Annotated in this window: 66 protein-coding genes (1 of these 66 cut by a window edge); 28 read left to right on the forward strand and 38 right to left on the reverse strand. The window is 56.6% G+C overall.

Annotated features, from left to right (window positions below):
- Positions 1-514 precede the first annotated feature (514 nt).
- Positions 515-2566: a hypothetical protein gene (locus tag ACQ4N7_RS04805; protein ID WP_430710484.1), complete on the reverse strand. Its 2052-nt coding sequence runs from the start codon at positions 2564-2566 to the stop codon at positions 515-517.
- Positions 2567-2736: 170 nt separating this feature from the next.
- On the opposite strand from ACQ4N7_RS04805, the gene ACQ4N7_RS04810 reads away from it, so the two are divergent.
- Positions 2737-2919, forward strand: coding sequence for a CsbD family protein (locus ACQ4N7_RS04810; RefSeq protein WP_430710485.1), 183 nt, complete (start codon positions 2737-2739; stop codon positions 2917-2919).
- A gap of 152 nt (positions 2920-3071) precedes the next feature.
- Here the strand turns inward: ACQ4N7_RS04810 and ACQ4N7_RS04815 are convergent, their stop codons facing one another.
- Together ACQ4N7_RS04815 and ACQ4N7_RS04820 are read right to left on the reverse strand one after the other, a co-directional pair.
- Positions 3072-3428, reverse strand: a complete 357-nt coding sequence (locus tag ACQ4N7_RS04815; RefSeq protein ID WP_430710486.1) for a Spx/MgsR family RNA polymerase-binding regulatory protein — start codon at positions 3426-3428, stop codon at positions 3072-3074.
- A 123-nt stretch (positions 3429-3551) separates the two neighbouring features.
- Positions 3552-3779 (reverse strand): Calvin cycle protein CP12, encoded by a 228-nt coding sequence (locus ACQ4N7_RS04820; RefSeq protein WP_430710487.1) that lies wholly within the window; start codon positions 3777-3779, stop codon positions 3552-3554.
- 395 nt (positions 3780-4174) lie between these two features.
- On the opposite strand from ACQ4N7_RS04820, the gene ACQ4N7_RS04825 reads away from it, so the two are divergent.
- Positions 4175-5440: an FIST signal transduction protein gene (locus ACQ4N7_RS04825; RefSeq protein WP_430710488.1), complete on the forward strand. Its 1266-nt coding sequence runs from the start codon at positions 4175-4177 to the stop codon at positions 5438-5440.
- A 129-nt stretch (positions 5441-5569) separates the two neighbouring features.
- Here ACQ4N7_RS04825 and ACQ4N7_RS04830 read toward each other — a convergent pair whose 3' ends face one another.
- Positions 5570-6487 carry a hypothetical protein gene (locus tag ACQ4N7_RS04830; protein WP_430710489.1) on the reverse strand — a complete coding sequence of 306 codons (918 nt, stop codon included), beginning with the start codon at positions 6485-6487 and terminating at the stop codon, positions 5570-5572.
- 33 nt (positions 6488-6520) lie between these two features.
- Positions 6521-7246: a M15 family metallopeptidase gene (locus tag ACQ4N7_RS04835; protein WP_430710490.1), complete on the reverse strand. Its 726-nt coding sequence runs from the start codon at positions 7244-7246 to the stop codon at positions 6521-6523.
- 277 nt (positions 7247-7523) lie between these two features.
- Between ACQ4N7_RS04835 and ACQ4N7_RS04840 the strand changes: the two genes are divergently transcribed.
- Together ACQ4N7_RS04840 and ACQ4N7_RS04845 are read left to right on the forward strand one after the other, a co-directional pair.
- The gene (locus ACQ4N7_RS04840) at positions 7524-7976 is read left to right on the forward strand and encodes a hypothetical protein (protein WP_430710491.1); all 453 of its coding nucleotides are present in this window, start codon (positions 7524-7526) and stop codon (positions 7974-7976) included.
- A 67-nt stretch (positions 7977-8043) separates the two neighbouring features.
- Positions 8044-8523, forward strand: a complete 480-nt coding sequence (locus ACQ4N7_RS04845) for a hypothetical protein (RefSeq protein ID WP_430710492.1) — start codon at positions 8044-8046, stop codon at positions 8521-8523.
- 87 nt (positions 8524-8610) lie between these two features.
- On the opposite strand, the gene ACQ4N7_RS04850 is transcribed toward ACQ4N7_RS04845, so the two are convergent.
- Positions 8611-9519 (reverse strand): LysR family transcriptional regulator, encoded by a 909-nt coding sequence (locus ACQ4N7_RS04850; protein ID WP_430710493.1) that lies wholly within the window; start codon positions 9517-9519, stop codon positions 8611-8613.
- Positions 9520-9805: 286 nt separating this feature from the next.
- On the opposite strand from ACQ4N7_RS04850, the gene chrA reads away from it, so the two are divergent.
- Positions 9806-11080, forward strand: a complete 1275-nt coding sequence (gene chrA, locus ACQ4N7_RS04855) for a chromate efflux transporter (RefSeq protein WP_430710494.1) — start codon at positions 9806-9808, stop codon at positions 11078-11080.
- A 208-nt stretch (positions 11081-11288) separates the two neighbouring features.
- Here chrA and ACQ4N7_RS04860 read toward each other — a convergent pair whose 3' ends face one another.
- Positions 11289-11987 (reverse strand): response regulator, encoded by a 699-nt coding sequence (locus ACQ4N7_RS04860; RefSeq protein WP_430710495.1) that lies wholly within the window; start codon positions 11985-11987, stop codon positions 11289-11291.
- A 151-nt stretch (positions 11988-12138) separates the two neighbouring features.
- On the opposite strand from ACQ4N7_RS04860, the gene ACQ4N7_RS04865 reads away from it, so the two are divergent.
- Entirely contained in the window at positions 12139-13125 is a 987-nt protein-coding gene (locus ACQ4N7_RS04865) for a hypothetical protein (protein ID WP_430710496.1), read from the forward strand.
- 6 nt (positions 13126-13131) lie between these two features.
- Here ACQ4N7_RS04865 and ACQ4N7_RS04870 read toward each other — a convergent pair whose 3' ends face one another.
- From ACQ4N7_RS04870 to ACQ4N7_RS04905, 8 genes are all read right to left on the reverse strand, one after another.
- The gene (locus ACQ4N7_RS04870; protein WP_430710497.1) at positions 13132-13440 is read right to left on the reverse strand and encodes a DUF3181 family protein; all 309 of its coding nucleotides are present in this window, start codon (positions 13438-13440) and stop codon (positions 13132-13134) included.
- A 2-nt stretch (positions 13441-13442) separates the two neighbouring features.
- Positions 13443-13727, reverse strand: coding sequence for a hypothetical protein (locus ACQ4N7_RS04875; protein ID WP_430710498.1), 285 nt, complete (start codon positions 13725-13727; stop codon positions 13443-13445).
- A gap of 30 nt (positions 13728-13757) precedes the next feature.
- A complete protein-coding gene (locus ACQ4N7_RS04880) occupies positions 13758-14309 on the reverse strand; it encodes a TrmH family RNA methyltransferase (RefSeq protein WP_430710499.1) in 552 nt (183 codons plus the stop codon).
- Positions 14310-14438: 129 nt separating this feature from the next.
- Positions 14439-15098: a DUF3386 domain-containing protein gene (locus ACQ4N7_RS04885; RefSeq protein ID WP_430710500.1), complete on the reverse strand. Its 660-nt coding sequence runs from the start codon at positions 15096-15098 to the stop codon at positions 14439-14441.
- Positions 15099-15563: 465 nt separating this feature from the next.
- Positions 15564-17000, reverse strand: a complete 1437-nt coding sequence (locus tag ACQ4N7_RS04890; protein ID WP_430710501.1) for a pyridoxal phosphate-dependent decarboxylase family protein — start codon at positions 16998-17000, stop codon at positions 15564-15566.
- A gap of 128 nt (positions 17001-17128) precedes the next feature.
- Positions 17129-17908: an anti-sigma factor domain-containing protein gene (locus ACQ4N7_RS04895; RefSeq protein ID WP_430710502.1), complete on the reverse strand. Its 780-nt coding sequence runs from the start codon at positions 17906-17908 to the stop codon at positions 17129-17131.
- Between the two features lie 4 nt (positions 17909-17912).
- Positions 17913-18494: a sigma-70 family RNA polymerase sigma factor gene (locus tag ACQ4N7_RS04900; protein WP_430710557.1), complete on the reverse strand. Its 582-nt coding sequence runs from the start codon at positions 18492-18494 to the stop codon at positions 17913-17915.
- A gap of 160 nt (positions 18495-18654) precedes the next feature.
- Positions 18655-19176 carry a CHRD domain-containing protein gene (locus ACQ4N7_RS04905; RefSeq protein WP_430710503.1) on the reverse strand — a complete coding sequence of 174 codons (522 nt, stop codon included), beginning with the start codon at positions 19174-19176 and terminating at the stop codon, positions 18655-18657.
- 343 nt (positions 19177-19519) lie between these two features.
- On the opposite strand from ACQ4N7_RS04905, the gene ACQ4N7_RS04910 reads away from it, so the two are divergent.
- Positions 19520-20575: a dipeptide epimerase gene (locus tag ACQ4N7_RS04910; protein WP_430710504.1), complete on the forward strand. Its 1056-nt coding sequence runs from the start codon at positions 19520-19522 to the stop codon at positions 20573-20575.
- Positions 20556-21599 carry a DUF1611 domain-containing protein gene (locus ACQ4N7_RS04915; RefSeq protein ID WP_430710505.1) on the forward strand — a complete coding sequence of 348 codons (1044 nt, stop codon included), beginning with the start codon at positions 20556-20558 and terminating at the stop codon, positions 21597-21599. Before ACQ4N7_RS04910 ends, ACQ4N7_RS04915 begins: the two co-directional genes overlap by 20 nt.
- Positions 21600-21605: 6 nt before the next feature.
- Here ACQ4N7_RS04915 and infA read toward each other — a convergent pair whose 3' ends face one another.
- The 21 genes from infA to rplC form a co-directional block, all read right to left on the reverse strand.
- Positions 21606-21830, reverse strand: a complete 225-nt coding sequence (infA, locus tag ACQ4N7_RS04920) for a translation initiation factor IF-1 (RefSeq protein WP_017297627.1) — start codon at positions 21828-21830, stop codon at positions 21606-21608.
- A 55-nt stretch (positions 21831-21885) separates the two neighbouring features.
- Positions 21886-22440: an adenylate kinase gene (locus ACQ4N7_RS04925; RefSeq protein WP_430710506.1), complete on the reverse strand. Its 555-nt coding sequence runs from the start codon at positions 22438-22440 to the stop codon at positions 21886-21888.
- Positions 22440-23753, reverse strand: coding sequence for a preprotein translocase subunit SecY (secY, locus tag ACQ4N7_RS04930; protein WP_106867742.1), 1314 nt, complete (start codon positions 23751-23753; stop codon positions 22440-22442). The genes ACQ4N7_RS04925 and secY overlap by 1 nt, the downstream gene beginning before the upstream one ends.
- A 107-nt stretch (positions 23754-23860) precedes the next feature.
- Positions 23861-24307, reverse strand: coding sequence for a 50S ribosomal protein L15 (gene rplO, locus ACQ4N7_RS04935; RefSeq protein WP_430710507.1), 447 nt, complete (start codon positions 24305-24307; stop codon positions 23861-23863).
- Between the two features lie 107 nt (positions 24308-24414).
- Positions 24415-24936 (reverse strand): 30S ribosomal protein S5, encoded by a 522-nt coding sequence (gene rpsE, locus ACQ4N7_RS04940; protein WP_194021771.1) that lies wholly within the window; start codon positions 24934-24936, stop codon positions 24415-24417.
- A 173-nt stretch (positions 24937-25109) separates the two neighbouring features.
- On the reverse strand, positions 25110-25469 hold the full coding sequence (rplR, locus tag ACQ4N7_RS04945) for a 50S ribosomal protein L18 (RefSeq protein WP_430710508.1): 360 nt from the start codon (positions 25467-25469) through the stop codon (positions 25110-25112).
- A 3-nt stretch (positions 25470-25472) separates the two neighbouring features.
- Positions 25473-26012 (reverse strand): 50S ribosomal protein L6, encoded by a 540-nt coding sequence (rplF, locus tag ACQ4N7_RS04950; RefSeq protein WP_430710509.1) that lies wholly within the window; start codon positions 26010-26012, stop codon positions 25473-25475.
- Between the two features lie 99 nt (positions 26013-26111).
- On the reverse strand, positions 26112-26513 hold the full coding sequence (gene rpsH / locus ACQ4N7_RS04955) for a 30S ribosomal protein S8 (RefSeq protein WP_035991897.1): 402 nt from the start codon (positions 26511-26513) through the stop codon (positions 26112-26114).
- A 26-nt stretch (positions 26514-26539) separates the two neighbouring features.
- Positions 26540-27085 (reverse strand): 50S ribosomal protein L5, encoded by a 546-nt coding sequence (gene rplE / locus ACQ4N7_RS04960; RefSeq protein ID WP_430710510.1) that lies wholly within the window; start codon positions 27083-27085, stop codon positions 26540-26542.
- A 63-nt stretch (positions 27086-27148) separates the two neighbouring features.
- Positions 27149-27496 carry a 50S ribosomal protein L24 gene (rplX, locus tag ACQ4N7_RS04965; RefSeq protein WP_430710511.1) on the reverse strand — a complete coding sequence of 116 codons (348 nt, stop codon included), beginning with the start codon at positions 27494-27496 and terminating at the stop codon, positions 27149-27151.
- A complete protein-coding gene (gene rplN, locus ACQ4N7_RS04970; RefSeq protein WP_035991903.1) occupies positions 27496-27861 on the reverse strand; it encodes a 50S ribosomal protein L14 in 366 nt (121 codons plus the stop codon). Before rplN ends, rplX begins: the two co-directional genes overlap by 1 nt.
- Positions 27862-27870: 9 nt before the next feature.
- A complete protein-coding gene (gene rpsQ, locus ACQ4N7_RS04975) occupies positions 27871-28122 on the reverse strand; it encodes a 30S ribosomal protein S17 (RefSeq protein WP_430710512.1) in 252 nt (83 codons plus the stop codon).
- 16 nt (positions 28123-28138) lie between these two features.
- A complete protein-coding gene (rpmC, locus tag ACQ4N7_RS04980; protein ID WP_430710513.1) occupies positions 28139-28411 on the reverse strand; it encodes a 50S ribosomal protein L29 in 273 nt (90 codons plus the stop codon).
- Positions 28412-28414: 3 nt separating this feature from the next.
- Positions 28415-28834, reverse strand: coding sequence for a 50S ribosomal protein L16 (gene rplP / locus ACQ4N7_RS04985; protein WP_194056232.1), 420 nt, complete (start codon positions 28832-28834; stop codon positions 28415-28417).
- Positions 28835-28907: 73 nt separating this feature from the next.
- A complete protein-coding gene (gene rpsC, locus ACQ4N7_RS04990; protein ID WP_430710514.1) occupies positions 28908-29639 on the reverse strand; it encodes a 30S ribosomal protein S3 in 732 nt (243 codons plus the stop codon).
- 72 nt (positions 29640-29711) lie between these two features.
- The gene (gene rplV, locus ACQ4N7_RS04995; RefSeq protein WP_073609630.1) at positions 29712-30068 is read right to left on the reverse strand and encodes a 50S ribosomal protein L22; all 357 of its coding nucleotides are present in this window, start codon (positions 30066-30068) and stop codon (positions 29712-29714) included.
- 24 nt (positions 30069-30092) lie between these two features.
- Positions 30093-30371, reverse strand: coding sequence for a 30S ribosomal protein S19 (rpsS, locus tag ACQ4N7_RS05000; RefSeq protein ID WP_035991915.1), 279 nt, complete (start codon positions 30369-30371; stop codon positions 30093-30095).
- 65 nt (positions 30372-30436) lie between these two features.
- A complete protein-coding gene (rplB, locus tag ACQ4N7_RS05005) occupies positions 30437-31300 on the reverse strand; it encodes a 50S ribosomal protein L2 (protein WP_430710515.1) in 864 nt (287 codons plus the stop codon).
- A gap of 64 nt (positions 31301-31364) precedes the next feature.
- On the reverse strand, positions 31365-31670 hold the full coding sequence (locus tag ACQ4N7_RS05010; protein WP_194056238.1) for a 50S ribosomal protein L23: 306 nt from the start codon (positions 31668-31670) through the stop codon (positions 31365-31367).
- A complete protein-coding gene (gene rplD / locus ACQ4N7_RS05015) occupies positions 31663-32295 on the reverse strand; it encodes a 50S ribosomal protein L4 (protein ID WP_430710516.1) in 633 nt (210 codons plus the stop codon). Before rplD ends, ACQ4N7_RS05010 begins: the two co-directional genes overlap by 8 nt.
- A gap of 67 nt (positions 32296-32362) precedes the next feature.
- Entirely contained in the window at positions 32363-32998 is a 636-nt protein-coding gene (gene rplC, locus ACQ4N7_RS05020; RefSeq protein ID WP_430710517.1) for a 50S ribosomal protein L3, read from the reverse strand.
- A 464-nt stretch (positions 32999-33462) separates the two neighbouring features.
- On the opposite strand from rplC, the gene ndhN reads away from it, so the two are divergent.
- From ndhN to ACQ4N7_RS05095, 15 genes are all read left to right on the forward strand, one after another.
- Complete coding sequence (ndhN, locus tag ACQ4N7_RS05025) at positions 33463-33930, forward strand: NAD(P)H-quinone oxidoreductase subunit N (protein WP_430710518.1); 468 nt, start codon at positions 33463-33465, stop codon at positions 33928-33930.
- A gap of 80 nt (positions 33931-34010) precedes the next feature.
- Positions 34011-35336: a circadian clock protein LdpA gene (gene ldpA / locus ACQ4N7_RS05030; RefSeq protein WP_430710519.1), complete on the forward strand. Its 1326-nt coding sequence runs from the start codon at positions 34011-34013 to the stop codon at positions 35334-35336.
- Positions 35329-37233, forward strand: coding sequence for a R3H domain-containing nucleic acid-binding protein (locus ACQ4N7_RS05035; protein ID WP_430710520.1), 1905 nt, complete (start codon positions 35329-35331; stop codon positions 37231-37233). The genes ldpA and ACQ4N7_RS05035 overlap by 8 nt, the downstream gene beginning before the upstream one ends.
- Positions 37234-37384: 151 nt before the next feature.
- Positions 37385-37786, forward strand: coding sequence for a photosystem II protein Psb27 (gene psb27 / locus ACQ4N7_RS05040; RefSeq protein ID WP_430710521.1), 402 nt, complete (start codon positions 37385-37387; stop codon positions 37784-37786).
- A 182-nt stretch (positions 37787-37968) separates the two neighbouring features.
- Entirely contained in the window at positions 37969-38082 is a 114-nt protein-coding gene (gene rpmJ / locus ACQ4N7_RS05045; protein ID WP_071527191.1) for a 50S ribosomal protein L36, read from the forward strand.
- Positions 38083-38289: 207 nt separating this feature from the next.
- A complete protein-coding gene (gene rpsM / locus ACQ4N7_RS05050; RefSeq protein ID WP_194056254.1) occupies positions 38290-38673 on the forward strand; it encodes a 30S ribosomal protein S13 in 384 nt (127 codons plus the stop codon).
- Positions 38674-38850: 177 nt separating this feature from the next.
- Positions 38851-39243 (forward strand): 30S ribosomal protein S11, encoded by a 393-nt coding sequence (rpsK, locus tag ACQ4N7_RS05055; protein ID WP_035991933.1) that lies wholly within the window; start codon positions 38851-38853, stop codon positions 39241-39243.
- 62 nt (positions 39244-39305) lie between these two features.
- Positions 39306-40253, forward strand: coding sequence for a DNA-directed RNA polymerase subunit alpha (locus tag ACQ4N7_RS05060; RefSeq protein ID WP_430710522.1), 948 nt, complete (start codon positions 39306-39308; stop codon positions 40251-40253).
- 87 nt (positions 40254-40340) lie between these two features.
- On the forward strand, positions 40341-40691 hold the full coding sequence (gene rplQ, locus ACQ4N7_RS05065) for a 50S ribosomal protein L17 (protein WP_430710523.1): 351 nt from the start codon (positions 40341-40343) through the stop codon (positions 40689-40691).
- Between the two features lie 76 nt (positions 40692-40767).
- Complete coding sequence (gene truA, locus ACQ4N7_RS05070; protein ID WP_430710524.1) at positions 40768-41640, forward strand: tRNA pseudouridine(38-40) synthase TruA; 873 nt, start codon at positions 40768-40770, stop codon at positions 41638-41640.
- Between the two features lie 71 nt (positions 41641-41711).
- Positions 41712-42170, forward strand: coding sequence for a 50S ribosomal protein L13 (gene rplM, locus ACQ4N7_RS05075; RefSeq protein WP_430710525.1), 459 nt, complete (start codon positions 41712-41714; stop codon positions 42168-42170).
- A complete protein-coding gene (rpsI, locus tag ACQ4N7_RS05080) occupies positions 42170-42583 on the forward strand; it encodes a 30S ribosomal protein S9 (RefSeq protein ID WP_430710526.1) in 414 nt (137 codons plus the stop codon). The genes rplM and rpsI overlap by 1 nt, the downstream gene beginning before the upstream one ends.
- Before the next feature lie 118 nt (positions 42584-42701).
- A complete protein-coding gene (rpmE, locus tag ACQ4N7_RS05085; protein WP_430710527.1) occupies positions 42702-42953 on the forward strand; it encodes a 50S ribosomal protein L31 in 252 nt (83 codons plus the stop codon).
- Between the two features lie 60 nt (positions 42954-43013).
- The gene (gene prfA / locus ACQ4N7_RS05090; RefSeq protein ID WP_430710528.1) at positions 43014-44117 is read left to right on the forward strand and encodes a peptide chain release factor 1; all 1104 of its coding nucleotides are present in this window, start codon (positions 43014-43016) and stop codon (positions 44115-44117) included.
- Positions 44118-44183: 66 nt separating this feature from the next.
- Entirely contained in the window at positions 44184-45479 is a 1296-nt protein-coding gene (locus tag ACQ4N7_RS05095) for a metallophosphoesterase family protein (RefSeq protein WP_430710529.1), read from the forward strand.
- Between the two features lie 29 nt (positions 45480-45508).
- Here the strand turns inward: ACQ4N7_RS05095 and ACQ4N7_RS05100 are convergent, their stop codons facing one another.
- Complete coding sequence (locus tag ACQ4N7_RS05100; RefSeq protein WP_430710530.1) at positions 45509-46255, reverse strand: sulfite exporter TauE/SafE family protein; 747 nt, start codon at positions 46253-46255, stop codon at positions 45509-45511.
- Positions 46256-46570: 315 nt separating this feature from the next.
- Between ACQ4N7_RS05100 and ACQ4N7_RS05105 the strand changes: the two genes are divergently transcribed.
- Both ACQ4N7_RS05105 and ACQ4N7_RS05110 read left to right on the forward strand, forming a co-directional pair.
- Complete coding sequence (locus tag ACQ4N7_RS05105; protein WP_430710531.1) at positions 46571-49090, forward strand: hypothetical protein; 2520 nt, start codon at positions 46571-46573, stop codon at positions 49088-49090.
- Between the two features lie 690 nt (positions 49091-49780).
- On the forward strand, positions 49781-50224 hold the full coding sequence (locus tag ACQ4N7_RS05110; RefSeq protein WP_430710532.1) for an RNA recognition motif domain-containing protein: 444 nt from the start codon (positions 49781-49783) through the stop codon (positions 50222-50224).
- 206 nt (positions 50225-50430) lie between these two features.
- Here ACQ4N7_RS05110 and ACQ4N7_RS05115 read toward each other — a convergent pair whose 3' ends face one another.
- The gene (locus ACQ4N7_RS05115) at positions 50431-50886 is read right to left on the reverse strand and encodes an SRPBCC family protein (protein WP_430710533.1); all 456 of its coding nucleotides are present in this window, start codon (positions 50884-50886) and stop codon (positions 50431-50433) included.
- A gap of 319 nt (positions 50887-51205) precedes the next feature.
- On the opposite strand from ACQ4N7_RS05115, the gene ACQ4N7_RS05120 reads away from it, so the two are divergent.
- From ACQ4N7_RS05120 to ppk1, 3 genes are all read left to right on the forward strand, one after another.
- Positions 51206-52792: a mechanosensitive ion channel gene (locus ACQ4N7_RS05120; protein WP_430710534.1), complete on the forward strand. Its 1587-nt coding sequence runs from the start codon at positions 51206-51208 to the stop codon at positions 52790-52792.
- Positions 52793-52991: 199 nt separating this feature from the next.
- Entirely contained in the window at positions 52992-53228 is a 237-nt protein-coding gene (locus ACQ4N7_RS05125) for a hypothetical protein (protein WP_430710535.1), read from the forward strand.
- Between the two features lie 2 nt (positions 53229-53230).
- Positions 53231-54191, forward strand: partial view of a polyphosphate kinase 1 gene (gene ppk1 / locus ACQ4N7_RS05130; RefSeq protein ID WP_430710536.1) — the 5' portion only. It continues 1268 nt past the right edge of the window; only the first 961 of its 2229 coding nucleotides appear in the window; the start codon lies at positions 53231-53233; the stop codon falls past the right edge of the window.

Consider the following 54191-nt stretch of genomic DNA (forward strand, 5'->3'; position numbering starts at 1 on the left):
GGCCCCAAAACCTAGATCAGTCAGGGGTCAAACAACCATCGTCCCAGGGCAACGACCGGAACTTCTCAAACCTAAACCAGGTCTTGTTGACCCAGGGGGCCAATGGGGCTGGTTGGCCTGAAAAGACGCCATTTATTGTAGGGTCATCCCTGGTGTACAACCCCACTTTTTGCAGGTTTTCCTAGGATTTGTTGCAAAACCTCATGGTTTTACCCTGCCTTCAGCCTAGGCTCGATGCCCTCCCGGTATGTCATTGATTCTGGCCACGATCCTGATCCTGTCTGCGCTGCCCCGCCCGGCCCCACCCTTAAACGGCAGACTAGGGCAGGCTAGTACTTGACCAAGCTGATACTGACAAGGGCCAGCCGCTCTAGGTGCAGGGTTCAAGGTATATGACCCAAGGCTCGCCTTGAACCTGAAACCTTGAACCATACCCGTCACTATTAGCTTGGCTGACTACTAGGGGCTGTAACGGTTGACTATCAGGCCGTCAGACGCTAGCTGACGACAGCCCCTAGATCTGAAACTCATCTAGCCCCGGCGAGGTGAGACCAGGCGGGGTAATAGCCCGACTAACAGAGGCTTTGTAGCTCTCCTGCTGCGTTACCAGGTCGATAGAAATAGCCTCAAATCGGGCTTCCAGACAGCCCAGGGGCACCGTAAGCTGTAGATTACCTTCCATCTGCCCCTGCCCATTAGGCAGCAGGTTCATGACCTGACGAGGCTCATCGGCGAGGCTGCGAGTTTGAGGATCAGTAATCCAAACCTTGAGGTACAGGCGGTTGGGATGAAACGGTACCCGCAGCGTTGCCACGACGGGTTCACCAGCGGTCAGATCGCCCTCGGGCAGCAGCAGAATTGGCATCGGCGGAGTGATTACCTCCGCCGCCTCGGGGCCAGCTTCCTCAACCGTCACAGCCTCAGCCCTGGCGGCAGCGCTGAGGGCGGGGTCTTCATCCTCATAGATCACGACCTCGCCCGCAAAGGGAATAAACTCCGGCGGTGCTTCAACGGCATCCTCTACCGCGATCGGTTCGGTCTCGGTGGTTTCCTGCTGGGGACGGTCTAAGGCCTCCTGCTGCAGATTGACCGCTAGCTCATTGAGTCTGGCCCAGAAGCGATCTTGCAGCTTCAAATCTCTAAACCCCATGTCCTCATGAGAGATGAGCTGTGGCAATTGCCTGCGGGGTTTGTGGCTAGAGTCGGGGGGGTGGCCGCTCAGCGCAGCCAGGGGGTCAGCAGGCTGGGAAGGGGGGGAAACTGGCGGCAGACTGAGCCCTCGGTTCAGGTTTGCACCGGCAATCGTTGCGCGGGCCGGAACCCCAGCCCCAGCCTCTGGAGCAGCTTCTGGAGCAGGGACGGGATCTCTCGGAGGAGAGGATTTTGGCCGCCCTACAGGGGGTAGCGTAGGCTGATGTGCCGCCGTCTCATGGGGAGAAGGGTAGTAAATTTTGGGGGGTAAGGCAGTACCACTGCGGGGCAGGGTCAGGATGGGCATTTCCCGCGGTGGAGCCGCGCGGCTGGCAATATCCCAGGTTTTGAGATCGGGGTGAGGCGGGGGTGAGGCGGCAACAGCCTCTGCCGCATCGGCGGGCTCAGCCGGAAAGACGACGTTTAGATCGGCGTCGGTTTCGGCCTGGTTAGCGATCGCATCAAACAGCGAGGCCACATCTACCGTGACCGTAAATCGCTGCAGGGCCACTACCTCGGCCCCAGCCAGCAGCCCTACTTCCCCCAGCAGCAGTCGGGTCGACAGCTGAGGGGGCACCGCTACGGTCAGCGTAACGGTACTGGGTAGCGCAGCTATAGCCAGCGGAGCCGGGGCCAGAGCTACAGTAGTGGCCGTTTGGGGGTCAAACAGCCGCACCACCAGGGTCAGGGGCGAGCGAATTGGGCTATCTCCAAGGGCCGGACCCATCACGGTCGCTGTGAGCCCCAGGCTTTCGCCTTCGCTGCCCAGCAGCGCGGTGTGGGGCAGGGTTAGCCCGTAGGCCTGCTCGTCTAAGCCCGCCGCCAGCTGGGCCTGAAAGGCGTCCATTGCCGCCGCGGCTGCGTCTAGATCGACATCAGCCCCAGCACTGGAGGCGAAAGGATCGGTTTGCCACCCGGCAGCGGCGATCGCGTCTAGACCCTCGCTACCGTCGTCGGCAAACCAGTCGCCATCGTCAGCAGAATCTTGGCCCACGACCCGCAGCTGTACCGCGTAGCCCCAGGCTGGTTGAGCCGCTGTCGCGGCGGCTTCGTCAGGCTGACTCGCGCTGGCGCACTGAATATCCCAGGTGCCCTCTCGCAGACGGGTAAAGGGCATAACCACCATCAGGCCGTTGCTGTTGGTTTCGCTCTGACGCCGCAGGGTGCGCCGCCTGGGAACTCTGCCCTGAAGGGCCGATCGCTGCTCCTGGCTATCGGGCAACAGCTGACTAATCTGAATCCGCACGGGGGTATTGGTTTGACTGGTATGGGCCATTACGCGGTAGCGGCCCTCCAAAATTTCTACCTGGGCAGCATCGAGGGGGAGCCAGCTTTGGTCGCCCTCCTTTTGCAGCAGAAATTCCCAGTACTCCATAGCTCCAGCCCTGACTTCAGGTTCCGTTTCTAACCAAGCTGCCCATGATGCTTCAGGATACTCCAATGCCTTCATTTTGGTGGAGTCCCTTCTCTGTCCTTCTGCGGAAGGAGCGGTCTAGCTCAGGGCGTAGGATGCAGGAAAAGTTCGTCATTTGGAGGTCAAAGACCATGTCTGTAGAAGATCGGGCTAAGGCGACGGCTAAAGATATTGAAGGTAAGGTTCAGGAAGCGGGCGGCAAACTAACCGGCGATCGCGAGGCCCAAGTCAAAGGCCAGGCCAAGCAGGCCGAGGCCAAGGTGCGCCACTCCGTTGAAGATGCCAAAGATCAAACCAAGCGTGCGATCGGCTAAGAGCGCCTCAAACGCATTGCCAAAGAGCTTTATCCCCATCATTTGATAGTCTCTGGCTTAGTTTATGTTCCAATTCTCTTTAGGATTGGAACCTTTTTTGGCTGTTTTTTGGTGCGTCCCTACCTGAGGTCACTTTAATGAGTTCACCGCCCCTACTTGCCCAACGTCTCCGTTAGCACCGCCTCAGAGGCCCGAAATCCGACTAGCACCGCCTTACCATCTTTTACAAACAGGGGGCGCTTCAGCAGCATGGCATCCTGGCTAAAGGCCCTGATCCACTCCGGGTCGCCCCAGGTTTGTTTCTCGTCGCCCAGGGCGCGGTACGACAGACCGGAGGTATTGCGCATCGCCTTGCTGCCCAGGGTATTTACCCAGTCGGTAATCAGCTCTGGGTCGGGGGGACTGTCTTTTGTGTTGATAAACTCGTAGGCAATGGCGTGGCTGTCGAGCCATTGCAGCGCCTTTTTACAGGTGCCACAGTTGGGAATGCCATAGACAAGTAGCGACATAGCGGCTCAGCTAAAAGTCAAGTTTTTAACAATCTTGAGGAAAGGCAAAAATGTCAGAAACGCCCCGGCGACCAGGACGTTTCTTTAGAATGTTTTAAGCTCTCGGAGAAACTTCGCGATCGCTTAGGTATCGTAGACCCGGCACTCATCCGCCTCAGGATTGTTGTCGCAGTAGGTCTCTAGGGAGGTTCTGTCCGTCCCCTTATCGCGCTGGTGAGAGGCCTCAGCCTGAAGCTCCTCGACGGCATCCCAAGCGGCGGCACACTCTTGAGAGTTGCTGCCGGAGACGTCGCAGGCGTTTCGGGCATCTTCAATTTCTTTCTCGATGCGCTCTTTGATGTTCTCGCTCATTTGCTTTCTTTACCGTTATGTAAACAACTATCGTGGGGGACTGACGCCTGGCAGCTCAAGGGGATGCATCCGCTGGTGTCAATGGACTATCCCGGCTTCAGGCCCAGTATACTTCACCGGTTTAAGTGGCCTGGCGATGGAAACTCTACTCAACGGTGGGAGGGTTACTCCCTTGACAGAAAAACCGCTGGCCTGACGCGGCCCGTCGATAGCCCACCGAGGTGAGCCCAGCCGGTGCGTCCAGTAGGTAGACCCAGTAGAAGTACCTAGTATCCATATTACACATCCCTACCCTAGCAGGGGTGCTTGCTGAACATTGTTCGCTAGGCTTGATCTGCTGAGGTTAGTGGGCATTCCGATCTAGACTGGAACCACAAGAGGAGGGGACATACCCGATGACCGATATTCCCCAACCGGGCTACCCGCCCATGGAGTGGGCTAACGCTGTGTCTACCTGTCCTTCCCTGGAAGGGGCTGTTAAGGAGGTAGTTGAGCAGCTCCAGGGGCGCTTGACGACGACCCCTGACCTGGGGCTGGTGTTTATTTCATCCTCGTTTACCAGTGAGTTTGCCCGGCTGTTGCCCCTGCTGCAAAGCCTGTTGCCCATTCCCGCCCTGGTTGGGTGCAGCGGCGGCGGTATTGTTGGTACCAGTGCCCAGGGCCAGCCCCAGGAGATCGAAAACACCCCTGCTCTCAGCCTGACGGTGGCCAAGCTGCCGGGGGTATCGGTGCAGAGTTTTCATGTGTCGAGCGACGACCTGCCTGACTTAGACAGCCCGCCCTCAGCCTGGTCGGAGCTGATTGGGGTAGATCCAGCGCAAAATCCTCAGTTTGTTTTGATGGCGGATCCCTTTTCATCGGGCATCAATGACCTGCTTCAGGGGCTAGATTTTGCCTATCCCAGCGGGGTGAAAATTGGTGGACTGGCCGGTATAGACGGGTTCAACCGCCACAGCGGACTTTTTTGCGATCGCACCCTGTACAGCGAAGGCGTGGTCGGGGTCGCCCTCTCGGGGCCCCTAGTGCTCGATACCATTGTGGCTCAGGGGTGCCGCCCCATTGGCCCGGTCTATCGAGTAGACAAAGCCGAGCGCAACATTTTGCTGGCCCTGGGTACCGCCGATGGCGACGACCCTCGCCCGCCCCTGGAGCTACTGCAAGCGCTATTTGACACGCTGTCTGAAAGCGATCGCCAGCTAGCCCAGCGTTCTCTCTTTATTGGCATCGCCCAGGACAGCTTTAAGCTCACCCTCGACCAGGGCGATTTTTTGATTCGCACTCTGCTGGGGGTTGACCCCAAAATGGGCGCGATCGCCGTGGGCGATCGACTGCGCCCTGGTCAGCGAGTGCAGTTTCACCTGCGCGATGCCCACACCTCCGCGATCGATCTCGAAAACCTGCTGCAGCGCTACCAGCACCAAGCCCCGGCCTCTACCACAACCGCCGGAGCGCTCATGTTTGCCTGCGCTGGGCGAGGCGAAGGGCTCTATGATCAGGCCAACTTTGACTCCAGCCTGTTCGCTCAGTACCTACCGGGACTGCCCCTAGGCGGCTTTTTCTGCGGCGGCGAAATTGGCCCCGTGGGACAGACCACATTTCTACACGGGTTTACATCGGTCTTTGGCATTTGCCGCCAGCCGTCGTCGGAAGTGGAGCGATAACGAGGTAAGGAAGATTAGGGGGTATAGGCGCGGAGCAGCTTCGTGCAGGGTAGCAAAAAGTTCAAAGGGCAAAGGCAACATTCAAAATTTTGAATTCTCAATTTTGAACTTTGCACTCCCCCTTCCTCATCACCGCCCCCCAACCCCTAACTGCGGCGATGGCGTCACCCCCCGCACCGTCAGCGTATAGGTGACAGCGCTGGTGCCAATGCCCTGCCAGCCGGTTATAAATCCCCCTGCGTCTAGCACAGGCCGGTGCTGGGGAGTGGTTACGGCGGCGTAGTAGACCCCGGTAGCGGGCAGGGGCAGGTTGTCGAGCTGAGGCTGAAGCGCTGAGGTAGTGCGGGCTTCAGCCAGCAGTCGGCCAGCGGTGTCAAACAAAAAGAGAAGCGAGCTGTCGTCGGTGTATAACAGCCCAGGTCGCTGCTGAATAACGTCTAAGTCTAGGCTGGGGGTATCGCCTTCGGCACCGAGGAAGGCGTACACGTCAACGTAGCGGCTGACGGCTCCGGTGGATACGCCGCTGCCGCTGCGGGTGTTGATGCGTCGAGCTTCGGCTAGCGGGTCCAGCGGGGTGTCGGCGCTAACCCCCAGCCCGGCCTGCCAGAAAGCTTCTAGCTGTCGAATGATTTGATCAGGAATGAGGGTAGAGCTGCTGAGGCCCACCTGGGATGCAGCAGCTCGTTCGAGCTGTAAGGGTCGCCCGCTGTAGCCCGGTAGGCCAAACCCCTCCAGCACCGGCTGACAGGCGTCAATATTGGTCACAACCGCCTGGTTTTGGCGAAGAACCTGCATTTGGCGGCGCAGAATCACCAGTTCAGCCTGGGTCTTAATCGGCAGATCGGGCACTTTTTCCAGTTCGCCAGCTCGGGCGATCGCGCTATCCCAATCATTCAGGCACACCGCCAGCTGTAGCGACGATCGCAGAATAGCCGTAGATTGAGCCTGCGCTGGCACCGCCGCCGCCAGGGCCAGCCCCAGCACAATGGGCAACGCATTCCCAACCCGACCGACTGCCGACAGGCGCATCCATGACCAAGCTTTCATTGCTGTTGCCTCCTCGAAGCCCACCCGGTGGTATCACTGTACCCACAAGTCTACCGAGGCTCGCCCATAGTGGGCCAAAAAGTCTTCGCAGTCGGTTTCCTGGCGTCGCTGCCAGGCCCACAGCTGATCTCCCAGCGAGAAATGCCACCACTCGTTGGGGTGGCGGCGAAACCCGGCTGCCGCCATGACCTGATTTAGCAGGGTGCGATGGGTGTGGAACTGCTGCTCGATAGGGCCAGGGCTGGCGGCAAAATGATCGGGATGCGATCGCGGCGATACCTCGTCAATGGGCGATCCCATATCTACCACGGTGCCGGTTGCAGTCATTAGCGTCACATCCAGCGCCGCCCCGGTGCTGTGGGGTGGAGGGGTGGCCGGGTCGTCGCTGGGCACGGCCCAAAACTGAATCACCTCGGCCATGACCGCCTCTCTCTGAGCCGCTGTGAGGGTATCAGCCACCCAGCCTCGGGCCTGCACCTGCTCTAAGAAGGTGCGCTCCACCATAAACCGCTGCACCGCCAGGGGGCGAAAGGCGTCAAACACCTGAATCTTCCAGCCCGGCTGCTGCTGTTGCAGTACCGCCTGGGCCTGGAGCAGGGCGGCTAATACGCCTGTGCGCAGGTAGTAGGGGGACTGGTGGCCGTAGGGTGCCCCCAACACCTGGTAGGGGTGGGGCTGAACCAGAGAAACGCGATCGCCCGCAATGGGCACCAGCGGTTCGCCACAGTCACAGATAGGAATGGCCTGGTAGGGTTTCATAGCGCCCTCTGACTCAGATAACCGCGATCGCACAATGCTCCACATGCTGAGGATTATGGCAGCTTTTCCTGATGCAAACAGGCTTTCTCAAGGCCCAAAGCGCCAGTTCTAGCTTGGTGATAGCCATCAGCTCAGTTTGGTCATTGTTTGACAGTCGCCGCTGCCCTAATTTTGAAGTCTTGGTAAATTTGAGCCCAGCCAGCCTGCGGGCAAGAGTTGTGGCTCATCGGTAGGGAACTTTTGGATAGTCTGTGGAAGCTCAAAAGCCCGTGATGCCGTGCTTATACTGACCTGGTGGCTAGGACTTTTAATCGTGGGAGTGGGTCACTGGGGCTGGTGGCTGGCGGCCCTGGCTGCGCCCAAAGCTGTGGTGGTCATCACCGGACTGCTGGTGGCCTACGGGCTGGGGGTGGGCTGGGGTAGCGTGGTGCCCGCTAGCGCGGTAGTTTCCGGTGCGATCGCCCTGGTCGTTGCCTTCGATATCTTCCCGCCCTTTTGGCCCGACAACATCCACTACAAATACTGGGCCTACACTGTGCTGGCCCTGTGGGCGTCCAGCGTTGCCCTGGTGTGTCTAATGGCCAATGTTGGGCAGATGCTGCAGCACAGTCAGTCAACCCGCCGCCGCTGGCATCTCGTGATGATGGTCAGCCTGCTGCTGGCGCTGTGGGCAGGAACCAGCCTCTACCACCACCACTGGCCAGGCTGGGTGCCCTGGGAACATCTTTAAGTACCTGAAACGTAGAGCACCTACGGCCTTCACATCTCAAAAACATTAGTTAGAGTCCAAATGCCCCATGAGAGCCTACTGGCATAAAATTCGCAAGTTTACTTCCGCTGGCGCTGCGTCCCCAGCCGTGCCCCCGTCCACGTCTCCAAAGGCGCGAAGGGCTTCGCCCCAGCCTGCCACCTACCGGGCCCAGCTTCACCCTGAGGTCGAGGCCAGTCTTACCCCCCAGCAGCGGGCAGAAATCGAGCGCGTGATTGCCCTGGCCATCCCCAAGCCAGCGCCTAAGCTAGTCGATCTGCGGTTCACCATTGACCTATTGATCAGTCGCTATTTCATCGTGCTAATGGTGGGCAAAGACCGCCGCCGCACCCAGCGGCATGTACCCGTTTCGCGGCTGACGCAGCTGGGCAACTGGGTTATGGCCGTGGCGCTGCTGCTGGGGTTCAATCTAGCGTTAAGCACCAGCATCGTGATGCTGGCCTACCTGGTCAAATCGGCCCTGGGCATTAACCTTTTCCCCGGCCACTTTCGAGGGTTTGGCAACTAAATGGTGCATGAAGCTGGCGATCGCGCTGCCCCTGGCTTAATGCGTCCAGACTTCTGGCTACCCCTCCAACAATCCGCCTTTCCCGGCTCAAAACCGTTCCAAAACAAAGGCAAGAAACGCCGCTGCCCCTGGAGACAAGCACTTCCCTTTCAGGTACACCAGGTGCCACTGTTTCCGCAGCGAAAATTCGGCTACAGGTAGAATAGCCAGGTCAGTTTCAAGGTCTGCGCTAGACAGCTCTGAGGCCGGCAGCACCGCAATGCCTAGCCCCGCCCGAATGCTGGCCTTGATGGCTTCGCTGCTGCTTAGCTCCAGTCGCCTGCGAACTTTAATAGACTGAGCTGTGAAAAAGTCCTCCAGCAGCTGGCGACTGGCTGACCCTGGTTCACTTAAAATCCATGACTCTTGGGCTAGCTGCTGCGGCGTCACTGCCGTTTGCTCTGCAAGAGGATGCTGCTGGTGCGCCACAATATGCAGCGGCACATCGATGCAGGGCAACACCTCTATTCCGTTCAGCGCTGGCGGCAGGCTAAATAAATAAATATCGTCTTCATTATTTTGCAGACGTTCTAGCAACTGCTGATAATCGCCAATATGCATCGCAAGCTCCAGGCCTGGATAGCGATCCATAAACGGTTTTAGCTGCTGAACCAGGGCCGTTTTGCCGGTTTCAACCGTGGCTACTTTTACCATCCCTTGCTCTAACCCCTGAAAAGCCACTAGCGCTTCATCTAGGGTTGAGAGCTGGGCCAAGACCTGGCGACAGGTTGTCAGCAAGGCATCGCCCGCCTTAGTTAAATACAGTTTTTTGCTCACCATTTCAAACAGGGGCAGGCCAATGGTTTGAGATAACTGCTTGACCTGAATCGAAACCGTGGGCTGAGTCAAATACAGCTCTTCAGCCGCCTTTGTGTAGCTGCCGTGGCGAGCAACCGCCTCAAAAACCTCCATTTGGTGGAGGGTAATTCCCTTTGTGCTGGGCAATTGCTGATTCATGGCAGGCAATACACAGTAGAAATACTTATTGAGTTTAGCAACATAAAAGTTGTTAAAGCAAGTGAATGTCGGTTTTGGTTTGGGTCTTAGAAGAGACAGAGGGTCGCCAAACCCGGCGCTTTTATGGGGCCACCGACCTAGGCAAGCGGCGCTTAGACGATGCCCAGCAATAAGTTCAGGGGCTGTTTGGCGAACTGTTTGAGTTATCAGATTCGTAAATGTATTGCCCCATATAGGACTTCGCCATCGAATTCCGATACATTGGCATCGATATTTCTGTGCGTCCATGAATAAATCGCCCGATCTAGACCCTTTAGCTGTAGAGCCACCCTCAGAAGCTCTGCCAACCCGGCTGAAAGAGCTAGCTCTGCTCTTTCTAAAGCTAGGCGCGATCGGCTTTGGCGGCCCCCAGGCCCACATTGCCATGATTCACGACGAAGCCGTAGTGCGGCGCGGCTGGATGAAGGAGGAGCAATTTCTCGAAGGGGTAGCGATCTGCGAAATGCTGCCCGGTCCGGCGTCAACTCAAACCGGCATTTACACAGGCTACCTGCGAGCGGGGCAGCTAGGGGCGCTGGTGGCGGGGCTGTGCTTTATTGCCCCGGCCTTCTTCATTGTACTGGGCCTCTCCTGGGCCTACTTTCGGTTTCAGGGCGTGCCCCAAATCGAGGACTTGTTTTTGGGGATTTCGCCGGTGGTCATTGCCATTATTTTTGGTTTCTGCTGGAAGTTGAGCAAAAAGGCGATCAAAGATTGGCAGGGGGTAGCGATCGCGATCGCAGTTCTCATCCTCTCCCTCGCCTTTCGCGTCAATATCCTGCTCCTATTTTTGCTGGCGAGCCTAGCCGGGCTGGCCCTGTATCGGCCCACCACCCCACCGCCCGCCGGACCATCTGCCCGCACCAGCGCCTGGCTCGCGCCCCTGTGGCCGATCGCTCAGGGATGGCCTCATCTGCTCGCCAATGTAACGGCTGAACCTCTCGCTGCATCTGGGTTCTGGGGCTTAGACCGCATTCAGAATTATTTTCTGCCCCTGACCACCTTTTTTCTCAAGACCGGGGCGTTTATCTTTGGTGGTGGCCTGGTGATCATTCCGCTACTCGAAACGGCGGTCGTCAATGATTTTCAGTGGATGACTCGTGACCAGTTCATTGATGGCGTAGCCCTGGGCGAACTCACCCCCGGCCCGGTGGTGATTACCGCTGCCTTTGTGGGCTATAAGGTGGCTGGGGCAGTGGGGGCACTGGTGGCCACGATCGCGATTTTCACCCCGTCGTTTCTGTTCATCATGTTTGCTTCGCCCTTTTTGCTGCGGCTGCGGCAAAACCCCTGGGTTAAGAGCGCGCTTAAGGGGGTGCTGCCAGCAGCGTTGGGAGCGATCGCCGCCGCTGCTGTCCCCCTCGCTGCTGCGGCGCTAATTCAGCCCACGCTGCCCCGCACCATCGTTGCCATTACTGTAGGTTTGGCCGCTCTGGTAGCCCTGATCCGTTTTCGTCGCCCTACGTGGCAGTTGGTGCCCGCTGGGGCGATCGCGGGGCTAATAGCGGGGGCAATTGTTTGAAGCAGTCGTAGGGTGCATTGGCGACTAAAATTTCCACAGGTCAAAAGCTGAGCTAGTCTGCCTGAGACGCAGTGCACCTTCCACAATCGCAGGCTTTGGTGCGTTGCTTCGTGAACGCACCCTACGGGTTGACCCATTATTTGCAAAGGAAACCCGGTTCCTTCAAGGAACCGGGTTCCTGGCCATCCGTGATGTCTAAATTTTCTGTTTAGGTTGTCACCATGCCGTGCTCTAGGGCAAACCGCACCAGCTCGGTGCGGCTGTTGGTGCCGGTTTTGCTGAACAGGCGGCTGACATATTTTTCGACGTTGCGTACGCTGGTATCGAGGCGGCTGGCGATTTCCTTGTTCATCAGCCCCTCGGCAACCAGATCCAGCACGCTCTGCTCGCGGGGGGTAAGGTCAATGCGAATGTCGGAGGCCACCTTGGCGATGCCGCCCTTCTGGCTCAGCATCGCTTTAATTTCTTCAATCTGGCGGGCCATGACGGCGATATCGGGAATGTCGCCGGAGTCTGGGGTTTGGGCGGCGCGGCGACCGATCAGACTGCTGACGATCGCCACCAGTTCTTCGGGGTCAAAGGGCTTGGAGAGGTAGGCGTCGCAGCCCGAGTTGTAGCCCTGAATGCGATCGCTGGTCATGCCCCGCGCCGTCAAAAACAGCACCGGCAGCCCCTTAAAGCGCACGTCGTCGCGCACCTGGGCCAAAAAGGCGTAGCCGTCGACCTGGGGCATCATGATGTCTGAGATCAGCACATCGGGGGTTTCCTGCTGGAGCAAATCCCAGCCTTCTTTGGCGTTGCTGGCGGCCCGCACCGTAAAGCCGCTGTCTTCTAGGTAGGCCTGCACCGCCTCCCGTAGACCGGGCTCGTCGTCTACCAGTAGAATATTTCCGGCTTGATCAGACATAACACTGTCCCAGATGACCTATTAATGCTCACTTTAACCCGTAATTGCAGGGCCGGAAGCGGTTCAGCCCCAGAAGGCAGATCGACTACCATTGAAGATAGTCCCCTCCAGGCCAAGGGTGGCCTGGGCTAGCGATCGCAGGAGCGTTGATATGGACGGGCCATTTCCCCAGGGCATGCTGAAGAGCGAGTTGCTCAACCGTCTGGCCATTAACCTGGATACTGCCGAAGAGTTTGGCCCGATAGCTGAAGTCTGGGTCAACGGTCGCACTCACCAGGTTCAAGGCGTTGGCTGTAGCGCCGGGGGGCTGCTCCAGCGCCAGAGTCGGCGGTTTTTGTGGTCTCAAATTGGCTCGATTGGCCGCGATGGCGTGGTGGTCAGGGCGGGGGCGCAGATTGAGGCCATCGACGAGCACCTGCAAGACTGCCTGCCCTTGGGCATGGTCGAGATTTGGTCTGACCACGGCGATCGCACCGGCCAGCTCTTCGACTATCGCTTCGACCCGGCCACCGGCAACATTCTGCAATACCTGTTTATCCCTGAGGAGAGCAGCGGTCTGGCTCCTGGTCTGTATGCCCTCGACCCGGTTGCCGTAATCAGCACGGGCCGTCGCCGCATGATGGCAGAAGACGCGGCGCTGCGTTCAGCTCTCCTGATTCAGGCTGACATACCGCAGCCGCCAGAACCTACAGCGCCGCGATCGCCCTTTGATCGCATTCCCCTCGACCGGGTTCCCGACCCCCGCCAGGGCTGGGATGCCGCCGTTAAGACCACCCGTCAGGCCCAGCAGCAGGTGAGCGATCGCCTCCAGGACCAGCGCCAAAAGCTGGGGGCCGAGGCCCAAGACCGCCGCCAAAAGCTCCAGGCCGAGGCCCAAGACAAGCTGGGCGGCCTGCTGGGCAACGTCAAAAAACGCACGCGCCACCTGCGCAACCAGCTGCGGGAAGCCGTTACCGATGCCACCGCCGGGCTGCCTTCGGGGCCAAACCTGCGCGACGACAACGTGCCCACCATCGACGTCAACGCAATGGAACCCTGGCCTGAGGACGATCTGCCCTCAGATCGTCCTCTCTATCGCCCCCCCAATCGCTCAGACAACCGCGACGATTGGACCGACGGTCGCTCCCGACGTCGCTAGAACGGGTTACAGGTCGCGCTGGTAGTCGGCGATCGCCTCCAGTAAATCGGTTTTGCTAGCAGCCGGAATTAGATCGGCCATTGGCACCGTTTTTTGCCCGCCGCCAATGGCCACAGGGGTGTTGGCCAGAATATCGGTCACAGCAGATTCTGTGACTTCATCGCCTACCACTAGCGGGTAGAGCTTTTCGGCCAAGGGGCTGTGCAGTTTGGCATCGCCCAGATACAAGTGCCACTTGGCGACATCGAGGTAAACTTTGTCGCCAATGGCTGCGGCCAGGGCTTCAATGGCCCGAGCTGTAGACGCATCAGACATAACTAAGATTCTCCATTGGGGTCAGGTTTAGCCGTGGGAGACAGCGGCACGGGGGAATAGTCTGCGATCGCAAAGATGTAAACGGCATTGCCTATGAGCACGGGCAGCCAGGTTAGCGTTACTTTAGCGACCCAGGGAACCCAGTTAGGATCTAGGGTATGAAAAAACCACAGCCCAGAATTCACAGCAGTAAATGCCGCTACATGCACCGCGAAGTTAATGCGGTCTTCTAACTTGCGGTAGGCAGGGTCTTCTCGGGTCGGTTTACGGGGCCAACGGGGCGGCATAGGCCAACTATTGCATTCAAAGCTACACCTTCATTCTAAGGGCGTGGGGGCCAAAGGGGTTGGGGCTGGCGACGCAACCGCAACCATGCCCCACTGGCCAATGTAGGCATATATGGCCAGGGCGGCCGCCGTTTGCACATTCAGCGACTGCACCACCCCATACTGAGGGATCATCACCGACTGGTCGCAGGCCGCCGACACGGCAGCAGGAATGCCCGTCAGCTCGCGCCCCAGCACCAGCACCGCCCGCTCTGGAAAACGCAGGTCAGCTAAGGGCACAGCCTGGGGCTGTAGGTCAAGGGCGATCGGGGTATAGCCCCGCTGTCGCTGCTGGTACAGCCACTGGGGCAGGTTCTCCGCTGCACACTCGGCTAAGGGCTGCCACCGATGGGTCGCCACCGCTCCCTGACGAAACTTGCGGTCCTGAACCAGCGTTAGGTCGCTCAGCACTAGCGCCTCTAGCCGAAAGGCTTCGGTAGTGCGGCAGAGCATGCCCAGATTGATCGGATTTTCCACCAGAGTGGCGCACACCATCAGCGCGTGGCGGGGCAAGTTGGGGTACTGGGTACGAACTAGCGCCATACAAAAGATGATGCACGGGTACTGAAGCGACAAATAATTGAAGCAGCCGCTGCCAAAACAAGAAAAGACCCGCCCTACCGAAACAGGCAGCGCGGGCGAAGCAGCATTACTAACCCAGCAATCGGGTGCTTAGGCCGCTAGCAAAGCAATGTTAGAGAACACAAACTCCTGCGAGTCTTCCTGCATGTCGGTGCCGTTCTCAATTGTGGTTTCGATGGCTCGGCGAGAGAGAATATAGTAGCCGCCCACCTCGGTATACTCGTCTTCAAAGTCGCTGAGGCCACCTTTTTGTTCGCCCGTTTTAGGGTCATGGTAGACCGAGTCGTAGCGGTGCGATAGATAGCCCGCCCCGGTATCGTGGCTGCTGTAGGTGTGAATGGTGACGACCACGCCGTGGATGTGGCGGTGTACCATTGAAACCTCGTTGTTTTTGACCTGGTAGCGATCGCCCTCGGCTTTGCCACCCATGAGAATCTCTACCGACCCATCGGGCAGGGTTTCGCCGTAGCTGAAGGTGTTGTTGCCGTGGGAGTCTTCGAACCCGCGTCGAACCCGGTGAATGGAGACCTCAAACAGCTGGCCATGAACCGCCTTTTGGGCCGTATCGTCGGCAATGCCTGTCACGTCGAGCTTGAGGTCGGCACTGACCTTGACCTGGCCCGTGTGGCTCTGGCCATTGTGGGTAAAGGTGACATCAGCTGTATAGCCAGGAAAGGCCGCATCCCACGTGTAGCGGTTTTCGTAGGCCGCCCGAAAAAAGTCCCGTGCGGCGAGTTGAGTTCCAACCATCAAAAAATCTCCCGGTGAATGTCGGTCGGCAACAGCGGGGCGCTGTTACACGAGGGTTTCTCTAGCATACCGATTCTAGCCTTCCACCGCCTGCGCCTGTGCCTAAGCAGGCTGATTGGGTCTGTACTTTAGAGTTTTCTAAAACCGTAGTCTGGTTTACAGCCTGCTTAGGGATGCTTCTTTAAGATGAAAATCCAATGTTTACCTCAGGCCATTGCGGCTGAAAATTTTGCCGATAGATAGGCCTTTAAAGGCTTGTTCTGGCGATACTTTTCCACAGGCATATGTGGAGGACTATGTATTGGGCGAGCGCTTCAGCCCTTACTCGGTAATACTCTTTGCCTGCGACTACGTTCTTAGCGTGCTAAAGCAGCACGTTATCCACAGATTTTTCTGCGGCTGTGGATAACGTGTGGTAAGTGCGGGCTGAATAGGGGTGCGATCGGGCAGGGGAATGTCCCAGCCCTAGGCCTGTATTTTCAGCGCATACTCATCCATAGCCAAAAACAGGTCGCTGAGCTGGGCTACCGTGGTAAACGGGTTTAGCAGTACCGCTTTTAGCCACCGCTGCCCCCGAAACACCGGCAGCGACAAAAACGTTTGGTGCTGGTTCAGCAAATACTGCTGTAGGCCAGCATTCCAGCTATCCCACTGGTCAGGTGGCAGGGCCGCTGGGCAGCCTCGAAAGCAGATCAGGTTCATGTCTGGGTGGCTCGCCAGCTCCAGCCAGGGCCGCTGCCGCACCTGGGCGACAAAGTGATCCGTGAGGGCATAGCTGGCATCGATCAATTCGGCGCAGCCCGCTTTGCCCAGGTGGGCCAGGGTCAGCCACAGCTTCAGCACGTCGGTGTGGCGGGTGCCCTGCACCGACAGTTCGCCCAGGTTGGCCCAGTCGGCTTCGGTATTCATGTAGGGGGCCGAAACTCGAAAGTGGCTGTGCAGCAGGCCCATGTCGCGAAACAGCACCGAAGCGCAGGTTTTGGTGACGTACAGCCATTTCTGCGGATTAAACGTAACCGAATCAGCCTGCTCAATGCCCGCTAGCCGGTAACGGTGGGTGGGTGAGAAGGCGATCGCGCCGCCGTAGGCCGCATCGATATGTAACCACAGGCTATAGGCCTGAGCAATGCGGGCAATTTCGGGCAGGGGGTCAATATTGCCCGTCACCGTCGTCCCCGCCGTCGCCACCACCGCAAAGGGTTTTTGCCCGCGTGCGATCGCGCCCTGAATTTTTGCTTCCAAAGTACCGATATCCATCTGGCCTTGGGCGTTGGCTGGTATCGGCACCACCCCATTCAGCCCCAGCCCCAGCAGCATACCCGCCTTTTGAATCGAGGTGTGGGCCAGTTCTGAGGCAAAGATCATAGGCGGCGGCCCACCGGCTAGCCCCTCGTATAAACAGCCGAGCTTGACATTGCGGGCCACCGTCAGGGCTTGCAGATTGGCCAGGGTGCCGCCGCTCGCCAGCAGCCCCCCAGAAGCTTCGCCCAGCCCAAACAGCTGGGCGATCTCTGCCAGCAGCAGCGGCTCTAGCCGCGATAGGGCCGGAGACATTTCAACGCTCAGCATGTTGTTGTTGAGCGCTGCCGCCACCCAGTCACCGACGATAGACGCCGTACTGGGCAGTGGGTCCATATGGCCCATGTAGCCGGGGTGTGATGGGTTCATCGACTGAGCCATCAGATCGCCCAGCGCGTCGAGCAGGGGCGCGATCGCCGTCGGCTGTTCAGGAATTCCTTGAAAGGAAATGCCTTGAACCGATGGCAGGGGCACATGATCACTCGCCCCCGCCAGGTAGTCAAGAATTTGCGCCGCTACCTGCTGAAATACAGCCTCAATGGCCGCTCGATTGTGGCCCTGGGGGTCAATAAAGGCATTGGCGGGCAGAGCAAGAAAAGCCAACGGGCACCTCTAGCGGGGGAACATAGCTTAATTATCTCGCTAATGCGACCCTGCCAAGGCGATCGCTCGACGCAAAGTAATCCTGTGAAGCACCCCTTAGTCTTCTCTGTCGTTTGGCTCTCGACGCCCTAAAGAGGCTGAATCAAGATCGGCGACGATAGATGTTCCTGGGGCGCGCTGGCTCGTTCTTGGGTAATGGCGATCGCCCGCACTAGGCCAGGATCACGACGATACACCGCAGGCAAATCGATCGGCTGCGTCACATTGCCCTGCTCATCGACGGTAAACACCGTAGTCAGAATGGCGTTCTTTTGATCTACGGTGGCCGGGGCGTTGGAATCTAGCACCGTCCACAGCACGTACACCTGGCCCGGCTCCAGCGGCGGCAAATTTTCTACCGTCAGCGAACCCGCCAGAGTATCAGGGTTGAGCACTACCTGGGCCTGTCCCGGTGTGGCGGCATCGGGCGAACTCAGGCCAACGGTAATGGTGTTACCGCTGGGGCGACTGGCCCGCTCTAGCTGCAGCGTGCGCCACAGCAGCAGATTGCTGAGGCTCAAGCCCGCAATCAGCGTGGCAGCAGCCCTCCAAGCCAGCGGCCAGCGCCGCGATCGCCCCATTGGGGTAGACGCCAGTTTACCCGCGATCGCCGTCACCGACGGTGTGGGCGTAGCCAGCTCGTCCCTCGCCGACCCCAGCACAGCCTGCCTCAGGTGAGCCGGAGGAGAAACCGGATCGCCATCATAGGCCACTTCTAGGGCCTGCTGCATCTGGTCGATCTCCCGCTGCAGGCCGGGGTCCGCCGCCAGCAGTCGAGCCAGGGTCGCCGATTCCTCCGGGCTGAGGTCGTAGAGAACGTAGCCCGCCAGCAGGTTCTGTAGTTGTTCGGGTGAAATAGCCCCGGTCATGGCACTAGTTATCGCAGCGATCTTGGAGGATTTGCCGGAGCTTGAGCAGCCCTCGACGAGAGTGAGTCTTGACGGTGCCCAGGGGAGTGTCAAGCTGCTCAGCAATGGTGGCCTGGGATAGACCTTCATAGTAGGCCAGCCGCAGGATTTGCTGCTGGTTGGCCGAGAGCTGAGCCAGCGCTGCCCTCACCTCCTCAGAGCGTTCGGCCTGGGCCAGGGCGTCGGCGGGAGTAGGGGAAGAGGGCTGATCAGCGGCCTGGAGCCGAGTGATGGAGTCACGGGCCGACTGATGCGATCGCAGGCGGTCTATAGCCCGCGATCGCGTCAAAATGGCCAGGTAGGTTCGAAATGAACCACGCTGGGGGTCGTAGGCCGTCGATTGGGCCAGCTTGACGAAGATGTCCTGGGTCAGGTCCTCGGCCTCCTGGGCGTGGCCCAACACCTTGAGCGCTATCCCGTAGACCAGTCCGCTGTGGCGATCGTAGAGCGTTCCCAGGGCACTCGCCTGCCCTGCCTTTAGGGCCAACCACAGGTCTGCATCGCTCAGCGTTTCGGCATCAGTCGAGGTCAGTTGTTCAAAGTCCATATCCGCCGAAGGCTCAGACACTCGCCTCGCCGTCTCGGTTGCCCTGAGGCGAAGATGTACCACAGTCATTTTCTATACAATGCCATGATTTGTGTCTATTGAATCCTATCGGGCCGCCGCCTTTGCCGCCGCTGCCCGATGGCATACTGCACTGCAATGCCTAGGCGGGCATCAGAATACCGCGCAGCTCACCGCCCCGATTGCGGGTGGTGTGCAGATCGAGGTACAACATGCCGTTTTGCAGGGCCTGGAGTTGCTCAGGGGTAAGGGTATAGTCGCCCATGGCGCTGCCGCTCCGCCCGGTGTCGTCCATGGTTACCTCTAAGGCATACTGAAACGGCCCGTTTTCGCTGGGGCTGCCCCGATGGATGTGGAAGGCCGAGGTAATGTTGGGGTTGGGGGGATCGACCGGATCGCTGCCGTAGTCGCGCATAGCGCTCGTCAATTCTCGAAAGCTACCTCGCACTACCAGGCGATCGCCCGCCAGCGCTGCCCCAACCACCCCACGGGCATCGGTCACTGGCAAATTGGGCACAACATTCTGGGGGCTGAGCATCGCCACATAGGTAACGATGGAGCTACTGGAAGCCCCCTGGGCCAACAGCGGTGCCGTTGCCGCCACCAGGTTAGCGTCAAGTTGCGCGCCTGCAGAAAAGCCGTCGTTCAAAGTAGGTGCGGTCACCGCTATCCTCGATACCGCTAGCGGCGAATAAGCCAACACCCGGCCCACCAGAGGGGAATATAAGAGAACCACAAATAGGCAAGTCACCAAGACAATGAAGCCATTCTGCAGATTTTTTCGTTTAGTAAACATAGTGCTTTCATCCAACCCGTTAGTTGATGTCCCCGTCGGTAGAGACTTACATCCAGTACGTCAACCGTTCTAATTTGGATGCAGGTAAAGCGACACAGATAGCAGATGCACAGATAACGAGTGCAGAGCACGACGGGGCGATCGCCAAACCCTTTCAGAAGCCGGCCAAAAGCGCTATATGTGAAATACCCCCTCGCCCTGGCTGCGCCGCATGAAGCTTTCCTGCCAACCGTTTACCGTTCACAAGCGCGTACCGCTCACCATCAGTCGCGGCACCACGGCCCAGTCCACCAACCTCTGGCTCAGGCTCAGCGCCGAGGGGATCGAAGGCTGGGGAGAAGCGGCCCCGTTTTCGATCGGCACTCACCAACAAACACTGGAGATGTTGCAGGCCGATGTAGCCCGCTTGCATCAGGCGCTAGAGTCGTTTCATCCCTTCGATCGCCAAGCGATTGAAGCCGTTGTAGCCGAGTTATCTATCCACTCCGCCAGCCGCGCCGCCCTGGATGTGGCCCTGTGGGACTGGTGCGGTAAGGCCACCGGGCAGCCAGTCTGGCGGCTGCTAGGGCTAGACCTGAGCCAAATTCAGCCCACTTCGGTAACGGTCGGCATTTCATCGCCTGAGGCCGCCCGGCAGCGATCGCAGGATTGGCTACAGCAAACCTCAGCCCGTGCCCTTAAGGTAAAGCTGGGCAGCCCCAACGGCATTGAGGCCGATCGCGCCATGTTTCAGGCCGTATACGATCATGTCCCCGTCAGCGTCAGCCTCAGCGTCGATGCCAATGGCGGCTGGACGCTGGCGGATGCTAAATCAATGGCGGAATGGCTGAGCGATCGCCGCGTTACCCACCTCGAACAACCCCTGCCCGTGAGCCAGAATGCCGATCTGGTAAATCTGAAGCAGCACTCGCCAATTCCAGTCTTTGTAGACGAAAGCTGCTTTAGCAGCTCCGATATTCCCCACCTAGCGAATTTAGTGGATGGCATTAACATTAAGCTTATGAAAGCAGGCGGACTCAGCGAAGTGCTCAGGATGATTCATACTGCTCAGGCCTGTGGCCTGCAGATCATGTTTGGCTGTTATTCAGACAGCAGCCTGGCCAATGGCGCAATGGCGCAGCTCTCGCCCCTGGCCCACTACCTGGATCTCGACAGCCACCTCAACCTGCGCGACGATCCCTTTACTGGGATCGCACTGGTCGAGGGTCGTCTGCTGCCCTCCCATCAACCTGGACTTGGACTCAGCTATGCACCTGACGCCCGATAGCCGCATCGCCCTGCTCATGCACGAGGGCACCCAGAGCACGATGGGCAAAACCGGGCTGGCGCTGCTGCGCTTTAGCCAGTCGCCGATTGTAGCCGTGATTGATTACCAGGCGGCGGGGCGATCGCTGGTTGAGCTAACCGGCATCGACAAACCGATCCCCGTGGTTGAGTCGCTGACTGAGGCTCTCACCTTCACCCCAGATGTGCTCACCATCGGCATTGCCCCGTCCGGCGGCAAGCTGCCCGAGGCCTGGTTTCAGGAAATCGAGCAGGCCGTCAAAGCTGGTTTAAGCATCGTCAACGGTCTGCACACGCCCATGGCCGACCATCCTGCCCTACAGCCCTGGCTCAGGCCATACCAGTGGATTTGGGATGTACGACAAGAACCCGAGGGCCTCATCGTAGGCAGTGGCCAGGCCAGGCAGCTAGCCTGCAAGCGCATCTTGACCGTGGGTACCGATATGTCTGTGGGCAAAATGTCTGCCACGATTGAACTGCATCGCGCCTGTCTGCGGCGCGGGCTGCGTTCCAAGGTCATTGCCACCGGGCAAACCAACCTCATGCTGGGGGATGACGGCGTACCCTTAGATGCTATTCGGGTCGATTATGCATCAGGCGCAGTTGAACAGCAGCTCATGCGCTACGGTCCAGAGCACGATTTTATTTTTGTAGAAGGGCAGGGGTCGTTGCTCAATCCAGCTTCAACCGCAACGCTGCCTTTGCTAAGGGGCACTCAGCCAACCCACTTGGTGCTGGTCCATCGGGCGGGGCAGAGCCATATTCACAACTTTCCCAATGTCAAAATTCCCGATCTACCCAATGTGGTGACACTGTACGAACAGGTGGCTACAGCAGCAGGGGCATTTTACCCGGCTAAAGTAGTTGCGATCGCCCTCAACACCGGCCACCTTACCGCCATTGAGGCCAAGGCTGCCGTGCAACATGTTGAAGCACAAACAAATTTGCCCTGTGCAGACATCTTCCGTACAGGGGCCGAAAAACTATTGGCACCAATCTTGGCCTAGGCCAGGCTACTTTTTGCGGAGGCGATAGGTGATGCGTCCCTTGGTCAAGTCGTAGGGAGTGAGTTCTACCTTGACGCGATCGCCCGGCAAAATTTTGATGTAGTTACGACGAATTTTTCCTGAAATGTGGGCTAACACATTAAACCCATTATCCAAATCAACCCGAAACATGGCGTTCGGTAACGATTCGGTAATGGTACCCTCCATCTCAATTAGGTCTTGCTTAGACAAGCTGACTTCTCCCTAAGTACAAAATAACAGGCTGACTCTAGCATAACCCCAGCACCTACTCCGTTACCAGGCGCTTAAGGTCGGCGTATACGGCTTCCATGGTCTGATTTCCGTCCACCGATACGAGTTGCTGACGGCTGCGATAGAAATCAATCAGCGGTTCCGTTTGCTGACGGTAAACCTCAAGTCGATTCAGAATCACCGACTCTTCGTCATCCTTTCGTCCTCGCTGCAGGAGGCGAGCGACAATGACATCATCCTCAACATCGAGGTTGATTACAAAGTCGGCAGGTTGTTCGATCTGATCCAACAGCTTCTGCAAAAATTCCGCCTGAGGCACATTTCGAGGAAAGCCATCCAGCAGCCAACCCTTCTGAGAGTCATCCTGACCTAGGCGCTCCTCAATCAGATCGAGGATGAGCTCATCAGGCACAAGTTCGCCAGCGCTCATGTAGTGATCTGCCTTTTGGCCAAGTTCACTGCCTGCTGCCACCGCCGATCGCAAAATATCCCCGGTAGAAATATGAGGTACCTCACAATCTTTGGCTAACAACGCAGCCTGAGTCCCCTTGCCTGCCCCCGGTGGCCCTAGAAAAATAAGTCGCGTCACTACTGTTTCACCATTCCTTCGTAGCGCTGGGAAATTACGTAGGTCTGGATCTGCTTAGCGGTGTCAATGGCAACTCCGACCAAAATTAGAAGTGAGGTAGCACCAAAACCGCGAAAGGTCTGTACCCGTGTCAGGCTCTCAACAGCGCTAGGCACAACCGCCACCATCCCCAAGAAAATAGCACCCAGAAAAGTCAAGCGATTCAGGATACGGCTGATGTACTCAGTGGTAGCCTTGCCGGGGCGAATGCCGGGAATGCTAGCTCCCATCTTCTTCAAGTTACGGGAAACATCGTCGGGGTTCATCACCAGCGACGAGTAGAAGTAGCTAAAGAAAAGAATCAGCACCAGGTAGAGCGAAACGTAGAACCAGGAGGTCGGGTTCAGGTAGTTGTTCACAAACTGACCAAACGCCGGATTAGACACGTACTGGGTTAGCGAAATGGGCAGCACCAGCACCGCAGAGGCAAAGATGATCGGCATTACACCGCCCTGGTTGAGGCGCAGGGGCAAATAGTTGCTCTGCTCTAGATACAGCTTGCGCCCCACCTGGCGACGAGCAGAAATAATTGGAATCCGGCGAGTGCCCTCTTGGACAAAGACAATGCCGACAATCATGGCCAGAAAGGCCAGCATGAGGATAATGACGCCACCGACTAAACCGCGATCGCCGCTTTGAGCTAGCTCAATGGTCTGACCCAAAGAACGTGGCAACGTCGACACAATGTTGAGAAAAATCAGCAGCGAAGCGCCATTACCGATACCGCGCTCGGTGATTAGCTCACCTACCCACATCACAAACATTGAGCCCGCCGTCAGGGCAATTACTGTTTGTGCAACAAAAGCCGGACCCGGAACTTCTGCAAACTGGTACAGCAAAAATGACGACAGCAGCGTGCTTTGTAAAATCGCCCAGCCCAAGGCAACGTAGCGAGTAATCTGAGAAATCTTGCGTCGCCCAGCCTCACCCTCGTTCTTTTGTAGATCTTCAAGCTGGGGCAGAGCCGCGGTCAGCAACTGCATGATAATCGAGGCATTGATGAAGGGCAAAATGCCCAGGGCAAAGATACCCAGAGCCGACAGACCGCCGCCCACGAAAATATCTAAAAACCCCACAAAGCCTGCCAGACTGCCAGACTGAATCGAGGCGGCAAAGGCCTGACGATCAATTCCTGGCACTGGAATAAAAATTCCAAGTCTGACCAATACCAGCAGTCCCAGAGTCACCAGCAGACGACTGCGCAGGCCAGCAGCCTGCGCCATCTGCATAAAGGTTTCCTGCGCGCTGGGATTCTTACCCCGACTTACGACCATGCAACAACACCTCAGCCCTACGGTTAGCAATACATTGACGGCAGTTCGTACCTATATCTTCTATAGATACTTCCCCATCCAGTCTAAGGGATAGGAGAACCATCTCGCTATGCGACCACTTCGCAGGTGCCGCCAGCTTGCTCAATTTTTTCCTTGGCCGCTTGGGTAAATGCAGCTGCCCTAACATTTAAGGCTACGCCCAGCTCACCATCACCCAGTACCTTTAAGGGGCCATCGTTGGTGGTTAAAATGCCAGCTTCTAGCAATGATTCAAGGGATACATCAGTCCCCGCAGCTAAGTCAGCTAATCCTTTGACATTGATGATGGTGTATTCCTTCTGGTTGACCAGAGGAAAGTGCTTAAGCTTGGGAATGCGGCGGTAAAGAGGCATTTGACCACCTTCAAAACCGGGGCGAGTGCCGCTACCCGATCGCGATTTTTGGCCCCGCATGCCGAAGCCGCAGCTAGCCCCCTGCCCCGCCGAAATACCGCGACCAACGCGGCGACGGCGGCGCTTAGAGCCTACTTGTGGTTGTGCGTCGTTGATTCTCATGGCTGAGGAAAATAGAAACAGCGATACCGAAAGGAACTAAACCTTGTTCAAGTCCAAAAGTGAAGTGTTACCTAAGGGTAAACCACAGATCTCGAACTGAACTTGGTTTAAACGTACAAATTTTCGACTGGAATATCGCGCTCTTCGGCTACATCAGCGAAGGTGCGCAGGGAGGCCAAGGCATCTGCAGCCGCCCGGGCGTTATTGAGGGGGTTATTAGATCCCAACTGCTTAGCCAGCACGTTGCGTACCCCGGCCAGTTCTAATACGGTGCGGACAGCGCCACCAGCAATTACCCCAGTACCAGGAGCCGCAGGGCGCATGAACACTTTCGCACCACCGCCAATACCGCTAGAGGGGTGAGGAATCGAGTAGGAGCGAGTTAGAGGCACATCAACTAAGTGCTTCTTGCCATCGGCTACGCCCTTCTTCACAGCGCCAATCACATCCCCAGCCTTGCCGACGCCAACGCCAACCTGTCCCTTTTCATTACCAACCACGACAATGGCCCTGAAGCTGAGTTTTTTACCCCCCTTCACAACCTTGGTCACGCGGCGAATTTGAACGACGCGCTCTTGCCAGTCTGTTTTTTTCTCTTTAGTACGCGCTTCTTTGCGACGGTTTGCCATGCCTTTCCCCAGCCTTATTTACATCAAGCAGAATTAGAACGTTCCAACTAAATACTTATTCAGAATGTCGGTCAGATAAGCCTACGTTTGTTGAGCTCGGAGTCTGTAGAACAGACACTTTTTTAGATGGAATATTCTGAAATGTTTTCGATTTGCAACTGACGGATCGAATCCTAGAGGCTCAAACCAGCTTCCCGAGCCGCATCAGCCAGAGCAGCCACTCGTCCGTGGTAAAGTTTGCCGCCCCGGTCAAAAACGACCTGAGTTATACCAGCCTTCAGCGCTCGCTCAGCCACTAGCTTGCCGACTACTGCAGCTGAGCCCTGGGTCGCGCCCGTTTCGTCCTTCAAAACATCTGGCTCAACGGTTGAAGCCGCTACCAGAGTGTGATGGGCCGTATCGTCAATGATCTGAGCATAGATGTGCTGGTTCGAGCGAAACACGGCCAGACGTGGCCGTTCAGGGGTGCCAAACACGCGGCGACGAATGCGGGCGTGACGGCGACGAGTTAATTCTTTACGACTTGCTTTCATGGCTTACTTCTTCCCTGACTTACCGGCCTTACGTCTGACCTGCTCACCGGCGTAGCGCACGCCCTTGCCCTTATAGGGTTCAGGAGGACGGCTCGCCCGAATGCTGGCGGCAATGTTACCGACCAACTCCTTATCAATGCCGCTGATAACTACGTTGGTGTTGTTCTCAACGACAAATTCAATGCCCGCAGGCGGTTCAAAGACAACGGGATGACTATAGCCCAAACTGAGGTTGAGGTTACGGCCCTGTAGCTGAGCTCGATAGCCAATACCCTGAATCTCCAGACGCTTTTGGTAACCGTTGGAAACCCCTTCAACCATGTTGGCAACCAGGGTACGGCATAGACCGTGACGCTCACGGGCGAGCCGGGAGTCATCTTTGCGGTTCACCAATACGGTGTCGCCCTCTTGAACTACTACAACGCCATTGGGCAAGGTGCGAGACAGCTCACCCTTGGGCCCTTTAACCTGAACATCCTGACCGTCAATCGTGACTGACACCTTAGCCGGGACTGGGATTGGCCGTTTGCCAATACGTGACATGATGCAAAACTCCTAAATCCTTAGCACTCGATAACGCCCTTAATGACTAGTGGCAGGGGAATGACACATTTGCCGGAACCCCTTACCGAACTGGCCTGACTACCAGACATAGCAAAGCACTTCACCACCAATACCCTGACGGCGAGCATCGCGATCGGTCATGATGCCACTGGATGTGGAAACAATGGCAATGCCGATACCGCCCAGCACCCGGGGCAGCTCTTTCCGGTTGGAGTACACGCGCAGGCCAGGCTTACTAACGCGGGTGAGATTACGAATGATGGGCTGACGGGTTTTGCCCTTGTACTTGAGGGCGACCACTAGCTGAGGCCGTTCTTCAACGGTTGTCTCAGAGTAATCAGTGATAAAGCCTTCCTCCTTCAGTACCTTGGCAATACTCCGGGTCATCCGGGTTGAAGGAATGCCCACGGTTTGGTGCCGCGCTAGATTCGCATTCCTGATGCGAGTCAACATATCCGCAATTGTGTCGTTAGCAGCCATAGTTCTAGTACGCGTATAAACCTGTGTTAGTTGTCACGGAACGGCATACCCAATTCCTTGAGTAGCGCTCGGCCTTCTTCATCGGTGCTGGCGGTGGTCACGATGGTGATATCCATACCGCGAATCTGATCGATGCTGTCGTAGTCAATTTCAGGAAAGATTAGCTGCTCCCGCAGACCCAGAGTATAATTGCCGCGCCCATCAAAACTTTTGGGACTAATGCCGCGAAAGTCGCGAATGCGGGGCAGGGTCAGGTTGATAAGTCGATTTAGAAAGGCGTACATGCGATCGGAGCGCAGGGTTACCATAATTCCAACGGGCATACCCTGGCGAATTTTGAAACCTGCGATCGCCTTCTTAGCGCGGGTAACGACCGGGCGCTGACCGGTAATGAGGGCCAGTTCGCTCAGAGAAGACTCTAGCGCTTTGGCATTCTGAGATGCTTCACCCAAACCCCGATTGACGGTTACTTTGATAACCTTGGGCACCTGGTGAATGTTTTCGTACTTAAACTGCTCCATCAGTTTAGGTACTACTGTGTCTTTGTATATGGTCTTGAGCTGGTCGGTCATGGGTCGTTTCTTCTGCTTTCCTGGGCTTGGTCAGGACTAGATTTCTAGAGTCGGCCAGTGGGCCTAGTCAATAATTTCTCCGGTCTTCTTCAGCATCCGCACTTTACGACCGTCTTCGGTAAAGGTGTAAGCAACCCGACTCGCTACTTTCTCTTTTTCGGAGTACAGCATGACGTTGGAACTGTGGATGGGAGCCTCTTGGGTCACAATTTGTCCCGACTCCCCTTCCTGCTGAGGCTTGATATGCTTGGTGCGAATGTTGACGCCTTGCACAATTATTTGGCTGGTTTTGGGAATAACGGTGAGGACTTCACCAACTTTGCCGCGATCGCGCCCAGCAATTACCTGAACCGTATCTCCCTTGCGTACGTGAACCTTATGGCGCACGGGTGTCTTAGATGTTGTTGCCATTAGAGAACCTCCGGTGCTAGCGACACAATTTTGGTAAAGTTCTTGTCGCGCAGTTCACGGGCAACCGGGCCAAACACACGGGTACCTTTAGGGTTGCCGTCCTGGTTGATAATCACAGCAGCATTGTCATCAAAACGAATGCTCATTCCACTGCTGCGGCGCAACCCCTTCTTAGTACGCACGACTACGGCCCGCACTACATCCGATTTTTTCACGCCCATGTTGGGTAGGGCATCCTTGACTACGGCGATGATTACATCCCCGACCCCGGCATAGCGACGGTTGCCGCCCAGCACACGGATACACATGAGCTTCCGAGCACCGCTGTTATCTGCCACGTTTAAGTACGATTCTTGCTGAATCACAATCTCCCCCTATGCGTCTGCCGCGCGATTAACAATGTCAGCCACCACCCAGCGCTTGGTTCGGCTCAGGGGACGAGTTTCAAGAATTCGCACTTGATCGCCTTCCTGGCAAGAATTCTCCTCGTCGTGGGCCTTGTAGCGCTTAGTGCGCACCACAATCTTGCCGTACTTAGGATGGGAGGTCCGACTTTCTACAGCAACTACGACGGTTTTGTCCATCTTGTTGCTGACTACCATCCCCACTCGTTCTTTAACCGCCATTTGCTTTACCTATTCCCTACACTGATACCGATTCTGTTGTGGCCGCTACCACTGCACTGGCCTGAGCCGCCGCCTCTTCGCCTAGGGCGGCTAGCTGACGCTCCCGCTGAACCGTCATCAGCTGAGACAGGCGGTGCCGAGCATGTTTAAACTGGTGGTTCTGCTTATCGAGCTGCCGAGTGGCTTTTTGAAAACGCAGTTGAAACAGTTCGCGTTTAGTTTCGGCGATCGCAGTCAGTAGCTCCTCGTCGCCGAGATCGCGGGCCTCTTTAATTTTTGACAGTGCCATTGCTTATGCCTCCTTGCTGTCGCGGGCGATGAACTTGGTTTTGAAGGGCAGCTTAAAGGCAGCAAGCCGCATGGCCTCACGGGCGGTCGACTCGGGCACCCCGGCAATTTCAAAGACGATGCGACCTGGTTTCACCACCGCGACCCAGAACTCGGGGTTACCTTTACCCGAACCCATCCGGGTTTCTGCCGGACGCATGGTTACGGGCTTATCGGGAAAAACGCGAATCCAGATTTTGCCACCCCGTCGAACATAGCGGGTCATCGCCCGACGAGCGGCCTCGATCTGGCGAGACGTCAACCAGCAGGGCTCAATTGCCTGGAGGGCAAAATCTCCAAAGTTAATATCGCTGCCCCGCTGAGCCATTCCGCGCATACGCCCGCGGTGCTGCTTGCGAAATTTAGTTCGTTTTGGACTAAGCATGGATCGGCACTCGTGAAGTCACAGGTCAAAAGCAATCAAAAATTGGAGCAATCAAAGCAACGTAGGGAAGGCTCTAGTCTTCGTTAGAGCGGTCCTCAAACTGCGGTCGGCGGCGGGGCTGTCGGCGGCGAGGTTGAGCATTGGGAACCGCCGGGGCCTCTTCTTGTCCAGGAATAATTTCGCCTTTAAAGATCCACACCTTGACGCCCAAAATGCCGTAGGTAGTTTGAGCCGTGGTGTAAGCATAGTCAACGTCAGCCCGCAAGGTATGAAGAGGCACTCGACCCTCGCGAGTCCATTCAGTACGAGCAATTTCAGCGCCATTGAGACGACCGCTTACCTGAATTTTGATGCCCTCAACACCGGCTCGTTGAGCCCGCTGAATAGCCTGACGAACTACCCGACGGAACGAAACCCGACGCTCTAGCTGCTGAATGATGTACTCCGCTACCAGAGCGGCATCAGCATCAACCCGATTCACCTCAACCACGTTGACGCGAATCTGACGACTGGAGTCTTTGAGCAGTTTCTGCACGCCCACACGCAGAGCTTCAATGCCAGCGCCGCCGCGACCTACGACCACTCCAGGGCGAGCCGTTCGCACTTCAAGATCAATCTGGTCGGCCTTACGCTCAATGCGAATGTCGGCAATGCCAGCATTGCTCAACGTCTTTTGAACATACTCGCGAATGCGGTAGTCTTCCTGAAGCAGGTCAGGATAGCGAGTTCCCTCGGCAAACCAGCGAGAGCGGTGCTCTTGAACCACGCCAAGGCGAAACCCGGTTGGATGAATCTTGTGTCCCACGAACTAACCCTCTGGAAATTGGTGCTTGAACAACTGGTGTTTGAACGGCGGTATCGATCTAGCGAACGCCCACTACTCGGCAGCCGGAGCTACGGCAATGGTGATGTGACAAGTTGGCTTGCGAATTTGGTAGGCTCGCCCCTGTGCTCTAGGACGGAATCGCTTTAGCGCTGGACCAGCATCGGCAAATGCTTCGCTCACTACCAACCCAGCAGGGTCAAGTCCGTTGTTGTGTTCAGCGTTGGCAACCGCCGAACGCAATACTTTAATAATGGGTTCACAGGCTTTGTAGGGCATGAACTCTAGAATGATGAGCGCATCCCGATAGCTTTTACCGCGAATTTGGTCGAGCACTCGACGCACCTTCCGGGGCGACATGCGCACGTAGCGGGCCACCGCTTTAACCTGCTCTGAGGTATCTACAGCCATTTCTCCAGTTCCTCTACCTAATACCTAACGACGAGCTTTTTTATCGGTCTTAGCGTGGCCGCGAAAGGTTCGCGTGGGAGCAAACTCGCCTAGCTTATGGCCCACCATCTGCTCAGTGACGTAGACCGGCACATGCTGGCGGCCATTGTGCACCGCGATGGTGTGACCAATCATTTGGGGCAAGATTGTCGATGCCCGTGACCAGGTTTTAATCACCTGCTTGTCGCCCTTGGTGTTGAGGGCTTCAATTTTAGAGAGCAAGTGATCGGCCACAAAGGGACCTTTTTTCAATGAGCGAGACATGATGCTTCAGCGCCAATAACAGTTCAAGAAACAGCCAACCGAGACACACTGGTTGTCGGCAACGCCTAGGCGTTACGACCGCCGCGCCCCCGCTTCGACACACGACGACGACGACGGACCACGTACTTATCGCTGTCTTTGTTTTTCTTGCGGGTTTTGTAGCCTAGAGCCGGCTTACCCCAAGGGGTAACCGGACCAGAGCGTCCAATGGGAGCCCGGCCCTCACCGCCGCCGTGGGGGTGGTCGACTGGGTTCATAACGCTACCCCGAACCTCGGGACGGCGACCCAACCAGCGCTTGCGGCCTGCCTTACCCAAACTGACGTTGCGAACGTCGGCGTTACCTACCTGGCCAATGGTGGCATAGCATTCGCGGCGTACCATGCGCACTTCGGTGGAAGGCAACTTGAGGGTGACGTAATCGCCTTCTTTAGCGACTACCTGAGCCCCAGCTCCAGCCGAGCGCACCATTTGTCCGCCCTTGCCAGCCTGCATCTCAACATTGTGCACCGTCGTGCCCAGGGGAATCTTGTAGAGAGGCAAAGCGTTGCCGACCTCTAAGGGCGCGTCCGGCCCAGAGATGACCGTGCTGCCAACGGCTAGCCCGCCGGGAGCTAGGATATAGCGCTTCTCGCCGTCTTCGTAGTGAAGCAAAGAGATGCGAGCATTGCGGTTTGGGTCGTACTCAATGGAGGCTACCTTGGCAGGAATGCCTAACTTATCGCGACGGAAGTCAACGACGCGGTACAGACGCTTATGACCACCACCGCGGTGACGACAGGTGATTACTCCGCGATTGTTGCGCCCTTTTGGACGATGCTTCGACTTAGTCAGCGACTTTTCAGGTTCACTGCGGGTGATCTCGGCAAACTCGGAAACAGTTCGCTCACGAGTACCAGGGGTATAGGGTCGGTAGGAACGGATGCCCATGGGATTACTTGCTGGCTACACGGCTAAAGGTCGGACAAGTGAAAAGCTCAACTCTGCCAACCCGTTAAAGGTCGGGGAAGAGGGGAATGGAATCGCCAGCGGCTAGGGTGACCACAGAGCGCTTGTAGTGGGGACGATTACCTACAAAGCGACCCATCCGGCGCTTTTTCTTAGGAGGGTTGTAGGTATTGACCGCAACCACTTTGACATCAAACAACTCTTCGATCGCCGCCTTAATTTGCAGCTTGTTAGCGCGGGGGTCAACTTCGAAGACGTACTGATTGTTCTCCAGCAGGAGCGTGGCTTTTTCGGTCACCAGGGGCCGACGGATTAGATCAGCCAGAGATGGGGTGTTGGCGGCATTAATCACTGTAAACCTCCTGGATGGCCTCAAGGGCTGGGGACGTAATTACGAGATGGTCAGCGTTGAGCAAGTCGTGAACATTGAGATTGGCGGCGGTAATTAGCTTGACGTTCTCAATGTTGCGGGCCGATAGATAAACTAATTCTTGCCGTTCAGCAATCACCAGCAAAATTTTGGCGTTGGGGTCAATGCCCCAGCGATCGATCGCATTGAGTAGTTCGCGGGTTTTGGGCCGGGAAAACTTATCCTCAAACCCTTCAACCACCACCAAATCGTCAATTCTGCTTTGAAGAACGGTACGCAGGGCAAGCCGCCGCTCTTTGCGGTTCATCTTGACGCTGTAGTCACGCGGCTTGGGGCCAAAAATTACGCCACCACCACGCCACAGGGGAGAGCGGTTAGACCCAGCGCGAGCCCGTCCCGTTCCTTTTTGCCGCCAGGGCTTGCGACCACCGCCCCTAACCTCAGCCCTAGTTTTGGTGGAAACTGTGCCCTGTCGGGCATTGTTCATTTGCCGCACCAGGGCGCGATGGACGATATGAGAGGCAGTCTCTGCTTTGGCAACCTGAAGATCTAGGGATGCCGTACCCGCCTCTTCGCCCTCCCAGTTTTTTACAACGCACTCAACCATTGTCTGAACCTATCTCTTAAAAAGCTCTGAATGCCTAGAGGCCGAACCGTCCGCCGTCTGCTGAGACCTAAGCCTTAACCCATTGGGCTGGGGCAATGCTCAGCAACCCACCGGGCTTGCCGGGGATAGCGCCTTTGATCAACAGCAGGTTGCGATCGCTGTCTACTCTCACTACTTCTAGCTTGCGAATGGTCACCTTGGTATTGCCGTACTGACCGGCCATACGCTTGCCGGGGTAGACCCGACCAGGGGTGGTACCTGCACCCGTAGAACCCGGCAAGCGATGGTTTTTAGAACCGTGGGCCATCGGACCACGGCGGAAGTTGTGGCGCTTTTGATAGCCAGCAAAGCCACGACCCATGCTCTTGCCGGTCACGTCTACTAGTTGACCAGCCGTAAAGGTTTCAGCCGTGACCGTCTGCCCTAGCTCAAAGCTATCGGCAGCCTCTACCCGATACTCCTTCAGGTGACGCAGGGGAGCGCTACCAGACTTGGCGAGGTGGCCCAGCTCAGGCTTATTTAGCTTTTTCTCAGTCACCTCATCAAAGCCAAGCTGAATGGACGCATAGCCATCGGTGTCTTGAGTCTTGACTTGAGTGACTACACAGGGGCCAGCCTGCACCACCGTAACGGGGATAGCATTGCCTGCCTCATCGAATATCTGGGTCATGCCCAGTTTTTTGCCAAGAATACCGACTGCCACAGTCCTGTCTCCCTATTAACACACTACGAAATGCGCAGGACTCTCTTGAACTGAGAGCTTTGCGCATCTACAACGACATCAACTTTTGAACGCCCCACACTGGAGAAACTCACCGGGGCGAGTGGTACCGATACAACCGGTCACAATTCAAAAGAAAACCAGCTTGGTCTGAATGGTGAGGCAAACTCCTAGCCAAACCCGCAAACACCAGAGGTGGCGCGGCATCAGAACAGCTAAATGCCAGGACTTGGGCAGCTCTTTGAGCCACTCAGTATCCTTTTTGTCGGCGATTTACTATGGTACATTCCCAACCTGAATCTGTCTATACCTTTCGTTGAAAAAGTTTTCTGAGCGCAGAAATCTCTCTGGCCAGCGGACAAATCCAGGCGACTGGAACTCAAGGCTGACGTTACTCTGCCCTGAGCACAGTACAATAACACCTGTATTGTTTGGCTGAGGGCACTATGGCGCTGCTGACAACGGGTAAACCCTTCATCAAAGCTTTGGAAAGCAACGGCGCGATCGCCGTGCGCATGCCTTTAGAAGGCGGGTTTGAAGGCCGCTACGAGCGCCGCCTCAAGGCCGCTGGCTACGAAACGATGAAGCTGACGGCCCGCGGTCTAGGTGATCTATCGTCTTACCTGACGGCTGTTCACGGTGTGCGCCCGCCCCACCTGGGCAAAAAAACGGTGGGCAGCGGCGCGGCTGTGGGCTATACCTATTTCATTCCCCCAGCCTTGACCTATCGATTGGAGTCGGTGTCACCTAAGGCCAAGGGCATGGTGCTCTGGCTGATAGAGGGCCATATTCTGTCGCACCAGGAGCTGTCTTACCTGGTTAGCCTGCCCGGCATTGAGCCTCGGACCAAGGTGGTGGTCGAAGTAGGTGGCGATCGCCAATTTAGCTGGGAGCCACTAGCCAACTTAATCTAGACTACCCCAGCTTCTAAGCCAGCCTGCACATCTGAACTACTTTAGAAAAGCTGGATGTCTCTGTCAGGACCTGCCCCTGCATGGATAGTGAAACTGCCCCTGGGACCGCTGCCGGGAGCTATGCTGTAGAAAACTTGTTCTCCTCTCCCTACCGATCGCTACAGGTGGGGAACTGGGTCAAGCTGATCTGCGGTGCCAGCTACCAGGACATGCCAGCCGTACGGCGCTTAGCCATGCTCTATGCTCTGGCTGGGGTCGACTGCATTGACGTAGCCGCCGACGGGGCCGTGGTGACTGCGGCTCGCCACGGCCTGGAGGATGCGGTATGGCTAGCTGGGCACTTGGGCGATCGTGCGACGTCTCTAGAGACTCGCAATGTGTCCGCGTTGAAAAGTCGCGGTCTACCCTGGCTGATGGTCAGCCTCAACGACAGCGAGGATCCCCATTTTCGCAAGGCGCACTTCGATGCTGCTCATTGCCCGCCCGGCTGCGATCGCCCCTGCGAAACCGTTTGCCCCACCGCCGCCATTCAGTTCCAGTCGATCAATCAGAGCGGAGTTAAGCCAGATCTCTGCTACGGCTGCGGTCGTTGCATTACCATCTGCCCGCTAGACAACATCGAAGCGCGGTCTTACCTGGCTCGGCCAGAGGCGTTTTCTGAAGAACAAGTAGCCCAAATCGATGCGGTTGAGGTTCATACTCAGACCGGCCATCAGGTCCAATTTCAGCGACTCTGGCAGCGGCTTCAGCCCTGGCGACCTCACCTCAAGCTAATCTCCATCAGCTGCCCCGACCACGATCAGGTGGTGCCCTATCTGCAAGACCTCTACAACATAATGGCTCCCCTGGAGGTGCCGCTGATCTGGCAGACCGACGGCCGCCCGATGAGCGGTGACCTAGGCAAAGGCACGACCCATGCCGCGATTCGATTGGCCCAGAAGATTTTACAGGCTGGATTACCGGGCTACGTGCAACCCGCTGGCGGCACCAATGGCTACACTGTAAGTAAGTTGCTCGATCTCGGCTTGATAAACAACGCGCCTTCTGCTTCTTACTCAAACTTTCACCCTAGCGGCTTGGCATTCCCCCAGAGCGGTGGGATGGTCGGCCATAGCTCTGGCTTAGTCCACAAAACAATTTCGGGTATTGCCTACGGTAGCTATGGGCGATCGCAAGTGCTACCACTGCTCGATGCCATCGACCACGAACTTCAGCCCTGGTTAGAAAACGCTTCTCTAAACCAGCCTTCTGGTGGTCAACAGGTTAATCCTGAGTCTGACGCAGCCCTCGTTGCCCCTTGGCAGCGACTTGACGACAGTGCCCTAGGTCAGGGGTTGGCGCTAGCCCAGCAGCTAGTGGGCCAACTCAAGATGGATAGACATTTTTTGCCAGCACGGTATGGTTAGCTATAGCGACAGTGACCGCGTAAGTAACGAAACACACGATGGATTGGGCAACGATGCCCCTGCTAAAAGCCCCGCTAACGACATTTCTGCTACTACTCATCATCTTGCCGTGGACTTTTTACCCACTCAACCTGAAGGGACAGCCACTCACCAGCCTGCCCCTGCCCAAGCCCCCCCTATCGATGATTTAGATCAGCTGCTGAGCATTTTGCCGCCTGCGATTCGCCTGCGGCTGACTCAGCACCCTCAACGCCAAAACCTAATTGAGGTCATTCTAGATCTGGGCCGTTTGCCCGAGGCCCGATTCTACAACAGCGTTGAGTATTTGTCTGAGGAACCTGTCACCCACGTCGACCTGGACCACTGCATTAAACGAGTAGGTACCTTTGGTGGCGACAACCGCGCTGGCATTGAGAAAACTTTGCACCGGATTAGCGCTATTCGCAACCGGTCTGGTGAAGTTATTGGCCTCACCTGCCGCGTGGGCCGGGCTATCTTTGGCACCATCGGCATGATTCGCGACCTGGTCGAAACGGGACGCTCCATTCTCATGTTAGGCCGTCCCGGCGTCGGCAAAACTACCGCTCTGCGCGAGATTGCCCGCGTTCTAGCTGATGACCTGCAAAAGCGGGTGGTCATCATCGATACCTCCAACGAGATTGCCGGGGATGGCGATATTCCCCATCCGGCCATTGGTCGCGCTCGTCGCATGCAGGTAGCCCGCCCCGAAGAGCAGCACCGGGTGATGATTGAAGCGGTGGAAAACCACATGCCCGAAGTCATCGTCATCGACGAAATCGGTACCGAGCTAGAGGCGCTCGCCGCTCGCACGATCGCTGAGCGGGGGGTACAGCTCGTTGGCACTGCCCACGGCAATCGGCTTGAAAACCTGATTAAAAACCCTACCCTCTCAGACCTGATTGGCGGTATTCAATCGGTCACCCTGGGGGATGAGGAAGCCCGCCGTCGAGGCAGCCAAAAGAGTGTGCTGGAGCGCAAAGCGCCCCCCACCTTTGACATTGCGGTAGAAATGCTGGAGCGCCAGCGCTGGGCTGTCCACGACGATGTGACAGTCACCATCGACAATCTACTGCGGGGGCGTCAGCCCGGCCTGCAAATTCGCACGGTAGATGAAAACCAGAAAGTGGTGATCACCCACGAGCTGCCTGGTTCAGGCCGAGAGGTCGCTAAACCCTCCCGGTCGGGTCTGGGTTGGCGAGCGGCAGGGCAGATGGTACCGCCTACGGCTAGCTCTGCTGTTGCTCAACGCACGCTGAGCAACGGTAGGACTGTTCGCCCCCTTGGGCAGGCTTTTCACCCTGAGGCGACTACAGACCCCCTGTTTGCTCATCTGCTAGATACGGTCGATGACGGCGATATCGTTGGTCCTAACGGGGAAGACGCCATGCGCCTCTATCCCTACGGTCTTAGCCGTCACCAGCTAGAGCGGGTGATTCAGACCCTGCACATGCCGGTGGTTGTTACTAAGGATCTGGATAATGCGGATGCGGTGCTGGCGCTGCGATCGCACGCCAAAGCCCAGGCCAAGCTCAAACATATGGCCCAGGGGCGGCAAATTCCGGTTCATTTGGTGAAGTCCAACAGCATTCCCCAAATTACCCGCGCCCTACAGCGGCTGCTGGACATGGACGACAATCCCGCTGCCGTCGATTTAGAGCTCTTTAGCCACAGCGGCGGCGACGACGAGCTAGAAGCTTTGGAAGAAGCTCGCCTGGCGGTGGAGCAAATTGTGATTCCAAAGGGGCAGCCGGTGGAGCTACTGCCGCGATCGGCCCGCATCCGCAAAATGCAGCACGAGCTGGCCGAACACTACCGGCTTAAATCCCTCAGCTGTGGCGAAGAACCCAACCGGCGACTGCGTATTTATCCAGCCTAAGGCAGAGAGGCTGCATCAAAACCCAAAATACTATGGCCACAGGGCGCTATAGAATAAGAGCACCGAAACGACACCAGCGCTGCTTTCGCGCAGGACTCAGTGCCTATTCTTCAGGGCCTATCGTTCGGCCTGAACTCTTTCAAAGAAGCCTATGAAATCCTTAATTGCTCGTCTTTTTGCCCTGGTACTGGTGGCCGTCGTTGGCCTAACGGGGTGCAGTGCAGGCACTAGCGGCATGCTGACTGGCGACTACCGCCAGGATACGCTGATGCTGGTGGATAGCCTCAGAAATTCGATTGAGCTGCCTGACGACGACCCGGCAAAACTTGAGGCTCAGGCCGAGGCTAAAGCCGTCATCAGCGACTTTGCCTCTCGCTATCGCCGAGACGCTTCAGTCGCTAACCTGAGCTCGTTCACCACCATGCGGACCGCGCTAAACGCGATCGCGGGGCACTACAGCAGCTACCCCAACCGCCCCCTGCCCGAGAAGCTTAAAACCAGAGTCGAGCAGGAACTCAAACAGGTAGAATCTGCCCTTAACCGAGGAGCCTAGAAACCTGCGAGCAAACTGATTAATTAGCTGAAACCGCCGGTAGGCGGTTTCTTTTTGGCCATAACCCTCACCCTCGTCGTCACGCCGAGTCAGTGACCCCGTAGCGCAGGGCAAAATTTGTAATTGACGGGTTGGCATCAGTTTGCTAGCATAGCAATTCTGTAGTAAAGTGCGAGTTGGACATGAAAGTCCGTGCGTCTGTGCGCAAGATGTGTGATAAGTGCCGTGTTATCCGCCGCCGCGGTCGGGTCATGGTGATTTGTTCAAACCCTAAGCATAAGCAACGGCAAGGGTGATGTTTAGTGCTTCAGCTTCTTCCTGCTGAGAAGAGCTCAAGTGCCAAACAGGTGATGAACAAATATAGATGATTACGTTGGCTGAGATAGTTTGTCTTAGTCTTTAGGTAGAGCTTTCTGGGTCTGGGCAGCAGTCTAAGTCAAGTTACTGGGTTAGCCGCTACTGGGCTGTTTGGTTAGAACCAAGTATTGGGGGAGATAGTTAAGGTGGCACGGATAGCAGGCGTGGACTTACCACGTGACAAACGAGTTGAAATTGGCTTGACCTACATCTACGGTATTGGCCTTACCCGCTCTAAGGAGATCCTGGCTAAAACTGGGGTCAGTCCTGATGTGCGGGTTAAAGATTTGACGGACAGCGATGTGGCCAAGCTGCGGGACTCTGTCGAAAGCGATTACCAGGTAGAAGGTGATCTGCGGCGACTTGAGAACATGAACATCAAGCGCCTCATGGATATTGGCTCTTACCGGGGTCGGCGGCATCGGGCTGGTCTACCCGTCCGTGGCCAGCGTACCCGCACTAATTCTCGCACCCGCCGAGGCGGCACTCGTCGCACCGTTGCTGGTAAGAAGAAAGCGCCGCGGAAGTAGAGTTAGTCCTACTTCTCAAACTCCCAGCTACCATTGGAGGGTTGAGGCATGTAAAGCTCGCTGACCTTTGTGGCGAGTTTTTCCGACTGTTTAGCGGTGCTTGCTGATTTCGACGGCTCACCGACAGCTACGTGATTTAGATCTAAGTTTCCTTGAATTGAGTTTAGTGACAACGCTATGGCCAAACCAACCCGAAAGACCGGACCTCGCAAGAGCAAAAAGAACGTTCCCAGTGGGGTAGCCCACATTCGTTCAACCTTCAATAACACCATCGTGACCATCACCGATCAGTCGGGGGAGGCAATCTCCTGGGCCTCGGCAGGATCCAGTGGGTTCAAAGGAGCAAAAAAAGGCACTCCTTTTGCGGCTCAGACAGCGGCAGATGGTGCTGCCCGACGAGCCATGGACCAGGGTATGCGCCAGATCGAAGTCATGGTCAGTGGGCCAGGAGCCGGACGTGAAACGGCCATTCGTGCCCTACAGGGAGCAGGCCTAGAAATTACGCTGATTCGTGATGTTACTCCTATTCCCCACAACGGCTGTCGGCCACCCAAACGCCGTCGAGTCTAAAACGTTAGGAATTTAGCTCCATCGGTGGATAGGGTATTGCGAGGTTTAAGGGAGGCAGGATTTTGGCACAGTTTCATGTTGATTGCGTAGAGTCTGTCGTTGAAAGCGATCAGAGTCAGTACGGTCGGTTTGTAATTGAACCCCTGGAGCGCAGCCAGGGAACAACGGTAGGCAATGCTCTACGACGAGTGTTGCTCTCCAACCTGGAGGGCATTGCAATTACAGCCGTCAGAATTGCTGGGGCCACCCATGAGTTCTCCACTATTGTTGGCGTCCGAGAAGACGTTCTCGACATTCTCCTAAATATGAAGGAGATTGTTCTGCGGAGCTATTCTAGTCAGCCTCAAATTGGTCGTCTGCTGGTTCAGGGGCCAGCCCGAGTCACCGCCGGGCACTTTGAGCTGCCCTCGGAAGTTGAGGTCGTTAACCCTGAGCAGTATGTGGCGACCGTTGCCGATGGCCACACCCTGGAGATGGAGTTCAGAATTGAGCGAGGTCAGGGGTATCGGGCTGTGGAGCGCAGCAAAGACGACACTACGGCGCTTGACTTCATTCAGATTGATTCTGTCTTTATGCCGGTCAAGAAGGTCAACTACACCGTTGAGGAGGTAGTTGTCTCTGGTTCTATGCAGCGTGATCAGCTGATCATGGATATCTGGACCAACGGCAGTATCACCCCTCAGCAGGCGATGAGTCAGGCCGCCGATATTCTGGTCAGTCTTTTTGTACCGCTAAAAGACGTCACCCTTGAGCCTAAGTTTGACGAAGAGGTTAAGGAAGAAGACCCGAACAATCAGATTCCTATTGAAGAGCTGCGGCTTTCGGTGCGGGCCTACAATTGCTTAAAGCGCGCCCAGATCAACTCGGTGGCGGATTTGCTTGACTTCAGCCAGGAAGATCTGCTGGAGATCAAAAACTTTGGCCAAAAGTCTGCTGAAGAGGTAATCGAAGCTCTTCAAGAGCGTTTAGGGATTACCCTGCCTTTGGAAAAGGCTTCGAAAACGGCTTAAGACGAGGGTTGATGTGGGGCCAACCCTAGCATCTTCCGTTTTTTCCTGTGTTGCTTTTAATTTTGTTGTTCATCTGAGTTCAGTACCATGCGTCACCGTTGTCGCGTTCATCAACTCGGGAAGCCTGCAGACCAGCGCAAAGCTCTGCTTCGCTCCCTCACTACGGAGCTAATCCGTCACGGTCGAATTACGACTACCAAAGCCCGGGCTAGAGCGGTGCGCGAAGAGGCTGACCGCATGATTACTCTGGCTAAGGATGGTTCGCTTTCAGCTCGTCGGCAGGCTCTGGGCTATATCTACGATAAGCAGCTCGTGCATGCTCTATTTGGGCAAGCCGCTGAGCGCTACGGCGATCGCAACGGTGGCTATACCCGTATCGTCAAAACCGTTCGCCGTCGGGGCGACAATTCCGAAATGGCCATTGTTGAGCTGACTTAAGCGTCTCTCAAAATTTACTTAGTTCGGCTCCTGTGTCCATTTGCTTTCTGTCCCTGTCCCTCCCTGTCCGTGTCCCATGGAGAAGTCATCACCCATACAGCGCAGTCTGGAGAGCCAGCCCGCCGAGTTTGCCCTGGCAATTCAGCGGGTTGCTTTGGTGGTGCAGTACGTGGGCACTCATCTACACGGCTGGCAGTGGCAGCCCAATGCTCGTACTGTACAGGGCGAGATCGAGGCTGCAATTCGCTCAGTGCTAGGCTACGACGTGCGCCTCAGCGGCGCAGGGCGCACCGACACTGGTGTTCACGCGGCCGCTCAGGTCGCCCACTTTGATGCACCGGGTTTTATTCCGGCACACCGCTGGGCTGATGTGCTCAACGCCCGTCTGCCTGACGATGTCCTTATTCGAGCGTCAGCCACAGTACCCGATACCTGGCATGCCCAGTTCTCGGCCTGCTGGCGGCGCTATCGCTACACCTTTTACACCGGACAGCGACCCAACCTGTTTGTGCGCCCCTTTGTATGGCACTACTACCGCCAATACTTAGATCAGGGCAAGATTCAAACGGCGTTGGATGCTATGGTTGGCCATCACGACATGACCGCTTTTCATCGAGCCCGATCGGGCAAAAGCCACTCCTGGGTTGACCTTCAGGTTGCTGAATGTCGTCGTCAGGATACCTTCCTGACCGTTGAGCTTCAGGCTAAAGGCTTTCTGTACGGTATGGTACGGCTGATCATGGGGCTAATAGTGAAGGTGGGCATTGGAGAATTATCTCCGGCGGAGTTCGGCCAGCTTTGGCAGCAGCGCCAGCGTCACCGCGTTAAATATGCCGCCCCAGCTCAAGGATTGTGCCTGCTCCGGGTCGGCTACGATGATGTTCCCTTTGCCCCGGAGGTCTGGTTTGACACCCAGCCCCATTTTTTCTGGGGGTCAGCTGTGGCCTAAAGTCAGTTCAGGTTTGATTAGATCGTTTGTTTCATTAGTGTGGTTCATCCAAGAAAGGCAGCTCAAGCGCTATGACTACTAAGACCTACATTCCCCCCCACGATTCTGTACAGAAGCAGTGGCACGTAATCGACGCTGAAGGTCAGCGCCTGGGACGGCTGGCCACTGAAATTGCCACTATCTTGCGCGGCAAAAACAAACCCACCTTTACACCTCACATGGACACGGGTGACTTCGTCGTTGTGGTTAATGCCGAGAAAGTTGTGGTTACCGGTCGTAAGGCCAGTACCAAACTCTATCGCCGCCACTCCGGTCGTCCCGGCGGCATGAAGGTAGAAACTTTCGATAAACTTCAGGCCCGCATTCCTGAACGCATTATTGAGCAGGCTGTGAAGGGTATGCTGCCAAAAAATTCTCTAGGCCGTAGGCAGTTCACCAAGCTCAAGGTGTATGCCGGGCCAGAGCATCCTCACCAGGCCCAAAATCCTGAAGTTCATATTGTAAACACCATTCCTGGAGAAGCGAAATAATGCAGGCTACCGATCAATCTCAACAGGCTGTGTACTGGGGCACTGGCCGCCGCAAGACATCGATTGCTCGAGTGCGCTTAATTCCTGGCAACGGTCAGTTGGTTATCAACAAGCGTCCAGGCGACGATTACTTGCAGTTCAACCCGGCTTACCTAAATGCTACTAAGGCTCCCCTAGAGGTACTGGGTTTGGAAAACTCCTACGATGTTTTGGTTAACGTCAAGGGCGGTGGGCTAACTGGTCAGGCTGATGCCATTCGCCTTGGGGTCGCCCGAGCGCTGTGTGAGCTTGACCCTGAAAACCGTAAACCGCTGAAGGTTGAGGGCTATCTCACCCGTGACCCCCGCGCCAAGGAACGGCGTAAGTACGGTTTGAAGAAAGCCCGTAAGGCACCTCAGTTCTCCAAACGCTAGATTTATTACGTGTGGTTAGTCTGCTCTGTGGAAGGTACTGAATCTATCTCAGCTCCCTATTGCCAGAGCTTTCTAACCAATCTCGTCTGTTTTTGTTAACGTTTTTTAACCGATCATCATGGCAAAGTCTGAAATTCATCCAACTTGGTATCCCGAAGCCAAAGTGTTCTGCGACGGTAAAGAAATTATGACCGTGGGGTCGACTAAGCCTGAGCTACATGTAGATGTCTGGTCTGGGAATCACCCCTTTTACACTGGCACCCAAAAAATTATTGACACTGAGGGCCGAGTGGAGCGCTTTATGCGTAAGTACGGCATGACCGATACGTCTGCCGCTGCCACTGAGGATAAAGCTGCCGACAACGCTTAGCTCACTCTGCTGTAGCACTTAGAGTAGATATTCTGGCTAGACGGCAGATAAGAGGACATCATGGCTGAGGCGTACTTAATTGAAAAACTCAACTCTGTGGAGCAAACGTTCCAGGAGCTAACGCGGAGACTGGCTGACCCTGATGTGGCTAAGGACCCCGATGAGTTTCAGCGTATTGCCAAGGCTCGCTCCTCGCTGGAAGAAACCGTAACCACTTACGATGAGTGGAAAGCTACTGAACAAGAGCTAGCAGGCGCGCGGGAAATCTACAAGGAAGCAAACAGCGATCCTGAGATGAAGGAAATGGCGGCCCTAGAGGTACAAAGCCTAGAGGAAAGGCTGGCGGAGCTAGAAACTCGTCTCAAGATTTTGCTGTTGCCCCGCGATCCTAACGATGACAAGAACATCATGTTGGAAATTCGGGCTGGCACCGGCGGGGACGAGGCCAGCATTTGGGCGGGCGATTTGGTGCGGCTCTATTCCCGCTATGCCGAGGGCCAGGGCTGGAAGGTGAAGCTACTCAGTGAATCTACCGCCGATATGGGTGGCTTTAAAGAGGCGATTTTGGAGATTGCGGGCGATCGCGTCTACAGCAAGCTTAAATTTGAGGCTGGGGTGCACCGAGTGCAGCGAGTGCCGGTGACTGAGGCGGGCGGGCGCGTCCATACCTCTACCGCTACTGTGGCGATTATGCCTGAGGTGGACGATGTGGAGGTGCAGATTGACCCTAAGGATATTGAGCTGACGACGGCGCGATCGGGCGGTGCTGGCGGCCAGAACGTCAACAAGGTGGAAACGGCAGTGGACCTGTTCCACAAGCCGACGGGCATTCGAATTTTTTGTACCGAGGAGCGATCGCAGCTGCAAAACCGCGAGCGAGCAATGCAGATTCTGCGGGCCAAGCTCTACGATATGAAGCTGCGGGAGCAGCAGGAGGCCGTGTCTTCCATGCGCAAGTCGCAGGTCGGGACGGGGGCGCGATCGGAGAAAATTCGCACCTACAACTACAAAGATAATCGAGTCACCGACCATCGCCTCAACCAAAACTTTACCCTCACCCCAGTGCTGGAAGGGGATGTTGATGTGCTGATTCAATCGTGCATTAGTCGGGACCAACAGGAGCGACTAGAAGAACTAGCTGCTGAGTCATCTTCTCCGGTGTAGGTGCTAGCCTGGGTGAGTTGCGCTGGCCTGGCAGGCCAGTCTTTAGCTGTTGCCTGAGGAAAGCGTATGGCTAAGTTTCTCCACATTGCCGATATTCACCTCGGGTTTGACCGCTACGATACTCCAGAGCGCACCAAAGACTTTTTTCGTGCTTTACAGACGGTGCTGGAGCGCTACGCCATCGAGGAAAGGGTCGATTTTGTAGCGATCGCGGGCGATCTGTTCGAGCACCGAAACATCAAGCCTGCTACCCTCAACCAGGCCCAGGTCTGCCTTCAGGCCCTGAAGAATGCCGAAATTCCGGTGCTGGCGATCGAGGGCAACCACGACAATCGCCCCTACGGTACCCGCACCAGCTGGCTCAAATACCTGGCGGAGTGGGATTTACTCAAGCTGCTGGAGCCCAACGACGGAGCCGATGCTGAAAATCGCCTGCCCCCCTGGGACGAAGCCACTCGCTCTGGGGCCTATATTGACCTGCCCTGTGGGGTGCGCGTCGTGGGCTCAAACTGGTACGGTGCTACCGCTCCCCGCGCGATTGAGCTGCTGTCAGGGGCGATTCGCGAGCTGCCCAATGGCCCTGATTACACGGTTTTGCTCTTTCACCACGGTCTGGAGGGACAAATTGCTCGCTACGCCGGAGCGCTGCGCTATAGCGAGCTGCTGCCGCTCAAAGATGCTGGGGTAGACTACCTCGCCCTGGGCCACATTCATAAGAACTACACCGCTGAGGGCTGGGTGTTTAACCCCGGCTCGCTGGAGGCGAACAACGTAGAAGAAAGCCGTTTTCAGCGGGGCGCTTACCTGGTCAAGCTGTCGCCCCAGGGCATTGACGCACAGCTGCAAACCGACTACTTTCAGCGCCCCATTGTGCGCCTGGAGGTGGTAGCTAAAGGCCATGAGAGCTTAGATGCGCTGACCCAAATGGCGCTGGATAAGGCGATCGCGGCTGCCGCCGAGCATCAGGGCGATACGGCCCCTATTCTAGAGCTGAAGATTACGGGTCAGGTAGGCTTCGATCGCCTGGAGCTAGATACGCGCCGCCTTCAGGAGAGCATCAAAGCGGCTAGCAACGCGCTGGTTGTTCTGGTCAAATACGATGTGGAAGACGTAGCTTACCAAACGCCTTTGAGCGAGGGCCAAAACCGGGCTGAAATTGAGCAATCTATTTTTGAGGATATGCTCACGGCCCACCGCGACTACAAAGCTCGGGCTCCAGAGCTGGCTCGGGGGCTAACCGACCTCAAAGATCGTCAGCTGGCTGGGGCCGATGAACTCGATCTCTATGGGCTGGTAGAAACCCTGCTGGGTCTTGATGATGCGATCGCCGCGCCACAGCCGCAGGCCGCATCTCAGGAATAAGCTGCAGGATACCCTGCCCCGACTGTGGGTCACATAAACCAAACCGTGAAAAAGTGTCGCTGCTGCCAGATCATAGCCACACCGCTAACGGCGACAAAGGCAAAGACTAGCTGCCGAAACTGCTGGGCCGATAGTTTTGCGAGCACCTGCTTACCCAGCCAGTTAGCCGGTATGGCCCCTAACCCAATTACGAGCCCGTAGGCTAAGTACTCCCCATTCAGGCTGCCAAAAGCGGCGTAGGCAAGCAGCTTAACGAGATGCAGCACCGCCTTATTAAAGGCTTTAGTCGCCACCATGGCTTCTTTTTCTAGCCCGTAGTTGAGGTACAGCGGGTTCATAATTGGGCCGGTGCTGCCAACCAGCGCCGAGCCGATGGCGTTGACCAGAGACAGCGGCAAAAAATACCAGGCCTGAATTGTGAAGCCGCTCTCTCGGGCAGGCAACAGGTCGTTAACGACCATGACCAATAGCCCTGCTCCCAGCAGTAGCTGTAGACCCTCGACGTGAATTTGAGTTAGCCCATAGGAGCCGAGAAGAGCGCCTATGGTGGCACCCGGCACGTACCATATGGTTACGTTCCAGTCGATGTCACCCCAAAACACTAACCCCCGCTGCGCATTCCCAATCAGCAGCCCGGTGGTAATAACAGGGGCTACGGCCTGTGTACCCAGCAGCAGCGAAATCATGGGAATCAAAATAAATGGGCTGCCGCCCCCTGCCAGCATGCTGAGAAACCAGGCCAGAAAACTGGCCACAAATAAGCTCAAGGCGATCATAGGTTGCGGCAACACTGTGACTAGGATTTTAGTCTAGGCAGCGACCATGCTCCTCAGTCGCGGTGTGCTATCCCACGGGTGACAGCGCTAGCCAGCAAGTGCAAAATATATTCAGGTATTTCAGCTCTGGCCGGGATACTGCTGGGGCGCGATCGCCATGTCCAGTATTTCGCTGTTATCATCTCCTGACTCAGGCGGCGATGGCTATATCCCCAACTATTTAACGTCTAGGCGCAGGCCAACAGAAACAGATAGGGAATAGTTGGTTATGCTTGAGCTTTTCTCCTCCTGCTTTTCTAGTTTTGATAGTGGCGTATGGCGCAGCCCATAGACTCCAATTCTCAAGCCTCTGGTTCTAAGCATGCCGGGAAACTGTCGGTTGAGGCCTTTTACCAACAGGCGATCGCAGCCTTTAAGGCCCAGGACTACGATCTGGCCCTGAGCCGGTTTCAGCGCCTGGAGCAGCTACCGACGACATCGCCCTACTACCTCAAAGCCCTGATGGGTCGAGTGCGGGTGCACCAGCGCCTGGGCCAGGATGATCGGGTCAAACGACTCTGTCACCAGCTACTCGACAGCCCTTCACCACAGGCTCGGCAGTGGGCTCAGCAGGTTCTGAACCCGTCTCAATCGGCGGCGATCGCTACTGAGCCAGGCGCTAGTACCCCAGACGCTAAACCGCCAGCTACCGCTGGGGCAGACTTGAGTGGCTTTGTTCCCTTAGATCATGCCAAGAACTTGTCGCAGCGGCCCGCCGCCGCCCAGCCGCCTACGCCTACCCCCTCCGATCAGCTTGTTAGACCGGCTCAGCCCGTAGCCCAGGACGTCGCTGATTCGGCTCAGCCCACGCCGGTTCAAGATGCTGCCGAGCCTGAGGTGCGATCGCTATTTCACTACCAGCAGCTCAATCAGCAGCCTGGCGCAGAGCCGCAAAGTACACAGGCACGATCAACCAGAACCTCCCGTGCGGCATCCCCACTATCGTCGCCAGTTGAGCCGGCTGTGCCGGTGCCAGCCGCGCCGCCGACTGGGCCTCAGCAGGTTCGAACCCAGCGCCAGGTGCCTTTACCAAAGCGCCCCCTAGCCCTGTGGCTGGGCCAGGGGCTAACGGCGATCGCCCTGATCTGGGTCATTAACTGGGCCTTGCATTTCACGTTAAGAACCGTAGACAAACTGCTGCGCTGGGTGTCCTGGCCCGTGCAGCTGAGTCTGCCTGGCGCTTATCAAAGCTATACGGTTTGGGTTGTTGTTGGGCTGGTGCTGCTGGCGCTGGCTAGCCCCTGGCTCATGGATCGGTTGCTGGCGACCTGGTACCGCCAGCGCCCCCTATCAATTCGTCAGCTGCAAACCCACAGCCCGGGGACGCTGCGCCTGCTGCGGCAGGTGTGCCGTCAGCAGGGATGGCCAATGCCAGAACTGCGGCTAATAGCCGACTCGGCACCCCTGTGCTTTAGCTACGGCTGGCTGCCTCGCAACACCCGAATTGTGGTTAGCCAGGGTCTTTTAGACCAGATGTCAGATCAGGCTCTGACCACGTTCTACAGTTACGAACTGGCCCGAATGGTCAACGGCAGCCTGCCGGTGCTGTCAGCCGTTGGGCTGCCGCTGCTGCTGCTGCACACGGGGTACTACTGGCTAGCCCAGAGGGCAAATGCTCTCAGTCAGCCGCCAATTCGGAGCCTGCTGGGCAGCGGCGCAGGTCTTTTCTATGGCCTGTTTTGGCTGCTGCGACAGGCTGTACTGTGGCTGTCGCGACTGTGCGGCCGCTGGGGCGATCGCCGCGTTGTGGCCCTAACCCAGCACCCCGATCAGACCATTGAGGTCATCGTGGAGGCGACGGCTGCGATCGCATCCTACCTGCAACAGCACGGCACCCTGCACCCGCTCCACACCAGCTTAGAGGTCCTGATGCCGGTCAGCAGCCGTCAAGCGGTTACCCCAGGTCGGCTGCTGGCGGATTCAGAGGGCGTTGGCCCTGGGGGGCCGGTCTCCGACCATCGCGCGGCCGTACTCAGCACCCTGTTAGCCGTAGATAGCTTTAACCCCTACCGTCAGTGGCTGTGGGTCAACGCCTGCCACGAACCGCTGGGTGAGCGGCTGCTCTGGTTTCATCAGCAGGCACTCCTGCGGGGCCAACCTGGCCTCACTCTTCAATTCGAGTCACCTCAGCAGCCCCCCTTAACGGCAATGTCACTTCCCCGGCTGCTGCTGCAAAAAGGCCCCCTGGCAGGTCTGGTAGCCGGTGGCGGTTTGGCTATGAGCCTCTGGTTTATAGGAGGAGTCGTCAATCGGCTGGGTTGGCAGCGCCTGAGCTGGCTCTACCAGGACCCCAGCATTTTAATCGGCGGGCTGTGGCTAGGGCTGGGGTTAGGCTTGCTGCTGCGCATCAACGTGCTTTTTCCAGAACCCACGCTAGCCAGGCAGCCGTCTGAGAATAGCGTAGCTACCCTGCTGCATCATCCCTCACCCTTACCAGTACAAGGACAGCCGGTCAACCTGCGGGGCAAGCTGCGGGGTATGACCGGAGCCGGCAACTGGGGCTGTCAGGAACTTTACATCGATGACTCATCGGGGCTGGTAAGGCTAGCTAACCCTGTACCGCTGGGAACTGTACAGGGCTTACTTCAGCCTCACACCCATCCAGCCAACTGGATAGGCCGAATGGCGACGGTTACCGGCTGGAGCCGCTACGGTGGCGGCATGCTCTGGGTAGATATTGACCAGGTAAAAATTGATCAGCGCCACAGCTTCTCTACCTATGGCCCCATCTGGGCCACTCTAATTAGCCTGGTCAGCAGCAGCATCGGTATTCTGACCATTTTTAGAGGCGGCTAGACGACGTAGTGTAAAGCAATGTTGCAGTAATCCCCCCGCAGGTGTTACATTAGTTTACAGAAACACATGCCTGAATTCCCTGACCGCTCGACGAGTTGGCCTAAGGGGGGTCTTAGGTACTGGGTTCTCCTACTCTCAACACAGCAAACAAACCAGCCCTTGTTGGCTGGTTTTTATTTAAGGCTAAGTTTGAGTTCACCAACTTAGCCAGGCAAGGGGCAATACCGTGTTACCTTGATAAGTGATGTAATTAGCTGGTGAAACTCTGACTTAGCCAGGTAGGGTGCTCGACATTACCCAATGGGCTGAAAGTGGCTCTCTCTTGGGAGAGATGACTAAATTAAGCGGCTTTTGTGATGCTTAAGCTACCTGTCATAAAACTCCTCAATAGGGCGAGATAGGTACTCATTATTCTCTGCTCCTAATTTATGTTCAGGTGTTGACGATTTAGCAATGAATTTGGGCGGGTTCCAGAGCCGGAATTTGTTAAGCTACTAAAAGACTTACATTTGAGATTTTTGATGCAGCCTGGTTGGTATTGTTATGTCAGAGTCTGCAATCTTAATAGTAGTTGGTTGAATTAGCAACATTGTAAACAGGTGGCCGTTGGCCTAAACCCAAATTTGATTCGGCAAGGTTATCGATATCGATTCATTTGCCTTTAGTTTTAGAACACCAGAGGTATCTCAAATGTCAATTCGCCTTTACGTTGGCAATCTTTCTAAAGACCTAGAGCGGCAGGAGTTTGAAAACGCTTTTGCTGAGTTTAATGCCGATCTAGTCTCGGTAAAGCTTATTGCCGACAAAAAAACCGGAAAATGTCGTGGGTTTGGGTTTGTCACCGTAAAAACTGACGAAAAGGCCGACGAAATCGTAGAGAAATTGAACGGGCAGGTATTGGCGGATATGCCTCTCAAGATTGAAAAGGCTCTGCCCCGTACCAAGCCTGAGGGCGAAGCAGACACGCGCCCTAGCGGTGAAGCTAGCGGCAAGCGCTCCGGTAAGGGGGGTGGCGCTCGCAAGACTACGACAGCAGCGACCACTAGCAGTGGTGCTGTTCAGCCTGATCCACGCTGGGCAGGAGAGCTGGAGAAGCTCAAGCAGATGCTGGCCGCTCAAACTACCTCTAGCTAGATAGATGTCAAATCTATAGGTTGTTCTGGGCCGCAGAGACTTATTGCTCTGCGGCTTTTGCGTTGATCCGGTCGCTAAAGACCTGTTGCGCTGGCCCGGTAGCTGGGGCCATTAACGGTAGCTGAAAAGCGTATTGATGAGACGTTACCAGGCGCGAAAGCGTTCTACCCAAGCTGACTCGGGTTATACCTCCTAAAACCTTGGAGCTAGCAGTAATTTTCCAAAGTCTCGGCCACCTGTTTAAGGCGACGTAGCTGAGCGGCCATATCGCGTTTTGTCCAATCGGCGGCAAACCAGTTGAATCCAGCCTGCACGACTGGATTAGACATTTCAAATTCAAAGCGATTTAGCAGGCGGGTACTCGCTCCGTCGGGGCAGCACTCCCAGCGATCGCGACCGTCAAAAAAACCTTGAAACGACCACACTATTAGCCCTGGGGCTCGCTCGACCACCGTGCTGATCAGGGTGGGTTGCTTAAAGGGCAGCTGAATCATAAACCGGCTCTGGGCACCTACATCGGTACTCCATTGCCCGATGGGTTCGCAGCGAAGGGCGGGGTTGAGCCAGCGATGCATCAGATCGAGGTGAGTCAGACATTGCTCGACATCGGTAGCGCTAGCGCGCACAGAAATACTGTGTTCAAACACGTGACGGGTAGACATCCTGACGGTCTCCTGAGAGAATCAGCCCGGGCGGCGGTACGGGAACATTTCCTCGGCGATAGCTATCGTACCGAACCTTGGCAGTCTTATGTCTCTGGGTTGATGCGGTAGTCTGCCTACTCAACTAAGCTGGCGTGGGCGGTTTGTTTCCTGTAGTGAATAGCCATTGTCGAGATCGCGCAAGCTGCCCCCATGCACGATGCTCTTTTTCATCACGCTCTCATCTACAAGGATCATGATTGATTTTTTCTCATTAACGCTGCTCCAGGTGTCACAGCCTGGAGCTGAGCCGGACTATAGTGAGCCTTTAGCCAATCCGGTGACGTCTCCCAATCGTTTTATAGAAGAAGCCACTACCAGGTTGGGGCAGTTTTTACCCAGCTTGCTTGGGGCGATCGCAGTACTGCTGCTGGGCTGGCTGATCGCAACCCTGGTAGCCCTAGCCGTACGTAAACTTCTACGCAGTACCAATCTAGACGATCGATTGGCAAATTGGGCGATGGGTCGCCCGGCAGACAGCCCGGTACAGGTTGAGAAGTGGGTCTCAACGGTGGTGTACTGGGTTATTTTTCTCTTTGCCATCATAGCGGCGCTGAACGTCCTCAACCTGGCTGGGGTGTCGGCACCGCTCAACAACTTTTTAGACCAGATCTTCCTCTATTTGCCTCGCATCGGCGGAGCCTTGCTGCTGCTGGGCGTGGCCTGGCTGACGGCAACCCTGGTGCGATCGCTGGTCGTCAATGGCCTAGGGCGGTTCAACCTAGACGATCGCCTGGCCGAGCAGACCGGCGTAGAGCGGGGCAGCAGCCCGATCGTTTTAAACGAAACCATCGGTAACGTGCTGTACTGGTTTATTCTGCTGCTGTTTATTCCGCTGATTTTAGGCACCCTGCAGCTGCCCGGTCTACTAGCGCCAGTGGAAGGCCTGATTAATTCCTTCCTCCAGGCCATTCCTCGGATTGTAACGGCGGCTATTGTGCTTGCCATTGGCTGGGTGATCGCCCGCATTGTGCGCGGTGTGGTAACCAATTTGCTGCTGGCTGCTGGGGCCGATCAGCTAGGCCGTCGCATGGGGCTTCAATCTACTAGCTCGACTGCGACCGGAGGTATGTCCCTGTCGAGCCTGGCAGGGACCGTGGCCTACGTGCTGGTGCTGATACCGGCTGTGGTAGCTGCCCTGAACGAACTCGATATTGAAGCCATTTCGGCTCCCGCCGTTTTGATGCTGGAGCAGGTGCTGGCCGCCATTCCTCAGATCATTATGGCTGGAGTAGTCATTGCGGCGGCCTACTTTGTCGGGCGCTTTGTGGCTGATCTGGTCACAAGCCTGCTGCGAGGGGCAGGCTTTGACAACATTATGGGCATTCTCGGTCTGCCAGAACTAAACCTGGGCAGCGGAGCTACGGTACAACCTGGCCTTGATGCCGAAGGCCGCCCGATCGCATCTGTGCAGACCCCAGGCCGCACGCCTTCAGAGCTGGTGGGCATTATCACCCTGGTTGCGATCGTGCTGTTTGGCGTGGTCACGGCCACGGAAATTCTCAACTTTGCCGGTCTGACAGACATGGTGCGCGCCATTTTGCGAATTGGGGCGCGAGTGCTGAGCGGCGTAGTGGTATTTGCGATTGGCCTCTACCTGGCTAATCTGGCCTTTCGCCTGGTCAATTCGATGGGTTCTGGGCAGGCTAGGATTCTGGCCCAGGCGGCTCGCATTGCCATTTTAATCTTTGTTGGCGCGATGGCTTTGCAGCAGATGGGAGTTGCCCCAGATATTGTCAACCTTGCCTTTGGGCTACTGCTGGGGGCGATCGCCGTGGCGATCGCGATCGCCTTTGGCCTGGGCGGGCGCGAGGTTGCCGCTGCCGAGCTGCGCGAGTGGCTGGTCTCCTTTAAGCAGCGCCAGTAGCTACAACCGCATAATTCAACCGCATCAGGTCGGGGACTGGGTCTCCGGCCTGATGCGCGTTAGTATGGTTAACTCAGCCTTAACAATTGAGTCTTTGGCCATTGTCAGCTATAGAACTGGTGGCTATCGCGCTCAGAACTACAGCGCTGTTGGCCAATTGATTGAAAGGGCCGCTCCCAATTCAGCACAAGAGGCATCTATGGATGGCAAGGACTGGGCCAGCTATATCGAAGCTACCGATGGGCTCTCTAAGCCCTGGCTGCTCATTCAGTGGCGGCTTCGGCTCTTGCAAGAGCAGCGGCCTCAGCTAGATCCCGAAACCTATGCTGCCGAGCTCGCCACGCTCCACCAGGCGCTGATGGATTTAGGCGAATGGTGGCAGGGGCAGGAGGAGGCCGTCTTTGGAGCCGGGGAGTCATCATCAGGGGAGGCCTAACGATGGCTACAACAGAACGTTCTAGCGGTGAACGCCACAGTGGTAAAACGGCCCCCAATTCCCTCGATCCTCAGTGCTACGTTAGCCGCGAGCTGAGCTGGCTTGAGTTTAATCGTCGCGTGCTCCACGAAGCGCTGGACGATCGCACCCCGCTACTGGAAGCGCTGAAGTTTTTGGCGATTTTCAGCACCAACCTGGACGAGTATTTCATGGTGCGGGTGGCGGCCCTCAAGCAGCAGATCGAGGCCCAGGTCAGCAAGCGATCGCCCGACGGGCTATCCCCCGAGGAGCATCTCAGCGCCATCAGCGCCGCCCTGCGCCCCATGGTCGAAAACCAGCACCAGTCATTTACCCACAACCTGCGGCAGCAGATGGCCGACCAGGGGATCTGGCTGCTCGACCACGCCGACCTCACCGAGGCTCAGCAGATCTACTGCCGCGACTACTTCGACGAGCAAATCTTTCCGGTTTTGACCCCGCTAGCCGTCGATCCGGGGCACCCCTTTCCCTACATTTCCAACCTCAGCCTCAACCTGGCCGTGGTAGTGCAAGACCCCCGTACCCAGCAGACGCATTTTGCTCGGGTCAAAGTGCCCCGGGTGCTGCCCCGGTTTATTCGGTTGCCCAATCCTGAAGCCCAAGATTCAGAAAGGCCCTGTCTCTGGCTGGGGGTGCCCCTGGAGCAGGTGATTGCCGCCAACCTGACCACGCTGTTTCCCGGCATGGTGGTGCAAGAGCACTACGGCTTTCGCGTCACCCGTAATGCCGACCTGGCCGTGGAAGAAGACGAAGCCGACGATCTCATGCTGGCGATCGAGCAGGAGCTGCGCAAGCGTCGTCGCGGCGGGTCAGCGGTGCGGATGGAAATTCAGCGGCACACCCCCGGTCCGGTCCGGGCCATGCTGATGGAAGAATTGGCTCTGGCTGAAACCGATGTCTACGACATCGATGGGCTGATTGGAC

This window comes from Nodosilinea sp. AN01ver1 (genome assembly GCF_050565655.1).
GTDB lineage: Bacteria > Cyanobacteriota > Cyanobacteriia > Phormidesmidales > Phormidesmidaceae > Nodosilinea.

What these genes read in the sequence shown, in the direction of transcription:
- ACQ4N7_RS04805 (WP_430710484.1), bottom strand. Translation starts at nt 2,566, where the DNA reads ATGGAGTACTGGGAATTTCTGCTGCAAAAGGAGGGCGACCAAAGCTGG.
- ACQ4N7_RS04810 (WP_430710485.1), top strand. Translation starts at nt 2,737, where the DNA reads ATGTCTGTAGAAGATCGGGCTAAGGCGACGGCTAAAGATATTGAAGGT.
- ACQ4N7_RS04815 (WP_430710486.1), bottom strand. Translation starts at nt 3,428, where the DNA reads ATGTCGCTACTTGTCTATGGCATTCCCAACTGTGGCACCTGTAAAAAG.
- ACQ4N7_RS04820 (WP_430710487.1), bottom strand. Translation starts at nt 3,779, where the DNA reads ATGAGCGAGAACATCAAAGAGCGCATCGAGAAAGAAATTGAAGATGCC.
- ACQ4N7_RS04825 (WP_430710488.1), top strand. Translation starts at nt 4,175, where the DNA reads ATGACCGATATTCCCCAACCGGGCTACCCGCCCATGGAGTGGGCTAAC.
- ACQ4N7_RS04830 (WP_430710489.1), bottom strand. Translation starts at nt 6,487, where the DNA reads ATGAAAGCTTGGTCATGGATGCGCCTGTCGGCAGTCGGTCGGGTTGGG.
- ACQ4N7_RS04835 (WP_430710490.1), bottom strand. Translation starts at nt 7,246, where the DNA reads ATGAAACCCTACCAGGCCATTCCTATCTGTGACTGTGGCGAACCGCTG.
- ACQ4N7_RS04845 (WP_430710492.1), top strand. Translation starts at nt 8,044, where the DNA reads ATGAGAGCCTACTGGCATAAAATTCGCAAGTTTACTTCCGCTGGCGCT.
- ACQ4N7_RS04850 (WP_430710493.1), bottom strand. Translation starts at nt 9,519, where the DNA reads ATGAATCAGCAATTGCCCAGCACAAAGGGAATTACCCTCCACCAAATG.
- chrA (WP_430710494.1), top strand. Translation starts at nt 9,806, where the DNA reads ATGAATAAATCGCCCGATCTAGACCCTTTAGCTGTAGAGCCACCCTCA.
- ACQ4N7_RS04860 (WP_430710495.1), bottom strand. Translation starts at nt 11,987, where the DNA reads ATGTCTGATCAAGCCGGAAATATTCTACTGGTAGACGACGAGCCCGGT.
- ACQ4N7_RS04865 (WP_430710496.1), top strand. Translation starts at nt 12,139, where the DNA reads ATGGACGGGCCATTTCCCCAGGGCATGCTGAAGAGCGAGTTGCTCAAC.
- ACQ4N7_RS04870 (WP_430710497.1), bottom strand. Translation starts at nt 13,440, where the DNA reads ATGTCTGATGCGTCTACAGCTCGGGCCATTGAAGCCCTGGCCGCAGCC.
- ACQ4N7_RS04875 (WP_430710498.1), bottom strand. Translation starts at nt 13,727, where the DNA reads ATGCCGCCCCGTTGGCCCCGTAAACCGACCCGAGAAGACCCTGCCTAC.
- ACQ4N7_RS04880 (WP_430710499.1), bottom strand. Translation starts at nt 14,309, where the DNA reads ATGGCGCTAGTTCGTACCCAGTACCCCAACTTGCCCCGCCACGCGCTG.
- ACQ4N7_RS04885 (WP_430710500.1), bottom strand. Translation starts at nt 15,098, where the DNA reads ATGGTTGGAACTCAACTCGCCGCACGGGACTTTTTTCGGGCGGCCTAC.
- ACQ4N7_RS04895 (WP_430710502.1), bottom strand. Translation starts at nt 17,908, where the DNA reads ATGACCGGGGCTATTTCACCCGAACAACTACAGAACCTGCTGGCGGGC.
- ACQ4N7_RS04900 (WP_430710557.1), bottom strand. Translation starts at nt 18,494, where the DNA reads ATGGACTTTGAACAACTGACCTCGACTGATGCCGAAACGCTGAGCGAT.
- ACQ4N7_RS04910 (WP_430710504.1), top strand. Translation starts at nt 19,520, where the DNA reads ATGAAGCTTTCCTGCCAACCGTTTACCGTTCACAAGCGCGTACCGCTC.
- ACQ4N7_RS04915 (WP_430710505.1), top strand. Translation starts at nt 20,556, where the DNA reads ATGCACCTGACGCCCGATAGCCGCATCGCCCTGCTCATGCACGAGGGC.
- secY (WP_106867742.1), bottom strand. Translation starts at nt 23,753, where the DNA reads ATGGTCGTAAGTCGGGGTAAGAATCCCAGCGCGCAGGAAACCTTTATG.
- rplO (WP_430710507.1), bottom strand. Translation starts at nt 24,307, where the DNA reads ATGAGAATCAACGACGCACAACCACAAGTAGGCTCTAAGCGCCGCCGT.
- rpsE (WP_194021771.1), bottom strand. Translation starts at nt 24,936, where the DNA reads ATGGCAAACCGTCGCAAAGAAGCGCGTACTAAAGAGAAAAAAACAGAC.
- rplR (WP_430710508.1), bottom strand. Translation starts at nt 25,469, where the DNA reads ATGAAAGCAAGTCGTAAAGAATTAACTCGTCGCCGTCACGCCCGCATT.
- rplF (WP_430710509.1), bottom strand. Translation starts at nt 26,012, where the DNA reads ATGTCACGTATTGGCAAACGGCCAATCCCAGTCCCGGCTAAGGTGTCA.
- rpsH (WP_035991897.1), bottom strand. Translation starts at nt 26,513, where the DNA reads ATGGCTGCTAACGACACAATTGCGGATATGTTGACTCGCATCAGGAAT.
- rplE (WP_430710510.1), bottom strand. Translation starts at nt 27,085, where the DNA reads ATGACCGACCAGCTCAAGACCATATACAAAGACACAGTAGTACCTAAA.
- rplX (WP_430710511.1), bottom strand. Translation starts at nt 27,496, where the DNA reads ATGGCAACAACATCTAAGACACCCGTGCGCCATAAGGTTCACGTACGC.
- rpsQ (WP_430710512.1), bottom strand. Translation starts at nt 28,122, where the DNA reads ATGGCGGTTAAAGAACGAGTGGGGATGGTAGTCAGCAACAAGATGGAC.
- rpmC (WP_430710513.1), bottom strand. Translation starts at nt 28,411, where the DNA reads ATGGCACTGTCAAAAATTAAAGAGGCCCGCGATCTCGGCGACGAGGAG.
- rplP (WP_194056232.1), bottom strand. Translation starts at nt 28,834, where the DNA reads ATGCTTAGTCCAAAACGAACTAAATTTCGCAAGCAGCACCGCGGGCGT.
- rplV (WP_073609630.1), bottom strand. Translation starts at nt 30,068, where the DNA reads ATGGCTGTAGATACCTCAGAGCAGGTTAAAGCGGTGGCCCGCTACGTG.
- rpsS (WP_035991915.1), bottom strand. Translation starts at nt 30,371, where the DNA reads ATGTCTCGCTCATTGAAAAAAGGTCCCTTTGTGGCCGATCACTTGCTC.
- rplB (WP_430710515.1), bottom strand. Translation starts at nt 31,300, where the DNA reads ATGGGCATCCGTTCCTACCGACCCTATACCCCTGGTACTCGTGAGCGA.
- rplD (WP_430710516.1), bottom strand. Translation starts at nt 32,295, where the DNA reads ATGGTTGAGTGCGTTGTAAAAAACTGGGAGGGCGAAGAGGCGGGTACG.
- ndhN (WP_430710518.1), top strand. Translation starts at nt 33,463, where the DNA reads ATGGCGCTGCTGACAACGGGTAAACCCTTCATCAAAGCTTTGGAAAGC.
- ldpA (WP_430710519.1), top strand. Translation starts at nt 34,011, where the DNA reads ATGGATAGTGAAACTGCCCCTGGGACCGCTGCCGGGAGCTATGCTGTA.
- ACQ4N7_RS05035 (WP_430710520.1), top strand. Translation starts at nt 35,329, where the DNA reads ATGGTTAGCTATAGCGACAGTGACCGCGTAAGTAACGAAACACACGAT.
- psb27 (WP_430710521.1), top strand. Translation starts at nt 37,385, where the DNA reads ATGAAATCCTTAATTGCTCGTCTTTTTGCCCTGGTACTGGTGGCCGTC.
- rpmJ (WP_071527191.1), top strand. Translation starts at nt 37,969, where the DNA reads ATGAAAGTCCGTGCGTCTGTGCGCAAGATGTGTGATAAGTGCCGTGTT.
- rpsK (WP_035991933.1), top strand. Translation starts at nt 38,851, where the DNA reads ATGGCCAAACCAACCCGAAAGACCGGACCTCGCAAGAGCAAAAAGAAC.
- rplQ (WP_430710523.1), top strand. Translation starts at nt 40,341, where the DNA reads ATGCGTCACCGTTGTCGCGTTCATCAACTCGGGAAGCCTGCAGACCAG.
- truA (WP_430710524.1), top strand. Translation starts at nt 40,768, where the DNA reads ATGGAGAAGTCATCACCCATACAGCGCAGTCTGGAGAGCCAGCCCGCC.
- rplM (WP_430710525.1), top strand. Translation starts at nt 41,712, where the DNA reads ATGACTACTAAGACCTACATTCCCCCCCACGATTCTGTACAGAAGCAG.
- rpsI (WP_430710526.1), top strand. Translation starts at nt 42,170, where the DNA reads ATGCAGGCTACCGATCAATCTCAACAGGCTGTGTACTGGGGCACTGGC.
- rpmE (WP_430710527.1), top strand. Translation starts at nt 42,702, where the DNA reads ATGGCAAAGTCTGAAATTCATCCAACTTGGTATCCCGAAGCCAAAGTG.
- prfA (WP_430710528.1), top strand. Translation starts at nt 43,014, where the DNA reads ATGGCTGAGGCGTACTTAATTGAAAAACTCAACTCTGTGGAGCAAACG.
- ACQ4N7_RS05095 (WP_430710529.1), top strand. Translation starts at nt 44,184, where the DNA reads ATGGCTAAGTTTCTCCACATTGCCGATATTCACCTCGGGTTTGACCGC.
- ACQ4N7_RS05100 (WP_430710530.1), bottom strand. Translation starts at nt 46,255, where the DNA reads ATGATCGCCTTGAGCTTATTTGTGGCCAGTTTTCTGGCCTGGTTTCTC.
- ACQ4N7_RS05105 (WP_430710531.1), top strand. Translation starts at nt 46,571, where the DNA reads ATGGCGCAGCCCATAGACTCCAATTCTCAAGCCTCTGGTTCTAAGCAT.
- ACQ4N7_RS05110 (WP_430710532.1), top strand. Translation starts at nt 49,781, where the DNA reads ATGTCAATTCGCCTTTACGTTGGCAATCTTTCTAAAGACCTAGAGCGG.
- ACQ4N7_RS05115 (WP_430710533.1), bottom strand. Translation starts at nt 50,886, where the DNA reads ATGTCTACCCGTCACGTGTTTGAACACAGTATTTCTGTGCGCGCTAGC.
- ACQ4N7_RS05125 (WP_430710535.1), top strand. Translation starts at nt 52,992, where the DNA reads ATGGATGGCAAGGACTGGGCCAGCTATATCGAAGCTACCGATGGGCTC.